This is a genomic window from Anabaena sp. FACHB-1391 (assembly GCF_014696755.1).
GTDB classification, from domain to species: domain Bacteria; phylum Cyanobacteriota; class Cyanobacteriia; order Cyanobacteriales; family Nostocaceae; genus Dolichospermum; species Dolichospermum planctonicum.
Genome location: NZ_JACJQS010000027.1, coordinates 1 through 57,671, shown reverse-complemented (window position 1 = coordinate 57,671; position 57,671 = coordinate 1). Strand labels below are relative to the sequence as shown.

General features: G+C 37.7%; 44 protein-coding genes. 23 read left to right on the top strand and 21 right to left on the bottom strand.

The window, feature by feature from the left end; all coding sequences use genetic code 11:
• Positions 1-246 precede the first annotated feature (246 nt).
• The 3 genes from H6F62_RS13745 (at position 247) to H6F62_RS13735 (ending at position 4,765) form a co-directional block, all read left to right on the top strand.
• The gene (locus H6F62_RS13745; protein ID WP_190372276.1) at positions 247-2,427 is read left to right on the top strand and encodes a nitrate reductase; all 2,181 of its coding nucleotides are present in this window, start codon (positions 247-249) and stop codon (positions 2,425-2,427) included.
• 222 nt (positions 2,428-2,649) lie between these two features.
• Positions 2,650-3,108 carry a phosphate-starvation-inducible PsiE family protein gene (locus H6F62_RS13740; RefSeq protein WP_190372275.1) on the top strand — a complete coding sequence of 153 codons (459 nt, stop codon included), beginning with the start codon at positions 2,650-2,652 and terminating at the stop codon, positions 3,106-3,108.
• A gap of 289 nt (positions 3,109-3,397) precedes the next feature.
• Complete coding sequence (locus tag H6F62_RS13735; protein WP_137909263.1) at positions 3,398-4,765, top strand: PrsW family glutamic-type intramembrane protease; 1,368 nt, start codon at positions 3,398-3,400, stop codon at positions 4,763-4,765.
• 32 nt (positions 4,766-4,797) lie between these two features.
• Here H6F62_RS13735 and H6F62_RS13730 read toward each other — a convergent pair whose 3' ends face one another.
• Together H6F62_RS13730 and H6F62_RS13725 are read right to left on the bottom strand one after the other, a co-directional pair.
• Complete coding sequence (locus H6F62_RS13730; RefSeq protein ID WP_190372274.1) at positions 4,798-5,427, bottom strand: hypothetical protein; 630 nt, start codon at positions 5,425-5,427, stop codon at positions 4,798-4,800.
• A gap of 66 nt (positions 5,428-5,493) precedes the next feature.
• Positions 5,494-7,059 carry a CHAT domain-containing protein gene (locus tag H6F62_RS13725; RefSeq protein ID WP_137909265.1) on the bottom strand — a complete coding sequence of 522 codons (1,566 nt, stop codon included), beginning with the start codon at positions 7,057-7,059 and terminating at the stop codon, positions 5,494-5,496.
• A gap of 202 nt (positions 7,060-7,261) precedes the next feature.
• Between H6F62_RS13725 and H6F62_RS13720 the strand changes: the two genes are divergently transcribed.
• Entirely contained in the window at positions 7,262-9,964 is a 2,703-nt protein-coding gene (locus H6F62_RS13720) for a cadherin domain-containing protein (protein WP_190372273.1), read from the top strand.
• Between the two features lie 209 nt (positions 9,965-10,173).
• Here the strand turns inward: H6F62_RS13720 and H6F62_RS13715 are convergent, their stop codons facing one another.
• Positions 10,174-12,030, bottom strand: a complete 1,857-nt coding sequence (locus H6F62_RS13715) for a PP2C family serine/threonine-protein phosphatase (protein WP_137909267.1) — start codon at positions 12,028-12,030, stop codon at positions 10,174-10,176.
• Between the two features lie 213 nt (positions 12,031-12,243).
• The gene (locus H6F62_RS13710) at positions 12,244-12,600 is read right to left on the bottom strand and encodes an NAD(P)H-quinone oxidoreductase subunit M (protein ID WP_137909268.1); all 357 of its coding nucleotides are present in this window, start codon (positions 12,598-12,600) and stop codon (positions 12,244-12,246) included.
• Positions 12,601-13,099: 499 nt separating this feature from the next.
• Between H6F62_RS13710 and H6F62_RS13705 the strand changes: the two genes are divergently transcribed.
• Together H6F62_RS13705 and H6F62_RS13700 are read left to right on the top strand one after the other, a co-directional pair.
• Positions 13,100-13,240, top strand: coding sequence for a hypothetical protein (locus tag H6F62_RS13705; RefSeq protein WP_162501209.1), 141 nt, complete (start codon positions 13,100-13,102; stop codon positions 13,238-13,240).
• A 132-nt stretch (positions 13,241-13,372) separates the two neighbouring features.
• The gene (locus H6F62_RS13700; RefSeq protein ID WP_028084297.1) at positions 13,373-13,657 is read left to right on the top strand and encodes an Npun_R1517 family heterocyst differentiation transcriptional regulator; all 285 of its coding nucleotides are present in this window, start codon (positions 13,373-13,375) and stop codon (positions 13,655-13,657) included.
• A gap of 206 nt (positions 13,658-13,863) precedes the next feature.
• Here H6F62_RS13700 and H6F62_RS13695 read toward each other — a convergent pair whose 3' ends face one another.
• Positions 13,864-14,559 carry a response regulator transcription factor gene (locus H6F62_RS13695; RefSeq protein ID WP_137909269.1) on the bottom strand — a complete coding sequence of 232 codons (696 nt, stop codon included), beginning with the start codon at positions 14,557-14,559 and terminating at the stop codon, positions 13,864-13,866.
• 137 nt (positions 14,560-14,696) lie between these two features.
• Between H6F62_RS13695 and trpB the strand changes: the two genes are divergently transcribed.
• The 9 genes from trpB to H6F62_RS13650 all read left to right on the top strand — a co-directional run bounded on the left by trpB (position 14,697) and on the right by H6F62_RS13650 (position 26,182).
• Positions 14,697-15,935 (top strand): tryptophan synthase subunit beta, encoded by a 1,239-nt coding sequence (gene trpB, locus H6F62_RS13690; RefSeq protein WP_190372272.1) that lies wholly within the window; start codon positions 14,697-14,699, stop codon positions 15,933-15,935.
• Positions 15,936-16,028: 93 nt separating this feature from the next.
• Positions 16,029-16,544 (top strand): CAP domain-containing protein, encoded by a 516-nt coding sequence (locus tag H6F62_RS13685; RefSeq protein ID WP_190372271.1) that lies wholly within the window; start codon positions 16,029-16,031, stop codon positions 16,542-16,544.
• Positions 16,545-16,856: 312 nt separating this feature from the next.
• A complete protein-coding gene (locus H6F62_RS13680) occupies positions 16,857-17,420 on the top strand; it encodes a CAP domain-containing protein (RefSeq protein ID WP_190372270.1) in 564 nt (187 codons plus the stop codon).
• A gap of 267 nt (positions 17,421-17,687) precedes the next feature.
• Positions 17,688-18,317, top strand: coding sequence for a ribonuclease D (locus H6F62_RS13675; RefSeq protein WP_137909014.1), 630 nt, complete (start codon positions 17,688-17,690; stop codon positions 18,315-18,317).
• A 1,247-nt stretch (positions 18,318-19,564) separates the two neighbouring features.
• On the top strand, positions 19,565-19,876 hold the full coding sequence (locus H6F62_RS13670) for a HetP family heterocyst commitment protein (protein ID WP_137909013.1): 312 nt from the start codon (positions 19,565-19,567) through the stop codon (positions 19,874-19,876).
• 181 nt (positions 19,877-20,057) lie between these two features.
• On the top strand, positions 20,058-20,324 hold the full coding sequence (locus H6F62_RS13665) for a hypothetical protein (RefSeq protein WP_190372269.1): 267 nt from the start codon (positions 20,058-20,060) through the stop codon (positions 20,322-20,324).
• 24 nt (positions 20,325-20,348) lie between these two features.
• Complete coding sequence (nifJ, locus tag H6F62_RS13660) at positions 20,349-23,903, top strand: pyruvate:ferredoxin (flavodoxin) oxidoreductase (protein WP_190372268.1); 3,555 nt, start codon at positions 20,349-20,351, stop codon at positions 23,901-23,903.
• 118 nt (positions 23,904-24,021) lie between these two features.
• The gene (locus tag H6F62_RS13655; protein ID WP_190372267.1) at positions 24,022-25,041 is read left to right on the top strand and encodes a dihydroorotate dehydrogenase-like protein; all 1,020 of its coding nucleotides are present in this window, start codon (positions 24,022-24,024) and stop codon (positions 25,039-25,041) included.
• 52 nt (positions 25,042-25,093) lie between these two features.
• A complete protein-coding gene (locus tag H6F62_RS13650; RefSeq protein ID WP_190372266.1) occupies positions 25,094-26,182 on the top strand; it encodes an ATP-dependent 6-phosphofructokinase in 1,089 nt (362 codons plus the stop codon).
• Positions 26,183-26,262: 80 nt separating this feature from the next.
• Here the strand turns inward: H6F62_RS13650 and H6F62_RS13645 are convergent, their stop codons facing one another.
• The 6 genes from H6F62_RS13645 to ileS form a co-directional block, all read right to left on the bottom strand.
• Positions 26,263-26,469, bottom strand: a complete 207-nt coding sequence (locus H6F62_RS13645; protein WP_028084306.1) for a hypothetical protein — start codon at positions 26,467-26,469, stop codon at positions 26,263-26,265.
• 176 nt (positions 26,470-26,645) lie between these two features.
• Positions 26,646-29,765, bottom strand: coding sequence for a PAS domain S-box protein (locus H6F62_RS13640; RefSeq protein ID WP_347238711.1), 3,120 nt, complete (start codon positions 29,763-29,765; stop codon positions 26,646-26,648).
• A gap of 340 nt (positions 29,766-30,105) precedes the next feature.
• On the bottom strand, positions 30,106-31,614 hold the full coding sequence (locus H6F62_RS13635; RefSeq protein WP_190372265.1) for a pyruvate kinase: 1,509 nt from the start codon (positions 31,612-31,614) through the stop codon (positions 30,106-30,108).
• A gap of 87 nt (positions 31,615-31,701) precedes the next feature.
• Positions 31,702-34,137 (bottom strand): phosphoenolpyruvate synthase, encoded by a 2,436-nt coding sequence (ppsA, locus tag H6F62_RS13630; protein ID WP_190372264.1) that lies wholly within the window; start codon positions 34,135-34,137, stop codon positions 31,702-31,704.
• Positions 34,138-34,454: 317 nt separating this feature from the next.
• Positions 34,455-35,060, bottom strand: a complete 606-nt coding sequence (locus tag H6F62_RS13625) for a Uma2 family endonuclease (RefSeq protein WP_137909006.1) — start codon at positions 35,058-35,060, stop codon at positions 34,455-34,457.
• A 70-nt stretch (positions 35,061-35,130) separates the two neighbouring features.
• Positions 35,131-38,040, bottom strand: coding sequence for an isoleucine--tRNA ligase (gene ileS, locus H6F62_RS13620; protein ID WP_190372263.1), 2,910 nt, complete (start codon positions 38,038-38,040; stop codon positions 35,131-35,133).
• Positions 38,041-38,191: 151 nt separating this feature from the next.
• Between ileS and H6F62_RS13615 the strand changes: the two genes are divergently transcribed.
• Positions 38,192-38,446, top strand: coding sequence for a hypothetical protein (locus tag H6F62_RS13615; protein WP_190372262.1), 255 nt, complete (start codon positions 38,192-38,194; stop codon positions 38,444-38,446).
• Between the two features lie 180 nt (positions 38,447-38,626).
• Here H6F62_RS13615 and H6F62_RS13605 read toward each other — a convergent pair whose 3' ends face one another.
• The 4 genes from H6F62_RS13605 to psaC all read right to left on the bottom strand — a co-directional run bounded on the left by H6F62_RS13605 (position 38,627) and on the right by psaC (position 41,715).
• Positions 38,627-38,899: a transposase gene (locus H6F62_RS13605; RefSeq protein WP_277878596.1), complete on the bottom strand. Its 273-nt coding sequence runs from the start codon at positions 38,897-38,899 to the stop codon at positions 38,627-38,629.
• Positions 38,900-39,287: 388 nt separating this feature from the next.
• Complete coding sequence (gene glmS / locus H6F62_RS13600; protein WP_190372261.1) at positions 39,288-41,180, bottom strand: glutamine--fructose-6-phosphate transaminase (isomerizing); 1,893 nt, start codon at positions 41,178-41,180, stop codon at positions 39,288-39,290.
• A gap of 3 nt (positions 41,181-41,183) precedes the next feature.
• Positions 41,184-41,360: a hypothetical protein gene (locus tag H6F62_RS13595; RefSeq protein ID WP_190372260.1), complete on the bottom strand. Its 177-nt coding sequence runs from the start codon at positions 41,358-41,360 to the stop codon at positions 41,184-41,186.
• Between the two features lie 109 nt (positions 41,361-41,469).
• The gene (gene psaC / locus H6F62_RS13590; RefSeq protein WP_015080270.1) at positions 41,470-41,715 is read right to left on the bottom strand and encodes a photosystem I iron-sulfur center protein PsaC; all 246 of its coding nucleotides are present in this window, start codon (positions 41,713-41,715) and stop codon (positions 41,470-41,472) included.
• Positions 41,716-42,200: 485 nt separating this feature from the next.
• Between psaC and H6F62_RS13585 the strand changes: the two genes are divergently transcribed.
• A complete protein-coding gene (locus H6F62_RS13585; protein WP_137909001.1) occupies positions 42,201-42,554 on the top strand; it encodes a DUF6464 family protein in 354 nt (117 codons plus the stop codon).
• A gap of 39 nt (positions 42,555-42,593) precedes the next feature.
• Here the strand turns inward: H6F62_RS13585 and fmt are convergent, their stop codons facing one another.
• A complete protein-coding gene (fmt, locus tag H6F62_RS13580) occupies positions 42,594-43,592 on the bottom strand; it encodes a methionyl-tRNA formyltransferase (RefSeq protein ID WP_137909000.1) in 999 nt (332 codons plus the stop codon).
• A gap of 1,002 nt (positions 43,593-44,594) precedes the next feature.
• Here fmt and H6F62_RS13575 point away from each other — a divergent pair.
• Complete coding sequence (locus H6F62_RS13575; RefSeq protein WP_137908999.1) at positions 44,595-45,857, top strand: hypothetical protein; 1,263 nt, start codon at positions 44,595-44,597, stop codon at positions 45,855-45,857.
• Positions 45,858-45,987: 130 nt separating this feature from the next.
• On the opposite strand, the gene minE is transcribed toward H6F62_RS13575, so the two are convergent.
• The 4 genes from minE to H6F62_RS13555 form a co-directional block, all read right to left on the bottom strand.
• Complete coding sequence (minE, locus tag H6F62_RS13570) at positions 45,988-46,296, bottom strand: cell division topological specificity factor MinE (protein WP_137908998.1); 309 nt, start codon at positions 46,294-46,296, stop codon at positions 45,988-45,990.
• A gap of 38 nt (positions 46,297-46,334) precedes the next feature.
• Positions 46,335-47,141 (bottom strand): septum site-determining protein MinD, encoded by an 807-nt coding sequence (gene minD / locus H6F62_RS13565; RefSeq protein WP_028084400.1) that lies wholly within the window; start codon positions 47,139-47,141, stop codon positions 46,335-46,337.
• Between the two features lie 113 nt (positions 47,142-47,254).
• Positions 47,255-48,484 (bottom strand): septum site-determining protein MinC, encoded by a 1,230-nt coding sequence (gene minC / locus H6F62_RS13560; protein WP_137908997.1) that lies wholly within the window; start codon positions 48,482-48,484, stop codon positions 47,255-47,257.
• Positions 48,485-48,533: 49 nt separating this feature from the next.
• On the bottom strand, positions 48,534-49,871 hold the full coding sequence (locus H6F62_RS13555) for a four-carbon acid sugar kinase family protein (RefSeq protein WP_137908996.1): 1,338 nt from the start codon (positions 49,869-49,871) through the stop codon (positions 48,534-48,536).
• Positions 49,872-50,634: 763 nt separating this feature from the next.
• On the opposite strand from H6F62_RS13555, the gene ctpB reads away from it, so the two are divergent.
• From ctpB to H6F62_RS13530, 5 genes are all read left to right on the top strand, one after another.
• Positions 50,635-51,969, top strand: a complete 1,335-nt coding sequence (gene ctpB, locus H6F62_RS13550; protein WP_137908995.1) for a carboxyl-terminal processing protease CtpB — start codon at positions 50,635-50,637, stop codon at positions 51,967-51,969.
• Between the two features lie 209 nt (positions 51,970-52,178).
• On the top strand, positions 52,179-52,529 hold the full coding sequence (locus H6F62_RS13545; protein ID WP_137908994.1) for a translation initiation factor: 351 nt from the start codon (positions 52,179-52,181) through the stop codon (positions 52,527-52,529).
• A gap of 95 nt (positions 52,530-52,624) precedes the next feature.
• The gene (locus H6F62_RS13540; RefSeq protein ID WP_137909015.1) at positions 52,625-52,786 is read left to right on the top strand and encodes a YqaE/Pmp3 family membrane protein; all 162 of its coding nucleotides are present in this window, start codon (positions 52,625-52,627) and stop codon (positions 52,784-52,786) included.
• Between the two features lie 382 nt (positions 52,787-53,168).
• Positions 53,169-56,630 carry a helicase-related protein gene (locus H6F62_RS13535; protein ID WP_190372259.1) on the top strand — a complete coding sequence of 1,154 codons (3,462 nt, stop codon included), beginning with the start codon at positions 53,169-53,171 and terminating at the stop codon, positions 56,628-56,630.
• A 72-nt stretch (positions 56,631-56,702) separates the two neighbouring features.
• Positions 56,703-57,311 (top strand): Uma2 family endonuclease, encoded by a 609-nt coding sequence (locus tag H6F62_RS13530; protein ID WP_190372258.1) that lies wholly within the window; start codon positions 56,703-56,705, stop codon positions 57,309-57,311.
• A gap of 156 nt (positions 57,312-57,467) precedes the next feature.
• Here the strand turns inward: H6F62_RS13530 and H6F62_RS20715 are convergent.
• Positions 57,468-57,671: hypothetical protein (locus tag H6F62_RS20715; RefSeq protein WP_206755831.1), on the bottom strand; the 204-nt coding region annotated here is incomplete at its 5' end.

Sequence of the window (57,671 nt, the reverse complement as noted above, 5' to 3'; positions counted from 1 at the left end):
TTGGATATCCTGATTATGACATTTTCCCTAACTAGCAACTTACGTTAATAACATAAACTCTGCGCCTGAAGCGTCTCCCCGTGAAATCAAAAATTATAACTAAGTAGGTGAACCGAAGAAAACCGACATAAGTAACGAAAAGTAAAGTTGCCCAAAACCTCTTCCCAGTTAAGAGTTAAGAGTTCGCTGTTCCCTGTTCCCTGTTCCCTTGTCATAACGACAATTTTTAACGCCAACCTACTTACCATGAATGAATTTACTAAAACACTTTGTCCTTATTGCGGTGTCGGTTGCGGTTTAGAAGTTTCTCCACCAGCCCAACATGGAAAAGCCACAAATCGAGATGATCAAGGAATTCCCATTTGGCGAGTTAGAGGTGATAAATCCCACCCTTCCAGTCAGGGAATGGTATGTGTTAAAGGTGCGACTATTGCTGAATCTTTGGATAAAAATAGATTGTATCATCCTATGGTGCGCGATTCTTTAAATGAAGAATTTCGGCGTGTGAGTTGGAATGAAGCTTTTCATATTATTACCCAACGGATTCAAACATTGCAATTGAATCAAGCTACAGATTCAATTTGTATGTACGGTTCTGGACAATTCCAAACCGAAGATTATTATATTGCTCAAAAGCTACTCAAAGGTTGTTTAGGAACTAATAATTTCGATGCTAATTCCCGGTTGTGTATGTCTAGTGCGGTATCTGGGTACATTCAAAGTTTTGGCTCTGATGGTCCTCCTTGTTGTTACGATGATTTGGAATTAACTGATTGTGCTTTTTTAATTGGCACAAATACGGCGGAATGTCATCCAATTATTTTTAATCGCTTGGAAAAATATCATAAAAAAAATCGTCGTGTTAAAATAATTGTGGTTGATCCTCGGCGCACTCCTACCGCAGAAGCAGCCGATTTACATTTAGCTATTCGTCCAGGTACGGATATTGATTTATTAAATGGTATTGCCTATTTATTAATGAAATGGAATTATATAGATACGGTTTTTATTGATGATTGTACTAACAATTTTCCGGCTTATGCGGAAGTAATTCGCCATTATTCACCCGAGGTTGTCGCTAATAGTTGTGGTATTAGTGTTGAAGATTTAGAAACTGCTGCTAAATATTGGGGAAAATCAAAATCTGTACTTTCTTTATGGTCAATGGGTGTTAATCAATCTTCCGAAGGTACGGCTAAAGTTAGAACCATTATTAATTTACATTTGATGACCGGACAAATCGGTAAACCTGGTGCTGGTCCTTTTTCTTTAACTGGTCAACCTAATGCTATGGGTGGTAGAGAAGCGGGAGGTTTATCACATTTATTACCCGGTTATCGGTTAGTAAAAAATCCACAGCACCGCGCAGAAGTTGAGGCTTTTTGGGGTTTAGAAACAGGTCAAATTTCCTCCGTTCCGGGTTTAACTGCTTGGGAAATGATCACTGGGTTAGAAACTGGAAATGTGGGTTTATTATGGATTGCTGCGACTAATCCTGCTGTGAGTATGCCAGATTTAGAACGCACTAAACAAGCTTTATTAAAGTCTCCTTTTACTATCTATCAAGATGCTTATTATCCTACGGAAACATCAGCTTATGCTCATGTTTTATTACCTGCGTCTCAGTGGGGTGAAAAAACTGGCATTATGACTAATTCGGAAAGAAGGGTAACTCTATGTTCGGCTTTTCGTGAACCACCCAGGGAAGCAAAACCTGACTGGGAAATTTTCGCAGAAGTTGGCAAAAGATTAGGTTTTGCTGATAAGTTTAATTTCCAAAATTCGGCGGAAGTTTATCAAGAATTTGTCCAGTTAACTCGTCAGCGTCCTTGTGATATGTCTGGTTTAAGTCATGGGTTTTTAGCTGCACAAGGTCCAACTCATTGGCCTTATTCACGAGGTAGTAATTCAGAAACTAAACGTCTATATACTAATTTACGTTTTCATACCCCTGACGGACGCGCTAGGTTTGGTGCGTATTATTCTCAAGGACTCGCTGAACCACCTGATCCCAACTATCCTTTTATATTAACTACTGGTAGATTGTACGGTCATTGGCACACACAAACACGCACTGGCAGAATTGAGAAAATTCGCAAACTGCACCCCCAACCGTTTATCGAAATTCATCCCCGTGATGCTGCTAGTTTAGGTATTATTAATAATCAGTGGTTAGAAGTGCGATCGCGTCGTGGTACAACTAAGTTCCCTGCTAAAGTTACAAAAGCTATTTCTCCCGGTACTGTCTTTGTCCCTATGCACTGGGGTAAACTATGGGCTGATGACGCTGAAGCTAATACGCTTACTCATTCAGAAGCTTGTCCTGATTCTCTGCAACCAGAATTAAAGGCCTGTGCTGTGCAATTAATCCCCATTGCTGTAAAATCTAATGTTAAAAGTTATCAACTTCAATCGTCCCCATGGTAAGCTCTTATCCATACACTAATTTAACTGATAGGCGATTATCAATCGTTATGATTATGTTTTTAAATATTCTGGAAAACAGAAAAGTTTCCAACTAGTTTAAAATTAAGAAACTTCAAAAACTTTTAATTGGTGAATTTTTAATTTTTAATTGTTTATCCCCTAGATTTATCTATGGGATTTTTGTTTGATATTTTCTTCCTAATTTTTAAAAAGGAGCACCCAATGAGAAAGTTAATTAAGGATTTTCTAGGACTTGCCAGCGATAAAAATTTCATGCACATAATTGAAATTGTCGAGGTCATAGTTTCAAAAATCCTATCTTTATTGATGATAGTAGTAATATTTGCCACACTTTTTGACTTGGCAATCTTTGTTTTTAAGGAAATATTTTTTGCAGAAAAAGGTCATTTTAGTAAAACATTATTTAAGATTTTTGGCTTATTTCTCAATGTCTTAATCGCTTTAGAAATATTAGAAAATATCACGGCTTACCTGAAAAAGCACGTTCTCCAAGTCGAGTTAGTTATTGTTACTTCCTTAATTGCTATTGCTCGAAAAATTATTATTCTTGATTTGAAAGCTACTGAGGGTATAGAAATTATTGGCTTAGGTATTGCTATTCTTTCCCTATCAATTAGTTATTTGATAATTCGGAGTAGTAATTCTAGAAAGGAAAATTAAATCAGGACTATTCTAGAATAATCCTTAGGCTAGTAGTCGGGTATCTGATCCTTTCCAGGCTTAGATAGTTTTTTACTATCACCTATTTGCATATTCTTGTGTAAATTCTGTTTTGATTTTGTATTTTGAATGGAAACAAAGGGAAGGTTAGTGAAGCTATAGTATATTTATTTAGCAATGGTGCGGCTGTAGAGCTAAAGTACAAAATAGAAAGTGCCTAGCATTGTTTTAGCCCTAAGCCATGCTTCCATAAAGCTAGAGAATCTGTTTAGACACCCTCACTAACTCGATGACAGGCAAAAAAGCAAGACAGAATGCATTTCTGCGGCTGGTGGCGAAAACGACTACGCCACGCGAGCTATCGGTTGAAGTTTCAGAGTCAGCATCTCGCTACTGGTTGCTTACTGGCAAAGAAATGGTAATTGGACGTGACCCTAGCTGCCAAATTGTCTTGGATGCCATGATATACCGGATGGTATCTCGTCGTCATGCGGTAGTTTCCACTGTTCAGCAAAAGGATGGCCATTACAACTGGGTAATTTGTGATTTGAATAGTGCTAATGGCACTTTTTTAAATGGAGAACACTTAGAAGGATGTCAAGAATTACTTATGGGCGATCGCATTTCCCTTGGTACTGATGGACCACAATTTGTCTTCGAGTATGAGATTATCACTCCACCAAAGATGATAGCTCTGAATAAAGCTACAGTATTATCCTCTGTCAATAAACAAAATTCGTCTTTAAAGCAAGATTCTGTCAGCTTCACACAATTATTTCCGATTATTTCTACTGGTAAGGACTTAACCCGGAAAGCTTACTTAATACCGGGAATCCTGACGGTATTTTTTGTCGTGCTAATGTTTGCTACTGTAGGTCATCCCCAAGCTAATCAAGTAATTGTAGGATCTTATATCGCTTTTGCTGCTTACTACTTTGTTTATCAGCTTTGTGGTAAACCTAAACCTTGGTGGGTACTCATGGCTGTAGCACTGAGTACAATGTTAATTTTACTCAGTCCTCTGTTAGACTTATTTATCAAAGTATTCAGAGAGATTTTACCTGGCTCCTTGGACCCTGCTTCTCAAAATGGGATTACCTTTACCGAATTACTAGTACGGATGTTTTTTGGTGCGGGATTAATGGAGGAGTTGCTAAAAATATTACCAGTATTAGCAGCATATCTGATGGGAAATTTATTACCGTCACCCTGGCGAGAACGAATTGGGGTTTGGGAACCTCTAGATGGTATCCTTTTAGGTACGGCTTCCGCTGTGGGTTTTACTTTACTGGAAACTCTTGGTCAATATGTACCCTTAATTTCTGAAAATTCTGGTCAATTGGTGGGTTTACAGCTACTAATTCCCCGCATTTTAGGCTCTGTAGCTGGACACATGGCTTACAGCGGCTATTTAGGCTATTTTATTGGTTTGGCTGTGTTAAAACCCCTGAGAGGAAAGCAAATTCTCTCAGTAGGTTATTTGAGCGCCTCTGCACTTCACGCTTTATGGAATGCGACAGGTTCTATTAATGCTTTTTTGTTGGTCGTAGTTGGTGTTTTATCTTATGCTTTTTTAATGGCGGCTATTCTCAAAGCACGAGTATTATCACCAACCAGATCACAAAACTTCGCTACCCGCTTTCTTGACCCAAAATAAACTCCAAAATCAACTATGGCAACAGAGTAAAATTAGGGTTGAGAGTTAGATTTTGAAAGATATTCCAGGGCATAATTTGCGATCGCTAAACTAATTTTAGCCTGTTCTATTTCTGATAAATTAGACCAATCTCGATTTTCCAAGTCTTTAATTACAGATGTCAATTTATCTGGTTCACTACTTCGCATATAATAAGCAAAAGGACGGGCTAAAACTAATAGATCATCTCTGTCCCAATTGGGTAATAAAGTTTGTACACATTCTACTAGTTTCTCACTGGCTGATTTTTCCACCATCAAGACGACTGTAGCTTTTTGTGCGATATCCATGAGCAAGAATTCAGGGATCACCGAAAAAGCATTTGACAAAGCTTTTTGGAGGTAATTAACTGTATTATTCCTAATATTTCCAGTTTCAGCCACAGTTTGTCCCCAAATTTTATCTAAATTATGATAAAAATTATTGGCATTTTCTATCAGTTTGCTTGCTGAGAAATCTTGCCTGTTAAACTGTTGTTCTAAATCATCAAAATAAGCCTCGGAGCATACATCAGCCGGATTCCATGGGTAAATAGCATCTTCAGATGCTAACAGTGCTTCTAGTAGTTCTAAATCGAGAGCATTGAAGTTGTTAATATTTTTCATGTTCCTGTCATTATTCATTCGGTCTTGTTGATAGCTACAATCTCAAAAATTAAGTTTTCGTATTAATTCAATAATTTATTGATATTATTCACGAATAAATTCCCAAATTTCACCCTTAGCACTGCCAAACATTAACTGCATTCCTGATGTTAAAGGTACTTCCTCCCGGAGGATCTGTTGCCAACCGTTGGGGCTTAAATACCAGGTAGTTCCATAAGTAGATACATCTTGCAGATAATAAATCGTACTCAGTGTATTTTCAATTAGGGTATTTCGGCATAAAATTTTCGCGTGGTGTCTAGAAATATAAATTTCCGGGATCACAATATCATTATCCCTCGTGCGGCCGATGCGGGTGACTCCAGGACCTAATAACCAAGTTTTCCCCCCGGGTGAGAGCGATCTCATACAAGCTGTCTTTACAGGCGAATATATGCGAGAATCGGGAATTTCTGTAATTCCTTCATCTACGCTTTTAATTAGTTCTCCATCAAAATCAGGATGGAGGTAGAGAACTGGTAATGTCCAAGCTGGTTGATTGAATTTATACAGTGTTAACAGTTCTTGTCTCGCGGCTGCTACTGCTTCATCAATTGATTTGCCCCGTCGCAATGCTTCCGCAAAAGCTTTAATAAAACTATGACTTTCAGCATCAGTAATTTCATCACGCATCCCTAATACAGCAGGTACACCATGGCGAATCAGCACTTCTGCCAAACTACTAGCAGGTATAGCTTGGTGATTGATTGCTGCTGGTCGCGCTCCCCAACAAGCGTTAAAAACTCCTAGTTTTACACCTGTACGAGTGAGAACATGAGCTAATTCTATGCCATTAATGTTGTCTCCAGTCGCTAAAAATAATAAGCCTCCATCTGGGTCTGGTAGTCCGTGTCCGCCATAAAATAAAACATTATAAGCTTTGGTTTCTAACTCCTGAATTAACTCTGTTCTGGTGGGTTGTATCAGTGTTTTCATTGTACAAGGTGCATATTCTGAGGCGGTTTTTCCTGCAGGACGATCTTTTAATAAGATATTTTTCAGTAAGGACACTTCCTGATCTAGTTGTAATTTATGATCACATCCTAATACCACCAGAATATTTAAAGCTTTATCAGTTCGCAAATGTGATAGAGGTTCAACTTCATTGCTGGTGCGACTAAATAAAATATCCTGGGTCAGAGATATAGCTCGTTGTCCGGCTTGCGGCTGCATAATTTCCCAAGGTAAGGCAATTAGATCAGGATCACGAATTTCCAACCGAAAGCGTAATTGCCTTTTTTGCCCCGTAGCCATACCCCGGCTACGTTCCCAACTACTAAGAATCACTCCATCAAATACCCACTGCCATAATTTGATGCCCAAGGATTGCATCAAACGAACACTGTAAGGACTTTTAGTTTGACCTTCAACCGCTGAAATTTCAGCTAGGGGTAGGCTAACTGATGGAAAAGTTGAAGCATGGGTAATATCTAAGGGACTCTTGCTGGCAAACATTTGCCGCCATTGTTGCCAAACTTGATTCAGTTCGGCGGAAAAAACACAATCACGGAGAACATAGCCACTGGGATAGGGAGCTTTGACTACCCAAATGACGAAGTTATCTGTACCAGTATTGACTAGACGGGCGATCGCTAAATTCAGACCGGACATGGCTTGGGGAACTAAATGTTAAACAGATACAAATATTCTAGGCAGAAAGGAAAATTAGACAAGCAAGTATTTTTGCCATGGATAATATTTATTTTTAGACAATATAGTGTAAAATAGTTTTGTTTGTATCATCACTCACTCAAGTTATCACTATTTGCCAATTTTACTGACGAAAAACGTTAATAACTATACATACATTAGCATGACAATTACAGTTGAAAACCTTAATAAAGTGCCAATTTTAAATAGTGCGATCGCAGATCAAACAGGTAAGGTCAATTCTACCTTCACATTTACACTGCCTGAAAATACCTTTTCCGACCTAGACGCAGTTAATCCTTATAAGAACCTGGTCATCTTTGGTGACAGTTTATCAGATACAGGTAACGCCTACCAAGCATCAGGTAATACCTTTCCACCACCACCTAATTATCAAGGTCGTCTTTCTAATGGCTTAATTTGGATTGATTACCTGGCACGAAATTTACAATTTACAGACCAATCAATTGAAAACTTCGCCTTTTCGGGGGCAAATACAGGGGTAAGCAACACTTTTGGGCAAATCACTGTACCTGGCTTACTAACACAAATTCAGCAATTTAAAACTTTAAATACCGCCACACCCGTGGGTAAAGATGGATTGTACGTAATCTGGGCTGGTGGTAATGATTTTCTAAATCTTGCCACCAATCCTACTCAAGCTATAACTAATGCAGTTACTAATATTAGTAGTGCGATTACAACGTTAGCAGAATTAGGTGCTAAAGAAATTGTTGTTGGCAATTTACCAGATTTGGGTGCTACTCCTTTAAGTATTGCTAATAATAATGTAGATAATGCCAGATTAATTTCTATTGGCTTTAATGCAGCTTTAACCCAAGCTTTAACCAACTTAGAACCAGTCCTCAATGTTGATTTATCTTTAGTAGATATCTTTGGTTTGAGTGCAGCATTTCAGGCTAATCCTGCTAGTTACAACTTTACTAATATTACCCAACCTCTAATTACAGCCACTAATCCAGTTGACCCAAATCAATACGCTTTCTGGGACGATTTTCATCCCACGACAAAACTTCATCAATTATTCACAGCTACATTTGAAAATACGCTGCTCAATGAGGGCGTAATTCCTGATTTGATTAAATATTCAGCTACTTTAGCTGATGGCAGTAATTTACCAGACTGGCTGAATTTTAACTCTACAACTCGAACCTTTACTGGTACTCCTAAAACAGCAAATATAGGTCAATTAAATGTCAAGGTGATTGCTACAGATAAGGACGGAGCGAATGTTAGTGATATCTTTACTCTCTATGTAGAAAACGTCAACAATACACCTACTAACATCACCATAAATAATAGCAACATTGCCGAAAACCAAGCCATTGGTACAGTGATTGGTAATCTTTCCACTACAGACCCAGATACAGGAAACACCTTTACCTATAGTTTAGTATCAGGAACAGGTGCAACAGATAATAGTTTATTTACCATTAGCGGAAATCAACTTAAAACCAACTCTGTATTTAACTTTGAAACCAAAAACAGTTATAGCATTAGAGTCAAAACCACAGACCAAGGTGGGTTATCCTTCGAGAAACAATTAACCATTGGAGTCAGCAACGTTAACGAAACTCCTACTAACCTCACACTCTCCACCAGCACAGTTGCGGAAAACAAGACTGTTGGTACAGTGGTTGGTAATCTTAGTAGCACAGACCCAGATGCTAACAACACCTTTACCTATAGTTTAGTATCAGGAACAGGTGCAACAGATAATAGTTTATTTACCATTAGCGGAAATCAACTTAAAACCAACTCTGTATTTAACTTTGAAACCAAAAACAGTTATAGCATTAGAGTCAAAACCACAGACCAAGGTGGGTTATCCTTCGAGAAACAATTAACCATTGGAGTCAGCAACGTTAACGAAACTCCTACTAACCTCACACTCTCCACCAGCACAATTGCGGAAAACCAAATTATTGGTACAGTAGTGGGTAATCTTTCCACCACAGACCCAGATACAGCAAACACCTTTACCTATAGTTTAGTCACCGGCACAGGTGCAACGGATAATAGTTTATTCACCATTAGCGGAAATCAACTTAAAACCAACTCTGTCTTTGACTTTGAAACCAAAAACAGTTACAGCATTCGCGTTCAAACCAGAGACCAGGGTGGTTTAACCTATCAAAAACAATTGACTATAAATATCAGCAACCTAACAGACAATACAATCACTGGTACAGCAAATACAAATAACATTACCACCACCAACGACAAAGATATCATTGATGCAGTTGCAGGAAATGACACAATTACCAGCGTCTTTACCAACTTACAACAAAATGACAACATCAATGGTGGTCTTGGCACAGATACCCTGATTATTACCGGAGGAACAAGTGCTAATAGTCTGACAATTAATGCTAACAACACCACTAATCAAATTGGCAATATTCCCGGAACAACAGTATTAGGATTTGAACGCTTTGATTTAAGTACCTTTACAGGTAACGTCAATTTTACTGGTACTGATGGTAATGATTGGATTAAAGGTGGTTCTGGTACTGGTAATTTATCTGGTGGTAAAGGTAACGATAGCCTATACTTAGGTAGTGATACTGCTGTAGATAACGTTAACTACGTTCTTGGTCATGGTACAGATACAGTTTACCAATTTGTGCGCGGTGCTGGTGGCGATAAACTGAACTTTACAGGTATTGCCAATTTTGATGTGATTACATCAGGTAATTCTACATTAGTGCGGGCTGGAGATGGTATTATTGGTAATACTGGTTTTGGTACTGGTCAATCATTAGTGACTTTATCCGGTACATCAGGATTTAATAGCACCAATGCGAGTTTAAACCTGTTCGGAGGTAATTTCTTGTTTAGTTAATAGCTTTGTTGGGTTGAGAAAATCCAACACCCAAGCTAAAATAAATTAGGTGATAATGGTGGGTTACGCTACGCTAACCCACCCTACAATTATCTACAATCATCACAAGCAACCCCACTACCCCCACCCTCAAAAAATGGCATTTTATCAGCAGGGTCTGAGGGCTGTGATTCTTATCCAACAACCTCTCTAGCTTCTTTGTCGCCCCCTCAAGGTGGGGACTGACTAGAAGATGGAGAATGAGAGGGAATTATGTTTCTTGGTGATTGGAGTTGTGTGAGTTTAAACCAGTATCCTAACAAAAAAGCTAATAAAGTTAATCCTAAAATAACAAACAGCTGTAATGGTATTTGGGAAAATTTAACGGTCTTATTTACGGTCTTATTTTCCGTTAACACTCGAGTTTTCTGGTGATCATCCAATGGATCTAATTCTGTGTCAGCTAAAACCTGAGAAATATCTACTGTAATTGTTATATCTGGTTCAGAATATTTCACATCATAATGTACTAAAGCAATGGTGACATTATCATGTCCATTTTTAGTATTGGCAATTTCTATCAGTCGTTGTCCAACATTTTCTATAGTTTTTTTATCGGATAATATAGGTAATATTTCTGATTCCCAAGATTCTTCAACTCGGTCAAAATCACTCAAACCATCGGATGTCAGTAAGAAAACAGCATCTTCATCAATAATAAAGCGTTGTGATGTGGGGTGTAATGAGGTACTTTTACTCATTCCCAAAGCCTGAACTAAGGATCCAGAACCACTGTGTTGCAATGCTTCTCTATAAAGCGAATAGCCCAAACGAACTTCACGGGAAGCGACATCATCATCTAAGGTAACTTGATGACAATTATGACGAGTAATCCAATAGGCACGACTATCACCGACATGAGTAATATACATTTCATAGGCCATAGGTAAAGCCATGACAATGGTTGTTCCCATGCGTTGTCGTCCTTGACGATGTTCGCTATCGTTTTGCTGGCTAATTTTGTCGTTAGCGGTTGCTACTACTTGTTCTAACTTGTACAGTATAAGTGAGGGATTTATTTGATTCTCAGTAACTGAAGTCAGTTCTTTGACTTCTTGCACGATAGTTTCAATTGCTAAATTAGAAGCCACACTACCTCCCTCGTGTCCACCAATACCATCACAGACAATTGCCAGGGCGTTATCCTGGGGCGGTTTAGTGATCAAAGTGTCGCGGGAAGGGTAACAGGCATCTTCATTCCGTGGACGGACTGGACCTGAGTCTGTTTTAGTATAGATTTTAATAGTAGTTGTTTGGAATCTTTCTAATTGCTTCAATCCCTGATCTAAAATTTGAATTAGTTGGCTTGACGAATTAATTTTCCCGTCCATCAGAAGCTGACATAATTCTTGAATAAAAGGAGCAATATTTGGTTTGGCATTTTTGAGCAGTTGTCGCCAAAATTCTCCCAATTGAGATAATGTCGGTGTGTTTTCTCTATCAAAACGCAATTCTAATAAGCGAACTAATACACCTTCGACTCTCAATACATCAGGGTCTAAAAGGGTAGATACTACACCTTGAATGTCCATGGGTTGCCATAAATTTGCTATTTGCCATAGCCAATGAATTTGGCGGATTGATGAGGCTTCCTTCCAGGCATCATCTAAGCTAATGCACAGACTTGTTTTAGTAATACTCGGATCAACTAATAATGGCGGTCTTTCTAATAATAATATTTCTGCTTGGGGCTGCTCATTACCTAAATTGAGGATTCCATAAACTTGGGGTATATGGAGACGATAGGGAATTAGTTTCAGATAAGGTCTAATTTTCTCTAAATCCTCTAATTCAGGAATTTGGGGCAATAACCCAGGTTTGATATCTAAAAGTATGGATTTATTAATGACTAAATAGCGATCAGCTAAGATAGATCCGGGATGGCTTGGGCTGAAATCATCCCCCACAGCCCAGAGGTAACGCTTAGGTAAGGGTGTAGAACACTGCTGGCAAAATTTGTGGGTGAGGGGATTAGCAGATTGACAATATTCATTTGGGCAGCAGAGCGTTACCGCATCATTTTCCATAGTTTTCCCACCGATTCTGCAATTGGCATTTTCTTCAACAGTATTTGGTAGCGGCTTATGATACCGCCCATATTTTTTTAACCCACAGCCTGATCATAACTGCTATTGTGCTGGGAATATGTAGCTATAGCAGAACTAATTTTCAACTTGTCACTAAAGCTTGACATACCTGGCGAATTAGATTCGCCAGGGCTAGGTAGATATGTACTAAGTTTATTGATTCTCTACAACTGCAACTTGAGGTAGTCCCATGCTGTAGTTAGTAACGCGACTAGAGAGATTGTAGCTAATTTCGCCTTTTTGGAGGAGCGATCGCAGATAATGCTCTAAGTCTGAACCAATGCGACGTAAGTTATAATCGCTTAGATCCTCGCCACTAGATGCTTCTACCAGTTGATCAAACTGGCGATAAACTTTTTGTAGGGCGTCTTCGTTCCAGTTAAATTCATTGTCTGGATCAACGTCTAGTGTCAAGACTTGATTACTGGGAATCAGTTCATAGGAGTCCATTTCCGCCGCAAAAATGCGAATATGACGGGTTGTGGACTTGAGCAGCATTGGGTTATCCATGAGGGTGTAAGAGTTTGGCTGAATTACACTGCAATTATTGTAACAATAATACAGAAGTTTAGGAGTTGGTGGGGCTGAGAATTTTGGAAATTGATTTTTTCTCTGTATGTGATTGTTCACAAAACATTTTTTGATATTTTTGCTGATTCTGCTTTTTTATGATGTATATGTACTTGTATTATAGTGACTTTACCAAACTTTTTACCCCATGGGGTAGCTTTTCCTATAATTATAAATTGCATTGATCAAAGGAGCATCTTGATGACAATTATTTAAGTATGACAACGTAGCAAAAATAAAAATAATAATATTTCTTGACGTTTTGAACAAGTTGATGTAAAAAACTTTAACAAGGACTAATTAGTTTTTTACGAAAACTTTATGGTATGGCAGAGCAAAAACTGAATAATAGTTCATGGCTTGCATGAGCCATAACTGATAAAGAAACATCAGAAAACAGTAGGATATAGCTAAAAAAATACAGGGGGAGTAAAATAGAGTGTCAATTTGGCGTTGGAGAATTGACGTAGAAAAGCATAAAAATATGGCTATGCCACCCAAGCTATCAAAATCTCAAACTTCGCGCCTTTGTGTCTTGACGCAAAACATAGTTTATGCTGCTATGATGCAAAGCCGCTAGTTTTATGGATGAGGAAAAATTCTTATCTTCAAAAACTTTGGATTCACAAAAGTATAGGGAAAGTATAAGTAATTTTTCTGGAGATCTAGTCCATCACCCGTATGACCACTAAGTAGAGGAATCTTCAAAACTATGAACTCCAAAGCATTACCGCGCCAAATAAATAATCTCGAGGTCGGTGTTTATGAGTGTGAAATCCACCTCAAATTCCGCCTGATTGAAGAAAAAAGTCTGTTAAGCGATCGGGAGCAACTGTTACAAGTATTACTAGAGGCTTTAACGGAAGGGTCTGATGAATTTTTAGAAACCTTACAAGCATCTGTAAAAGCTCAGGAAATATCGGAGTTTAAAGCCTCCCCACAAATGCGTCGCCAACTCATGCGCTTACGCAATTTCTCCGATACTATCCCACAATAGTAATCGCTGTAATTTTGCATAATCACAAGCCTGATTTAGAGCTTTGGAGATTAACTTTTTCAGAGGTCTCCACCTGTTTTTCCTAATCATGAGTTGGCTGGGAAACGTGAAATTAGGTCTACATATCACTAGAAAAAATTATCCAGGTGCATTTACCATTTATTTACCAATTAACTGCCATAACTGCCATCATCGGTGCCGGAGGTTTACTTAGCTAGACCATGTTCTAGAGCAAAACGAACCAACTCTGTGCGGCTATTAGTACCAGTCTTACTAAATAAACGACTGACATATTTTTCCACATTGCGGACACTTGTTTCCAAGCGACGGGCAATTTCTTTGTTCATCAATCCTTCAGCTACTAGGTTTAAAACACTTTGCTCTCTAGGAGTCAAATCTATCTTAAAAGGGGCTGGGGATTGGGATATGGCACTTCTATGAGTTAATAGTATTCTAATTTGAGCGATTTGATTAGCCAATTCGGCAAGATTTGGAGTTTCGCCCTCCTCGCCAGCAGCGGAGGTTTGAGCGCTGCGACGAGCCAATAAATTTTCGACTATGGCCACTAATTCATCGGGATCGAAGGGTTTGGGTAAATAAGCGTCAACACTCGCTTTGTAGCCTTGAATGCGATCGCCTGTCATGCCTTTGGCGGTTAAAAACACCACAGGCAATGCTTGAAAACGGGGATCATCGCGCAGTTGTTTGAGGAACTGATAGCCATCCACCTGGGGCATCATAATATCAGAAATCACTAAATCAGCGGTGTTCTCTTGCATCCAGTCCCAACCTTCACGGGCATTACTGGCAGTTTGAACCCTAAAACCACTTTCTTGCAAGTATTCTTTCACGGCTTCCCGCAATCCCGGTTCGTCATCTACCAGTAACAGTTGTGCTGACATTGAAAATTCCTATAAGTGTACATTCTCCTAATGTAGCGAAATTTGGTAAAGATTGACTACTAGACAACCAGAGCATTCTCAACAAGTCTAGAATTAAAATTAACTTTGTTCTCTAAATTTTAGATTTTACCTAATCTGTGACTACTACACCCCTCTCTCTGAATTTCTCACAAACTGCTTTAGTTCCCGATACTTTAGGACGTTTTGGCCGCTTTGGTGGTAAATATGTTCCTGAAACCCTCATGCCAGCTTTAGCTGAATTAGAAACAGCATATCAGCAATATCGCCATGAACCTGGTTTTCAAGCTGAATTACAAGGTTTATTACGTGATTATGTCGGACGTGCCACACCTTTGTATTTTGCCGAACGCCTTACCGCTAATTATGCCCGTCCTGATGGTACAGGAGCGCAAATCTATTTAAAGCGTGAAGACTTGAATCATACTGGCGCACATAAAATTAACAATGCCCTTGGTCAAGTATTATTGGCAAAGCGTATGGGCAAAAAGCGCATTATTGCAGAAACCGGGGCGGGACAACATGGCGTAGCGACGGCTACAGTTTGCGCTCGGTTTGGTTTAGAATGTATTATTTACATGGGTGTTCATGATATGGAACGCCAATCTTTAAATGTGTTCAGAATGCGGTTGATGGGGGCAGAAGTTCGTCCAGTGTCTGCAGGTACGGGAACTCTCAAAGATGCCACTTCTGAAGCCATTAGGGACTGGGTAACGAACGTAGAAACTACCCATTACATCCTCGGTTCTGTGGCAGGTCCCCATCCTTACCCCATGATGGTGCGGGATTTTCATGCTGTAATTGGTGAAGAAACCCGCGCTCAAGCTATGGAAAAATGGGGCGGTTTACCTGATATTCTCTTGGCTTGTGTGGGTGGTGGTTCTAACGCTATGGGACTATTTCACGAGTTTGTTCCAGAACCGTCGGTACGTTTAATTGGCATAGAAGCCGCTGGAGAAGGTGTAAATACTGATAAACACGCTGCTACCCTCACGAAAGGAACAGTGGGTGTATTACATGGTTCCATGAGTTATCTTTTGCAAGATGAGGACGGTCAAGTGATTGAACCGCATTCCATTAGTGCTGGTTTAGACTATCCCGGTGTAGGTCCAGAACACAGTTATATGAAGGATATTGGTCGCGCTGAATATTATAGTGTTACCGATGCTGAAGCTTTGGACGCATTTCAGAGACTGTCTAAATTAGAGGGTATTATACCAGCATTAGAAACTTCTCATGCGATCGCCTATTTAGAAATTCTTTGTCCACAACTTGCTGGTAGTCCCAAAATAATCATCAACTGTTCTGGAAGGGGTGACAAGGATGTACAAACTGCTGCTAAGTTCTTAATTCATTAAGTACAGTTGGGGAGAATTACTCACAAGTTCTTTTGAGCTTGTGAGTAATTTCATCTACCTCCCCAAAGAATTAATTTTCAAAGGTGATCAATCATGCTGAAAAGCTTTATTTTCGCTGCTAGTGCGGGTTTTTTGGTTTTAGTTAGTGGGACAATGGCTAGTTCAGAACCTAATTTCTCGACCAGATTAACTTCTAATGACCAAATTGCACAAGGTAATGTGAATACTGCTACGCTAAAAGCAGCGGTTTTCCAAAAAATCAACCAGTACCGGGTTTCGCAAAATTTACCCGCTCTTACCCGTAATTCTACTATTGACAATCAAGCGAGAATTCACAGTCAAAATATGGCTAGTGGTAAAGTCGCTTTTGGACATGATGGATTTTCAGGACGAGTAGCAGCAACAGGTATTGCTTACAGTCGAGTCGCCGAAAATGTCGCTTATAACCAGGGACATCAAGATCCCGCGGCTCAAGCCGTTCAAGGCTGGCTGAATAGTTCAGGACATTTAGCCAATATTAAAGGGAATTATAACCAAACGGGGATTGGTGTAGCCAGTAATAATCAGGGAAAAATTTATTTTACACAAATTTTCTTGCGGTCAAGATAAGTCTTTGTAAATTATAAGATTTTAGTATCCATGACATCTATCATTGGATACTATTTTTTATTAATTATTTTAATTTTAATTAGTAATGTAGTGTAAATAGCATTGACAAAACCTATTCTCTGTTAAGACTAAATATGGCTGCTCTAGGTGATGACAATAAACAAAAGTATTATCCAAATAACTGATTTAAATTGTGAAAATTTGATAATTCTTGAGTTTATATTTGGCAAATAGTATCCTGGTAAGTATTCTGATCATCAGAAGATAGGGTATATATCCAATAAATCCATACATTAGTTAATTTAAACCTCTATGTTACGACAAACTGCTTTTGGCATCGCTTTAAGTACGCTTGTCCTTGCTAGTGGCTATATGACTGCTGCGAACCCAGATAATAGTTTTGCTAAACAAACTGGCCGATATCAGCGTTCATCACTTGTGACAAGTCAAGCCAAAATATCTAATCTTAGTTTTCAAACCAATAGTTTAGAGAAATCAGTTTTTACTCAAATTAATCAATATCGAGCAAAACGGGGACTAGGACAGTTAAATTTAAGTGAAAAGATCAGTCAGCAAGCGAGAATTCACAGTCAAAATATGGCTACTGGTAAAGTTCCTTTTAGTCATCAAGGATTTGAACGGCGCGTTATGGCTATTCCTCTTAAATACAGCAGTGCAGCCGAAAATGTCGCTTACAATACGGGATATAGCAATCCTGCAAATGAGGCGGTTTCTGGCTGGTTAAAAAGTCCTGGACATCTCAAAAATCTTCAGGGTAAATATAATCTAACTGGGGTTGGTGTGGCTACCAATGAGCAAGGACAAGTCTATCTAACACAAATATTTTTAAACGCTAGAGTTCCAGGGCGCAATTAAGAATTAGTCTTGGCATAATGGCGGTATGAATTATGTTTCGCGCCCAGGTAAAAAAGAGCAAAGGCGCGAAGGAAAAGAGATTTTTAATTTTCCTTTTTTCTACTTCAATTCAACAACACTAATAATTAAAAAATTTTACAATCTTAAAAGATGCCTCTTGTTCGATAAGGGGTATAAATGAGCTTGTGAATTTTGCTTTTTTAACTGGAGTGTGAGAAATAGTATTATGATCTGGCACAATAAAGATAATTTATATTTGATAACTTCATGATATTGCAGGATTTTCAAGTTGGTGACGGCGATTTAAGTGATGCTGCCCTTTCTGAGTATTTAAAAGCTTCAGCGATCGCTGTTGATACAGAAACAATGGGACTTTTGCCACAACGAGACCGTTTGTGTCTGGTTCAACTTTGTAACCCAGAAGGCCAAGTCACCGCTATTCGCGTATCTAAAGGACAAACAGCCGCACCTAATTTAAAAACACTTATGGAAGCAACCCATATCGTCAAAGTTTTTCACTTTGCTAGGTTTGATATGGCTACTTTAAGGCACAATTTAAACATTTTTGTTCAGCCCGTCTTTTGTACTAAAATTGCTAGTAAGTTAGCACGTACTTATACAAATCGTCACGGGCTAAAAGACGTAGTATTAGAAATAGAAAAAGTAGAATTAGATAAAAGCGCCCAAAGTTCTGATTGGGGTAATGCTAGTAATTTATCCCAAGTACAATTAAGTTATGCTGCTAATGACGTTCGTTACCTACTGAGTATACAGCAAAAACTTACAGTTATGTTAAAACGGGAAGAACGTTGGCAACTGGCCCAAGAATGTTTTCAAACTTTATCCACAATTGTCACCTTAGATTTATTACAATTCAAAGACTTATTTGAACATTAGACATCTTAGGGACTTACGCAAAGTAGGGCTAATTTATGAAGTTCCCCTGAATAAGATAGAACTTACCCATACCCACGAGTCACGGAATAGCGTTCGCGTAGCGTGTCCATAGCTTGCGTAGCGACGCAGGAGCTATACACCACTCCAGGTACAGAGGTCACGGAGAAATGGGGGTTTAGGGAGAGATATTTTGCGTAAGTCTTGTAAGAATAGGCTTTCAATAATCCAAAAACTTGATAATCATCTTCTCAGTCGCTTTAATAAGTTGGGTATTTCGTGATCAGGTGTAACTAATTTAGCTAGAGAATTAAAAATAACCAATAACCAAAAAAATTTCCACTACTATAGGGGCTATTTAAGATTTTGTAAATACTGCTTATGACACTATTTAAACAGTCATACAATATTGAATTACCTCTGATCTACATTTTTGTAAATACTCCTTATGACACTATTTAAACAGTCATTTGATACGCAATTGAAGCCTGACATTTTCTCTACTATTTAGAGGCACAAAGTGCCAATTTGGCTGACTAGTTACTGAAAACATAGTATTCTATATGTAATAGTGTCACAATGGGTATTTACAAAACTGTAGATAGCAAATGTCAGGAAATATTTCAATATTGTATGACTATTTAAATAGTGTCATAATTAGAGTAGCTGTATTTCCTATTCGTTATCAAACAATCAAATTAAGTATAAAATCTGGGAATTTACCTATATTTTTTACTAATATAAGGGTAGTGAGTTTAGTAATTTACCAATTTATACACTCAAACAATTCAGAATCTAATCTATGTAGATAAAAAATTGCCCATGATATAACAAAGATTACAAAACTAATAATTACTTGACAGATATAGGGTTACTTGAATGTCAACCACTTCTGAACAAAGCTCACAAAAACTTAATAAAGTTCTCTGATAACCACAAATAATATTGATATTTAATCGAAAAGTTATCGCTATACTCGAATTTAGATATCAAAGTTACTTACCAAGAGAATTGAATCCTTTGCATATTACGTGCATATAACGCTGTGAGATCAGATATCCCATGAATTTCTCCATGTAAGTTGGGATTTAGAGGATTAGAAGTCAGGAGTTAAAAGACTGATCAAATCAGGATAAAAATTCCCAAATTTGACCATAAAAGTCTTATTAATTTGGACTAGAAAGATTCTCTATTCTCAGTTATTACGACTTATTAACTTTCAGTCCTACAAGATTAAATCAGGGTTAGTTATGAACTATCAAGCTTCTTATTCTCAGAAAGATTTTCATAGTGTTATCACTCCTGAACAATTCAATCATATCATCGAAGCTATTGCTGATGGTCGGTATTCTTGGGCTTGTGTGCTGATTTTACGTTATATTGGTTATAATCCAATCCATTATATTCCTCAACGTACTTACAGCCGATTAATTAAAGAAAACCGTCAAATTTCTGCACTGGTAACAGCTAGTAAACAAAAAACGAAAGCTGATATTCAAGCTTCTGTCAATAGTCCTAATTACAGAGATTTATCTCAACTTATAACCGCAGGAGAAAGGTAGACTCAACTGTAAATGATTTCGGATACCTGTTGTTATATATCCCATGCTAAAGTTAGTATGGGGTATTTTATAGTATGGCAGGGAATTAGTTTGAATATTAGCCAATAGATAGATGAAAATTATGATAATTTTTGCCAGTCTAGAAGACAGAGTAATCTTTAATTCATGAAGATATAAGACAATGGCTAAAATATTACAGTCCAATACCGATATTTATCAAATTGATGTCAAGTTGCTTCTGGAAGATATTACTCCAGAGGAAACAGAGGTTTTTTTAGGGGGTTATTGCGATATTGATTTATTCAAAAATAAGTTAAAAAAACAAAATATCAGTGGAGATGATAAATACAGTAAGCAGAAAATTAACAGTATAGATAATTCCAAAAAAACCTACTTTAATGGGGTATCTATACCCAGGAAAGGAAACACTGTAATTATATACGAATAATATAAAGATATAAATAATATAAATATGAAAAATAAAATTTTTGCCACTATAGACGGTAATGAAGCTGTTGCTCAGGTTGTTTATCAATTAAACGAGGTAATTGCTATTTACCCTATTACACCATCTTCACCTATGGCTGAATGGTCTGATACTTGGATGAATGAGGGAAAACCGAACATTTGGGGAACTGTTCCCTCAGTGGTGCAGTTACAGAGTGAAGGGGGGGTTGCTGGTGCTGTACACGGTGCTTTACAGACGGGTTCACTGACAACCACATTTACAGCTTCCCAGGGATTGATGTTAATGCTCCCAAATATGTATAAAATTGCGGGAGAGCTTACACCTACAGTATTTCATATTGCGGCGCGATCGCTGGCAGTGCAAGCGCTCTCAATTTTTGGAGATCATAGTGATGTCATGGCCGCAAGAAGTACCGGTTTTGCTATGTTGTGCGCTGCTTCTGTGCAAGAAGCCCATGATTTTGCCCTTATTTCTACACGCGCAAGTTTAGAATCACGGATACCTTATTTACATTTTTTTGATGGTTTTCGCACTTCTCACGAAGTAGATAAAATAGAAATATTAACAACTCAAGACTTAGAGAAATTCATTCCCATAGAGTTAGTAATTGCCCATCGTTTACGAGCTTTAACACCTGATAACCCGGTATTACGAGGAACGGCACAAAACCCTGATGTTTATTTTCAAAGCAGGGAAACGGTAAATTCTTTTTATTTAGCTTGTTCAGATATAACTCAAAGGGTCATGGATGAATTTTTAGAAATGACAGGAAGAGAATATAAAATATTTGATTATTATGGACATTCAGCAGCAGAAAAAATCATTATTCTCATGGGTTCTGGTTGTGAAACCGTCCAGGAGACTGTAGATTATCTTAACCAACACGGGGAAAAAGTTGGAGTAATCAAAGTGAGATTATATCGTCCCTTTGATGTCCAAAAATTTATTGATTCTCTGCCCAAAACTACCCGCAGTATTGCGGTTTTAGATAGAACAAAAGAACCGGGTGCTATTGGTGAACCTTTATATTTAGATGTGGTGACAGCGTTAGCAGAAAACCAAATTAATCAAATTAAAGTTGTTGGTGGTAGATATGGTTTATCATCTAAAGAATTTACACCGACGATGGTAAAATCAGTATTTGATAATTTAGATATTGAAATACCAAAAAATCATTTTACGATTGGAATTAATGATGATATTACACATACTAGTTTAGGATATAATCCAGAATTTAATATTGAACCGGATAATATAGTCAGGGCAATTTTCTACGGTTTGGGTGCAGATGGTACAGTGAGTGCAAATAAAAATTCAATTAAAATTATTGGAGAAGAAACTGATAATTATAGCCAAGGTTATTTTGTTTATGATTCTAAAAAATCTGGTTCTGTAACGGTTTCTCATTTGCGCTTTGGCTCTGAGAAAATTCGCTCTCATTATTTAATTACGAAAGCCAATTTTATCGCTTGTCATCAATGGGACTTTTTAGAAAAATTCCCGATCTTAAAAGAGATAATTCCTGGTGGTACTTTTTTATTAAATGCACCTGATCATCAAGATAAAATTTGGGATAAATTACCAGCTTCTATACAGCAGGAGATAATTAATAAAAATCTCAACTTTTATGTGATTAATGCCTATAAAGTCGCCCGTGAAGCGGGAATAGGTGGACATATTAACATAGTTATGCAGGTTTGTTTCTTTGCTATTTCCGGTATTTTACCAAAGGCAGAAGCTATTGCTAAAATTAAGGAATCTATCCATAAAACCTACGGTAAAAAAGTTGAAGAAATTGTCGAATTGAATATTAAAGCAGTTGATCAAACTCTGGAAAATCTTCATCAGATTATAGCCAAAGCAGCAAAAACAGAACTATCATCTATTCCCGAACCTACAGCAGATTTTGTTCATAATGTATTAGGTAAAATCATAGCCCGTCAAGGAGATGATTTACCCGTGAGTGCATTACCAATAGATGGTACATATCCCACGGGAACATCTAAATGGGAAAAACGCAATATTGCGGCAGAAATTCCTGTTTGGGATAGTGACGTTTGTATTCAATGTGGTAAATGTGTAATGGTGTGTCCTCATAGTGTAATTCGTGCTAAAGTATATGCAGCAGAAGTATTAGAAAATGCACCAAAAACTTTTAAAAGTGCCAATGCGAAAGAACATGATTGGCATAATTTAAAATTTACCATTCAAGTAGCAGCGGAAGATTGTACAGGTTGCGGTATTTGTGTTGATATTTGTCCTGCAAAAAATAAGGCCGAACCTCGCAGAAAAGCCATTAATATGGAACCACAAAGACCATTGCGAGAACAAGAGCGAGAAAACTGGGATTTCTTCTTAAATATTCCTAACCCAGATAGAAAAAATTTGCAGTTGCATCATATTAATCAACAACAAATGCAAGAACCTTTATTTGAGTTTTCTGGTGCTTGTGCAGGATGTGGAGAAACACCCTATATTAAATTAGTAACACAATTATTTGGCGATCGCATGATCGTCGCTAATGCCACCGGTTGTTCATCTATCTATGGGGGTAATTTACCCACCACTCCTTGGACAAAAAACGCCGCAGGTAGGGGTCCTGCATGGTCTAATAGTTTATTTGAAGATAATGCCGAATTTGGCTTAGGTTTCCGCATTTCTATAGATAAACAAGGGGAATTTGCAGCCTATTTACTTCAACAATTTGCACCAGAAATAGGTGAAACTTTAGTAACAGATATCCTCAATGCTGAACAAAAAGATGAAGCAGATATTTATGAACAACGAGAACGAATTTCTCTTCTCAAACAAAAATTAGATCAACTTCTCGAATCTATAACCAAAAGCAATCTCAAATCCCAAATCCAAAATTTAAAATCCTTAGCTGATTATTTAGTTAAAAAAAGCGTTTGGATCATTGGTGGTGACGGTTGGGCTTATGATATTGGTTATGGTGGTTTAGATCATGTAATTGCTAGTGGCCGCAACGTTAATATTTTGGTATTAGACACAGAAGTTTATTCTAATACCGGAGGTCAAATGTCTAAATCTACTCCTAAAGGTGCAGTTACAAAATTTGCAGCAGGTGGTAAAAGAACAACTAAGAAAGACTTGGGTTTAATGGCTATGACCTATGGTAATGTTTATGTTGCTAGTGTAGCAATGGGTGCAAAAGATGAACAAACTTTAAAAACTTTTTTAGAAGCTGAAGCTTATAATGGTCCATCCTTAATTATTGCCTATAGTCATTGTATTGCTCACGGAATTAATATGAGTACAGCAATGCAAAATCAAAAAGCCGCTGTGGACTCTGGACGCTGGTTATTATATCGTTATCACCCCGACCGCATTAAACAGGGGAAAAACCCTCTACAACTCGATTCCCGCACTCCTAAGATACCAATAGAAAATTCCATGTATATGGAAAATCGTTTTCAAATGTTGACGAAAATTAATCCAGAAACAGCAAAACAACTTTTAAAATCAGCACAAGTTGATGTTAACAATCGGTGGCAAATGTATCAATATTTAGCCGCAGGAAAATTGCAAGAAACCTAAATCAGAACTCAGGAAAAGGAAGAAAATCATTAAATTACCAAATTATTAACCCAAATTATTAACCCAAATTATTAACCCAAATTATTAACCCAAATTATTAACCCAAATTATTAAAATTATGAATTTAACTACCACATATTTAGGCTTAGAATTAAAATCACCTTTAGTTCCTTCCGCTTCTCCACTTTCACGGGAAATTGATAATATTAAAAGTATGGAAGATGCGGGTGCGGGTGCTGTGGTTATGCACTCGTTATTTGAAGAACAATTAACTTTAGAAAAATCCCAACTTCATCATCATCTCAGTTATGGTACAGAAAGTTTTCCCGAAGCTTTAACCTATTTCCCCGATATAACTAATTTTCGGGTAGGACCTGAAGAATATTTAGATCATATTCAGAAAGCTAAGGAAACAGTAGATATTCCCATTATTGGCAGTCTTAATGGTTGTTCTGTTGGTGGTTGGACTAAATATGGTAAACTCATGGAAGAAGCGGGGGTATCAGCACTAGAATTAAATATTTATGATGTTCCTACAGACCCAGATTTAATAAGTGCAGAAATTGAACAGAATTATATTGATATTCTCACATCGGTGAAAGCCGCAGTTACCATTCCTGTAGCTGTTAAACTCAGTCCCTATTTCACTAATATGGCAAATATGGCCAAACGTTTAGATCTTGCCGGTGCTGATGGTTTAGTATTATTTAATCGCTTTTATCAACCAGATATTAATTTAGAAATTCTAGAGGTTGAACCTAATGTATTATTAAGTACCCCCCAAGCCATGCGTTTACCTCTGCGCTGGATAGCCATTCTCTATGGACATATTCACGGTAGTCTTGCTGCAACTAGTGGTATTCATAATGCTCAGGATGTAATTAAAATGCTGATGGTAGGCGCAAATATTACTATGCTTTGCTCTGTATTATTGCGGAGAAAAATTACTTATATACAGTGTTTAGAAAAAGACCTGCGTGAATGGATGGAAATACACGAATATGAATCTGTACAACAAATGCAAGGTAGTATGAGCCAGTTAAATTGTCCTCATCCTAGTGCTTTTGAACGCGCTCAATATATGAAGGCTTTACAAACTTATAATCCAGATTCGGGTGGAGTTTATACAAAAAGTTAGGTAATAGGTAATAGGTAATAGGTAATAGGTAATAGGTAATAGCTAATAAATAATGAAAAAACGTATTGGTATTCTTACTAGTGGTGGTGACTGTCCAGGGTTAAATTGTGTGATTCGCGCCGTTGTCAGTCACGCAATACAGACTTATGATTGGGAAGTGGTGGGTATTCCCTACGCGACTCAAGGACTGCTAGAGCGGAAAACTGTCCCTTTAAGTATCCACAGTTGGAATTTGCACGGTATTGACCCGCTGCTCAACATGGGGGGAACAATTTTAGGTACTATTAATCAAGGAGATACCTTAGCCCATGCTGATGAAATATTATCAGGTTATGAAGCGATCGCTTTAGATGCTTTAATTGCTATTGGTGGAGATGGTAGTTTAAATATTATTCACCAATTAGCAGTTTTAGGTAATTGGCATTTAGTCGCTATTCCTAAAACTATTGACAATGATGTCGCTTTTACAGAACGTTCCATTGGCTTTGATACCGCAGTTAATACCATTGTTGATGCTATTAATCGGCTTACATTCACTGCCGCTAGTCATGACCGAGTCATGATTATCGAAGTTATGGGACGGACAGCGGGACATTTAGCATTATACTCAGGAATTGCTGGCGGTGCTGATGTGATTTTAATTCCCGAAGTTCCCTATAGTATTCAGGGTATATGCAATCATTTAGGGGAATTACGCCATGGCCGTGACGGCCAAAGCGATGGCTGGTACAGGAAATTTGCTATTATTGTCGTATCTGAGGGTGTATCTGTTTCTGCGGAAGATACAGATGGTGCTGCTAGTTGTATGATTGATAAATGTGGTAAAGGTCAATACATTGCCGAAAAAATCGCTAATGGTAGTAATTATTTAATTGATACTAGGGTTTCTGTGTTAGGACATATTCAGCGCGGTGGTATTCCCTCAGCTTTAGACAGACTCACAGCTACTATGTTTGGTAAAGTTGCGGTTGATTTAATTGCTCAAGAACAGTACGACAGAATGTTAGCTTGGCAAAATGGAAAAGTTGTAACTTTCCCCATTGAAGATGTTATCAATCATAATCCCTCCCTTGTTGATCCTCACGGTGATTTAATCCGAACCGCTCAATGTTTAGGGATTTATATTGGTGAAGAAGTCTAAGTAGTTTAATTTAATCTCTCAATAACACAATCAACTGGAGCGGGCAAGATGCCCACACCACAAGATTTTTATTGAAAATGCTATTTTCCTGCTTCCGCAAGTGCTTCTAAATGAAAAGCCACATTTTTAAGTGCCATTTGAATTTCGTTACTGTAACCAATACTTCTCCACCTTGGGGTTGTGGCATTGTCTAGCGCGGTTGTATCAAGGTATTGTGCAAAAACTATCAGTTTTTCGGTGTCTGTTGCTGCTGTTGCCAAATTTTCTAAAAATTCTTGAGGTGTCATAGATTTGCCAGAAAAGGGTAAAAGTCTCAGAAATCAGTCAATTGTATGAGCATAAGTTGTGTAATCTCAAAAATCTGTCCAAAATATCCAAATATTCATTCAAATATTCATTCAATCACGACTTTACTCCTGTGTTCAAGACACTATGGTAACACTCACCAAGGCTTTAGCCCTGACTACAAACAGAGGACAAGATTTAATTTTTCCAGTAATTCTTGATTGCTATAGGGTTTTAATAAAATCGCGGCAACTTGAGCTTCATTATCTGGTTCTATATTGCGTCCACTACAAGCAATTATTTGCACTTGGGGATTAATTTCTTTTAATTTGCAAATGGCGGCATTTCCATCCATTTCTGGCATCATTATATCCATTAATACTAGTTTGATTTTGTCCTGATTTTGGGTATATATATCAATAGCTTCTTTGCCATTTCTAGCAGTGATAATTTGATAATTGTAGTTCTCTAAAATGGTTTTTGTAACTTCAATAATTTGGGCTTCATCATCTACCAATAAAATCAACTCTCCCCGTCCTTGATACATTTTATGATCATCGGATTTTAAAAGTGAAATTTCCTGGTTTATTGATGGTAAAAATACCTGAAATTTGCTACCTTTTCCAACTTTACTATCAACATTAATAAACCCCTTGTGGCTTTTAATAATTCCTTGCACTGTTGATAGTCCTAATCCTGTTCCTTTACCAAAGTCTTTAGTAGTAAAAAATGGCTCAAATATTCTTTCTAATATTTCCGGTGACATTCCTATACCCGTATCCGTAACAGTAATAACAATATAATTCCCACCTTTAGCATGACAATTGATTTGCTGGATCTCCTCATCAATATATAAATTTTGCGCAGAAATAGAGAGATGTCCACCATTGGGCATAGCATCAGCAGCATTAACTACTAAGTTCATTACTACTTGATGCAGTTGGGTTTTATCCCCATAAACTGGATATAGTTTGGGAGAAAGATAGGTAGAAAATTTGATAGATTTGGAAACTGTTTGTTTGGCAAACTGTATAGTATCATTAATCAAATCATTAACTTGTAAAATCGTATATTTACCTTCAAATCCTCTAGCAAAGGATAACAGTTGTTTGACTAAAGCCGCTCCTTGTTTAGCATTATTTTCAATGATTGTCAGCATTTGTAAAACACGATTATTGTCTTGATAAAATCTAGCTTTAAGTAATTGAGCAGATCCTAAAATCGGAGTTAAGATATTATTGATATCGTGAGCAATACCACCAGCTAAAATACCTATACTTTCCAATCTCTGAGCGCGGAAATACTGCTGTTGTAGTCGTTTCTTTTCTGTAATATCAGTATCTACTGTCAGAATAGATTTGGGTTGTCCATCAGTATCTAACATTAATGTCCAGCGACTTTGAACAATAATTTCCTCCCCTGATTTTGTTTTTTTGTATAATTCACCCTCCCAGCTTCCAGATTTAAATACAGTTTTCAGGGCTGCTATTTCTTGTTCATTATCATTGGATTTATAGAAAATATCCTGGGTATTTCTCACTAAAACTTCCTGACTTTGCCAACCATACATCCTTTCTGCTCCCTGATTCCAAAAGATGATTTGAGATTTTAAGTCTCGCACTAAAATTCCATCAGTAGCGATATCTAAAAGGGCAGCTTGTTCAGATATTTTCCGTTCTGTTTCCTTGCGGTCGGTAATGTCTCTAGTTGTGCCAATCATTCGTAGCGGCTGACCATTTTCATCATAGTGGAGTTTAGCCCTAGTACCCAACCACCTGAGACTACTATCACTAGATATCACCCGATATTCACAGGACAAATCAACTCTTTTCTCAAAAGTCTTATGCACACAATGACGAAAATGCTCACGATCTTCACTGTATATTAAATTGAGAAATTCTGCGTCTATAGGAGACAAGGCATGACCAGATAGACCACACATTAAACCCATATTTGGAGACCAAAAAACCTCATTCTTTTGGATATGCCAATCCCATATCGCTGTATTCCCCGCTGCCATTGCTAAACTAAGTCGTTCTTCACTTTCTTTTAATGACTGTTGAATATTTTCCCGTTCAATAATTTCCTGTTGTAACCGCTCATTAGCAATTATTAACTCTGCCGTGCGTTCCGCTACTTTGATTTCTAAAAGGTCACTATTTTGACGTAGTGCAGCTTCTAATTTTTCCCGTTCATGAAGTGCAGCGTGCTGTTCACTAACATCAGATATTGACCAGAGAAAACGAATGCTTTTATTTAGATGATCATACAAAGGATTAACTCTGACTTTGCTAGGAAAAGGTGAACCTTCACGAGGACATAAATACATTTCCCATTCCTGTAAATTCTGCAATTTCCCTAACCTGGATACAAAATCAAAAGGGCATTTGTCAGCAATATACACCACTAATGGCTTACCAATAAGTGCCTTTTGAGGGACAGATAATAAGAATGATGCAGCTTGATTAGCTTCTTGAATCACACCTAAACTATCAGTTACAAAATAACCATTGGGTGCAAATTCAAATAAATTTTGATAACGCAGTCTTTCTGCTTCGGTAATTTCCCGATCCAGGATTAGTTGTTCATTTTGTTGACGCAGTTCCTCTTCCGCAATTTGCAATTCTTCTAAGGTTTCTTGAAGTTCTTCATTAACTTTTGGATGATCAGCAATTTGTTTTTCTGCCCATGCTTGCAAAGCATTAGAAAGTTCCCCACGGATTACTTCTATTTGTTGATTAACTGGGTTGTGTTCTGTCGTTGATTCTGCAAAATTTTCACGCAATGCTTGCATTATACCAACTATTTTTTCTATATTTAAGGCTTGTAATAAGTTCTTCTCTGTGATGATACCTATTAATTTCCCTGCATTATCTACTATTGGTAAATGCTGAATACAATACTGCTCTAAAAGGGTGAATGCTGTTAAAATCTGCTCAGATGCTGATGCTTTTAAAGTAATTAGTGGCTGAGTCATCACTTCAGCTATTTTTACCCCTAATAAGTTGATATTTAAGGCAATTACTCTCAATACATCTTTAATGGTAAATATTCCTTGCAACTCGTTTTGATTTACTACTAAAACATAGTCGTTTGCTGTTTTAAGTGGGTTATTAACTTGATAATTTGGTGATTGATTTATTAAGTTAATCGCATCCATAACACAACTATCGGAACTAATAGTTAAAGGAGAATAATCAATGATTTGACCTAAACTAGGTAAGTTAATAAATTGCTGGTGAAAACCGTTATTTAATGAATCCATTGGTTTGATATCATGGGTAGATGGTGTGGTCACTAGTTTAATACCGATAAAACTCTAATAAAACTCTAATAAAACTCTAATAATTAGTAGCTAATCAATTTGATAGGAATAAACCCAATACTTTGGTTTTGGAGAATTAGAGGATTTATTTCTATCAAAATAGAACGTCAAATCTGGCACGAGTTGGTACTAGAGATATTATGGAGATATAATTCGATTATAAACTTCCTCCTTAGATTGTAACGTGAAAACTTGATATATAAAGTTTTAATTTTATAAATATTTCCCATGGTGAGTATTCACAATTACTATATATAGTTTTGTGAAGACATCGGCAGAAAGGAAGATTTATGTTGAATTTTTTTCATACCAACTACCACGAATGTAAAGCTCTTAACTGGGGTGTTTTCTTAACTTGGTGGGCTTGCATTCTGGTGAGGACATCATCTAAAATACCCACAGCTTCAACAATATAAGCACCTTTGTTCAGCATAACACATTCTGCTCGTTCTGACATGGCCGCATCAGTAATTTCTGCCCGTGAAGGCATTCCATGTTTGACGAGATTTTCTAATACTTGGGTTGCCCAAATTACGGGTATATGGGCAGCTTCGCATAACCATAATATTTCCTCTTGAATTTCCGCTAGACGTTGATAACCAATCTCAATAGCTAAATCTCCCCTAGCAATCATAATTCCAAAGGGTTGTTTACCTGCGGCTTGAATAATTAATTCTGGAAGATTGCTAACAGCTAGGGGTGTTTCTATTTTAGCAACTATGGCAGGTATGGGAGAATTTTCTGGTAATCTTGCTGTTAATTCCTGTTGTAAAAGCTGAATATCTTCAGCAGTTTGCACATAGGAATAGCCGATAATATCAACTTGAGCCGCATGACTAGCAATAAAGTCTAAATCCTGCTTATCTTTTGCCGTCAGGGAACTCAAATGCAAATCAGTCTCAGGAAAATTGATGCCTTTTTCTGGTAATATCTTTTCACCTTTAAGCCGCGCATGGGTGATTTTTAACCATACACCCTGGGGTGTAATTGACTCTACATAAGCGCCAATACGTCCATCATCAATCCAAACTATTGTGCCAACTTTGAGTTCTTTTAATACCTCTGGCATTGTACAACTAACTTGAAAATATTGAGAATTAATTGCAGTTGGTAAATCCTGGCCCAGGAGGAGAGATTCACCTTTAAATATCCGCTGTTTGGGGCTGGGGGTAAGAGCAGATTTAATTCGGGCTTTGGGACCACTCAAGTCCATGAGAATTTTACAGACAGATCCTAATTCTAATTCTGCTTGTTTGACATGATTAATCATTGCTAACCATTCAACAGATGTATCATGAGCGCAATTTATTCTAACACAGTTTGTGCCTTGACGAATTATATTTTCTATAAATTCATAATTAGTCGCGGCTTCATTTGGTAACGTCACCATAATTCGGACGCGACGCTTATCGAGAGTGTTACCAAATAAATCTTCAGTATTTTGTTGCAGCAAGCGATCGCCTTCAAAAAATAATTCCAAAGCAGGATGTATAATTGTTGAGTCTTGTTCTGGGCGACAAACTGCCTGTAAGGTGGCAATGACAGCATCTAAAGTCGGTAAAACCTTAGCTTCTATCCTCCCTAAAGAGGATAAACCCCAAGGCATTAAGGCCGCTTGTAGTTCTCTTAAATCGTGTCTTCTCAGTGCTAGATAATAGGCCAAATTGAGGCTACTTTTAATGAAAGATTGACGGTGAATTTGCTTTTTCCATTGTTGAAATATTTCTGTTCCTTCTTCACTAATAGATTGACGAAGTTCCTGTAATGTGGTAAGCAAAATACAGGGATTAGATAAGTCTAAATCTAGATTTGTTGTTTGCATATTGGTTAGTTGTCAGTGGTAAGTTGTTAGTTGTAAAACTATTACCCATTACCCATTACCCATTACCCATTACCTATTACCCATTACCTATCCCCCTTTTTCTGCTTTGGCAATTTCTAACATTGTTTTGATCACAGAATCAGGATTTAGACTAATAGAATCTATACCTTGTGCAACGAGGAAACGAGCAAATTCTGGATAATCACTGGGCGCTTGTCCACAAATACCGATTTTGCGGCCATTTTGTTTAACTGTAGTTATGGCTTTAGCAATTATTCGTTTTACAGCTTCATTGCGTTCATCAAATAAATGTGCAACTAATTCAGAATCTCGATCTAATCCTAATGTTAATTGGGTTAAGTCATTAGAACCAATGGAGAAACCATCAAATACTTGGCTGAATTCATCAGCTAATAAAACGTTACTGGGTAATTCGCACATGACGTAAACTTCTAAGGCATTTTCACCTTTAACTAAGCCATTTTTTGCCATTTCTGCTAATACCTGTTTTCCTTCTTCGGGAGTACGACAAAAGGGAACCATCAAAATCATATTGGTTAAACCCATTTCATTTCTTACCCGTTTCATGGCCTGACATTCTAAGGCAAAACCTTCACGATAACGAGGATCATAATAACGAGAAGCACCACGCCAACCAATCATCGGATTTTCTTCTTTGGGTTCAAATTGTCTACCTCCTAAAAGATTGGCATATTCATTACTTTTGAAATCAGACAATCTCACAATTACAGGTTTAGGATAAAATGCTGCTGCAATTGTACCGATACCTTGGGCTAATTTAGTAATAAAAAATTCGGCTTTGTTTTCATATTGTGCCGTTAATTCGCTAATTTTATATTTGGCAAGTTCGTCTTCTAATTTGTCAAAATGTAATAATGCTAAAGGGTGGGCTTTAATATGGTTAGCAATAATAAATTCCATTCTCGCTAAACCAACACCATCATTAGGAATTGCTGTCAAACCCAGGGCTTCTTCAGGATTACCCACATTCATCATAATTTTAGTGCGGGTACGGGGTAAATTATCTAAAGTTAATTCTTGGATGTCAAACTTTAATAAACCTGAGTAAACTTGACCTGTTTCCCCTTCTGCACAACTAACAGTAATCTCTTGTCCAGTTTCTAAAATTGTAGTTCCATTTCCGCAACCAACGATAGCAGGAATGCCCATTTCTCTAGCAATAATTGCTGCATGACAGGTTCTGCCTCCAGAGTTAGTGACAATAGCACTGGCTTTTTTCATGATTGGTTCCCAGTCCGGGTCTGTGCGATTGGTAACTAGCACTTCTCCGGCTTGGAAAAGGTTAATTTGATGGACATCAAGTATGATTCTAGCTTTACCTTGACCGATCATTTCGCCCACACTACGACCTGTTAATAAAACTTGACTTTTTTCTTGGAGTTGATAAGTTTTGAGAACGGTTTTTGATTTTTGAGATTGAACTGTTTCTGGTCTAGCTTGGACGATAAATAATTCACCAGTTACCCCATCTTTTGCCCATTCAATATCCATTGGTGTGGTTATTCCCCGAATTTGGGAATAATGATCTTCAATGATACAAGCCCAGTCAGCTAATTGTAATATTTCTTGATCATTGAGGGCAAATTGATGCCGTTCAATTTCAGGAACACGAACATTTTTAGTTAATTTTGACCCGCCTATGTCATAAATCATTTTAATTTCTTTTGTTCCCAAACGCTTTTGGAGGATGGGCTTATAACCCTGTTTTAAAGTGGGTTTAAATACTAAGTATTCATCGGGATTAACAGCGCCTTGAACAATAGTTTCACCCAAACCATAAGCAGCGGTAATTAAAGCTGCATCTTGAAAACCTGTTTCCGTATCAATAGAGAACATTACTCCAGAAGATGCTAAATCAGAACGTACCATTTTTTGGACACCGACAGATAAAGCCACTTCAAAATGATCAAAACCTTTAATTTGTCGGTAGGAAATCGCCCTATCTGTAAAAATAGAAGCAAAACATTTATGACAAGATTCTAATACTCCTTGCAGTCCATGAACATTCAGGTAAGTTTCTTGTTGTCCCGCAAAACTCGCATCTGGTAAGTCTTCGGCTGTGGCACTAGAACGTACAGCTACATCAGTATTAATACCATATTCTGCACATAAACTTTGATAGGAATTAGCGATCGCTTCTTGTAATTCTAGCGGAAATGGAGTTTCTAACATCAATGATCTGGCTTTTTTTCCACATTCCCGCAGATTATCCATATCTTCGACATCTAAATGTGCAAAAATCTTCCTTAATTTTACCTCTAAACCAGCCGCAGTTATAAAATATCTATAAGCACCAGCAGTAGTCGCAAAACCATGGGGAACTTTCACCCCTTTGGAATTTAATTGTTGAATCATTTCCCCCAAAGAGGCGTTTTTACCACCTACCAAGGGAATATCTGCAATTCCCACGGAATTAAAGGGTAATACTAAAGCTTCTGGGATAGTTTGGCTATTTTCTTGATTGCGTTTAATTTCCAGCATCTTCTGAAATTCCTTAAATAGCTAATATTATTTAATTCAGAACCGAATTTAACTGTATATCTTTGAGAATGTTGCTGATATATTTGTATTCTAGACTATAATTCGACTTGAGAATAATATGGCGAAATAATACGTAATATATATAGGGTTTGCTGAATAAAATTTATTTTTACAAAGTTTTATTTTTACAAAGTGACATAAGTATAAATTCATCCTACTCTGTGATCTCTGCGGCTATGGGTGAGACAAATTCATACTTTTATTTAATTTAATTTATTTAATTTATTTAATTTAATTTATTTAATTTAATTTATTTATCACCAAATCTCACTTAAATCTAACACAAATCCCGGCAAAATATCCTCACCAGTTAATGTTTGCGGATTATCTAATTCTTCAACTCCACAATTAGGCCGATAAATAAATACTTGGCGTTGTTTTCTATCAATTAACCAAGCTAATTGTGTGCCATTGTCTATATATTCTTGCATTTTTTCTTTTAATGTAGATAAACTATCATTTTCTGAACGCAATTCTACTACAAATTCGGGACAAATAGGCGCGAATTTCTTTCTTTTGTCTGCGGGTATTATTTCCCATTTTGTCCGTTTTATCCATGCTGCGTCGGGAGAACGGACTGCACCATTAGGTAGGGTAAAACCACCACTAGAACCAAACCCTACTCCTGTACCATCTTGTTTTGTCCAAATACCTAATTCACCAATTAAATTAAAATTGCGTTGACCTGTTTCTGAATCTGTAGGAGACATAATGAATAAATCTCCAATTTGATTACGTTCGATTCTAAAATGACGATTTAACTGACAGAAATCAAAAAACTGATCATCTGTCATGACCATATTGGGTAGCATTTGTAATACCATTGGTAATATTTCTAAATCTACAGATAATTGTGTGTTCATGATCATTAAAAATGGTAAGATGATTCAGATCCCCGACTTCTTTTTAGTAGAAGTCGGAGATATTATGGTTCTAAAACTCTCCAGCTAAAGCAGGAATACACCGTTCACAGAGTAAAGGATGTTCTGCTGATTCACCAACATGGGGCGAATAATTCCAACAGCGATCGCATTTCTGATATAATTTACCATTATGGTCTTGTTCTGCGGCATTGACTACCCCAATATCCCAATTATCCTCACCTTGAACTCGCAAAGTTTTTAATCCTTTTAATGTGTCAGGTGTATCTAATAATTGCACTTCAGAAGTGAGGAATAAATACCGTAATTCATCAATGCCATTACCGCTAACATTCAAAGGTTCAATAGCAGCGCGTAATTTTTCATCACTGAAATAAATCAAAGCAATAGCTTCTAAAGAAGAACCAATTAACTTTTCTACCCGCGCTTGTTCCAATACCTTATTAACATCACTGCGAATGCGTCGCAATGTTTTCCAAAATTCCGCTAATTCGGGATGATCCCACTCATCATTCACCTTAATCCAACCAGCTTGAAAAACTGATTTATATTGTGTTTCGTAGGGAATAAATTGCCAGATATCCTCCGCAGTATGACACAAAACGGGAGCGATCGCTTTAGCTAAATTTTCCAAAGCAATTTGCAAAACTGTTTGACAACTACGACGACGGAAAGCATCAGCAGAACTGATATATAATCTATCTTTCGCAATGTCTAAATAGAAATTTGACAAATCTACAACACAGAAATTCTGCACAGTTTGAAAAAAGCGGAAAAATTGGAAACTATCAAAAGCTTCCGTCACCTCATTAAACACCTCACGAATGCGATGCAGCATATATTTATCCAAATCTGGTAAATCATCAAAGGCTACAGCATCCTTCTGAGGATCAAAATCATGCAAACTACCCAATAAAAACCGTGCCGTATTGCGGATTTTATTCCTTACATCAGCTAATTGCTTGATGATATTACCACCCAAACGGACATCACCAGAATAATCTACCGAAGAAACCCACAACCGCAAAACATCAGCGCCATAAGCGGGTTCTTTTTTCTGGTCTTTTCCACCCAAAATCATTAATTGAGGGTCTACCACATTTCCCACAGACTTACTCATTTTCCGTCCATGTTCATCCAAGACGAAACCATGAGTTAAAACAGTTTTATAGGGTGCAATACCATTAACCGCTACACTAGTCAACAAAGAAGATTGAAACCAACCGCGATGTTGGTCAGAACCTTCCAAATACATATCCACAGGATAACACAACTCCGGTCTTTGCTTCGCCACCGCTGCCCAGGAAGAACCAGAATCAAACCAGACATCCATTGTATCAGTACCCCGGCGGTAAGTCTTGCCGTTATTGCGGTATTGTTCCGGTAATAACTCCTCCACAGACAACTCCCACCAAGCATCAGAACCCCTGGCAGCGATGATAGCTTGAACATGATTAATCGTGTCCGCATTCAGCAAAATTTCCCCAGTTGCTTCATCATAAAACACCGGAATCGGCACACCCCAAGAACGTTGACGAGAAATACACCAATCCGATCTTTCTGCTATCATCGGCGTAATGCGGTTTTCACCTTGGGGAGGAATCCAGCGTACCGAGGAAATAGCCGTTAAAGCCTCATCCCTAAATCCTGACACAGAAGCAAACCATTGTTCAGTAGCCCGGAAAATCGTCGGTTTTTTCGTTCTCCAGTCATAAGGATACTTGTGAGGATATGCTTCCTCCTTCAACAGAGAACCAACCTCATGCAAAGCGTCAATAATCGCTTGATTGCCTTCGCCCAAAACATTTAAGCCAGAAAACTTACCAGCTTCATCCGTAAAATTACCACTATCATCAACAGGAGCAAGAATCGGCAACCCGTAACGCTGACCAACGATGTAATCTTCTTGACCATGACCAGGAGCAGTATGTACCAACCCAGTCCCCGACTCAGTAGTGATATAATCACCACCAACAACCACCGGACTTTCACGGTCAAAAAGAGGATGACGATAAATAGTACCTTCCAAATCCTTGCCGACAAATTTGGCTTTTACCGTTAACTGCATATTCAACTTAGTAGCTAAATCTGCTACCAAATCAGCCGCAACAATCAGATATTTGCACTCTTTCCGCGCCTCTGCGTTTGGGTGTGAAATCTCCACAACCCCATACTCCAACGCACCATTTACAGCCACAGCCAAATTACCGGGGATAGTCCAGGGGGTAGTAGTCCACACAGCCACGCCCAAATCAGGCAGGAACGGCTCTAAAACTGATTTTAATAGTTCTGTAACCTTCACCACCGGAAACGCGGCGTAAATACTGCGAGAAACGTGACCTTCAGGATATTCTAACTCAGCTTCTGCTAAAGCGGTTTTAGAACTAGGACTCCAGTGTACAGGCTTGAGACCGCGATAAATATAACCTTTGAGGAACATTTCCCCAAAAACGCCAATTTGCGCGGCTTCGTATTCTGGCTGTAGAGTTAAATAAGGATTTTCCCAATCACCCCAAATCCCATAGCGTTTAAAACTTTCTCGTTGCTCATCTACGGTTTTTAGTGCGAACTGTTTCGCTTTTTGACGCAATTGCAAAGGAGTGAGATTTTGGCGTTCTGCCTGTTTCATATTTTGCAGAACTTTCAACTCAATGGGCAACCCGTGACAATCCCAGCCAGGAACGTAACGAATCTTACGACCTTTTAGCAATTGGTAGCGGTTAATAATATCTTTGAGAATCTTATTTAAAGCATGACCAATATGTAATTGACCGTTAGCATAGGGAGGACCATCGTGCAGTATAAATAATTCACCGGGGTTGTTTTCAGCCAGTTGAGAATAAATGTTGTTTTCTGCCCAGAATTTTTGGATTTCGGGTTCGCGCTTAATGGCGTTTGCCCGCATATCGAAGTTAGTCTTGGGTAAGTTGACGGTATCTTTGTATTTTCCAGTTTCGGTCACAGGTTCATGCCTAAATGTAGGTGTGCAGGTTATCCGATCAATTATAAGTCGTCGGTTGGGTTGAGAAAACCCAACAACGCTTATTGGTATTTTGGGGTTAATTTTTTGTTTTTGCAGGTTTACAATATATAAAGTTACCCACAATAGACTTATGACACTAACCCTCAGCTTACCACCAGAATTAGAACAGTATTTAATACAGGAAGCAAAACAACAAGGTCTTTCTGTGGAAACTTATACATTGCAACTTATTCAAAAATCTATTTTCCAATTAAAGAAAAATTCATCTCTTGAAGAAACACCCACAGAAATTGTCATTGAAGGTATTCATCAGGGAATAAAGGAAGCATTAAGTGGACAAACTATACCTCTTTCACAAATGTGGGAAGGAATAGATGCAGAATAATGAACCACTATCAATTGAAATTGCTATTACTCCTCGTTTTCAAAGAGATTTGCGAGAACTAGCTAAACGCTATCGTTCCATTCGTTGAAATAATTGAACAAGCAATAGCTCAATATGAAGAAGAAAATACCATTCCAGAACAATAAAAATATAAAATTCAACTACTTGAGTAAATAGAAATTAATGAATATATTCAACGTAATTTTGAAAATCAATTTCATCTCTAATTAAATGTTCCCAAAACCGATATTGCCATATAGCCCGTTGTTTTTTATTTTTTCTAGATGCAGATATATTTTCTGGTGAAATAGTTTCACATTTATGACTAAAATAACTTTTAATTAAACGCCAACGGGTAGAAAAATCATGATCATTTTCTGGTAATGTCCAAATACAGTGGAGATGATCAGGTAAAATAACAGTAGCATCTATAATAAATGGATGTTTCTGCATTACATAACCAAAAGCATCTCTTAATCAGGATTTATGCAGTAGTAAAGCACCCTACCAATGTGCCAGTTGCGTAAGTCCTGATAATATGTTGGTGGGTGATGTTGGGTTTCATTCCTCAACCCAACCTACAAATATTGGCGGTTATAAAGAATGAGTAATTATAATATGTCGGTGGGTGATGTTGGGTTTCGTTTAGGTTTAATCACAAATCCAAAATTATCAGATAAAAGCCTTGCTTGTGCTAAATGGCTACAAATGCTAATTTTTTCAGGGCGGAGTTTGGGTTACATAACTGGTTGCTCACAAATCAAAAATAACTCAACAAAGATACAATTTTATTAGGTGGAAAATACCCACCTAATTATTTACCAAATATAGAAAATATCAGTTATTCAACTGTTACTGACTTCGCTAAGTTCCTCGGCTGATCTACATCCAAACCCCGCCGCGCCGCAATATGATAAGCTAATAATTGCAACGGTATAACTGTGAGAATTGGTGACAGAATTTCCTCTACTTCCGCAACCGGAATTAAATCATTAAATATCTCCCCCGCTTCACTATCTTTAACAGATGTTACCCCAATTAAACGGGAATCTCTAGCCTTTGCTTCTTGAGCATTAGAAATCACCTTTTCATATACATTACCAGGAACAGCGATCGCTACTACAGGAACTTTAGCATCTAATAACGCAATTGGTCCATGTTTCATTTCCCCCGCAGGATAACCCTCCGCGTGAATATAGCTAATTTCCTTTAATTTCAAAGCTCCTTCTAAAGCAATGGGAAAATTAATTCCTCTCCCAATAAAGATAAAATCTTGCGTTTCTGCAAAATCATGTACTAAATGCTCAATATAACGTTCTTGAGTTTCTAAAATCGCTTCAATTTCCCCCGGTAATTCCCGTAAACCAGTGAGAATTTCCTCAAATCTAACAGAATTAATCTCATGACGACGATAAGCCAAATCTAGCGCCAAAGCATAAAAAGCCATCAATTGCGCTACAAAAGTTTTCGTCGCGGCCACACCAATTTCAATTCCTCCATGAGTATTGATAATATTTGTAACCATATTACCCAAACTACTTTCCGGGCGATTCGTGATTCCTAAAAGTCGCGCTTGATACTTAGCCTCTTTACCCTGTCTTCTTTCCTTCTCCATAGACAAAGCCGCCAAAGTATCAGCAGTTTCTCCCGACTGAGTTACGCCAATAGTTAGAGTATTAGGCGTTAGCGGTGATGGTGCATACCTAAATTCAGAAGCATATTGTACCTGAGTGGGAATTCCCGCCAATTGTTCTAATAAGTATTTACCCACTAATGCTGCGTGCCAACTTGTACCACAGGCGACAATTTGAATCTGTTCTATATCTGCGTAAAATTCGCTACTTAAACCGAAATTTACTGGTGATTGATCACTATTTACGCTCTCTTCCGTAGAAAAATAAGCCTCCAAACAATCCCGTACTACCCCCGGTTGCTCATAGATTTCCTTGAGCATAAAATGTTTGAATCCCTGCTTTTCTATCATAATAGGATTCCAGTTCAGGGTGCGAGGATGCTTTTTCAAGCGGTGTCCAGCGAAGTTATAGACCTCCACCCCCAAAGGAGTTAAACGAGCGATTTCGCCGTTTTCTAGGGTCAATACAGCGCGGGTATAGGGAACAATTGCCGGCGTATCTGAAGCACAGAAAAACTCACCTTGGCCAAAACCAATGACTAAAGGCGCTTGTTGACGAACTACAATCATTTCATCAGGGTAGTCAGCAGAAATAACAGCGATCGCATAAGCTCCCTCTAACTTACTTACAGCTTCCCTAACCGCGTCTAAAAACACAGAAGCGGAAACTTGAGTTTTAGAAGAATGCTTTAAACATTCAGCAATCAAATGAGGAATTACCTCTGTATCTGTTTCCGAACGGAATGTGTGACCTAAAGCCTTTAATTGTTCCCGTAACTCTCGATAATTCTCAATAATGCCATTTTGCACTACCGCTACCCGCAGAGCCGTATCTAAATGAGGATGAGCATTGTACTCTTCTGGTTTACCATGAGTTGCCCAACGGGTGTGACCAATACCAATTTGGGCAGGATTTTCCATTTGTTCCAGTTTAGAGCGCAAGTTGAGTAATTTACCCTTAGCCCGCACACAATGCACGTCACCTTCCAAAATAGTGGCAATTCCTGCCGAGTCGTAACCCCGATATTCTAACTTCTCCAGACCAGTCAGTAAAATATTTGTCGCTGCCTGGGTGCCTATATATCCGACTATTCCACACATTGCTTAAACAACTCCAATTACAGGATGATTAAATTTTAAGTATAGTTGCTGGGATACTTCAGCCACTTTAGCAAATAAAAGCAAATTAGTAATGGGTAATGGGTAATGGGTAATGGGTAATGGGTAATTGGTAATGGGTAATGGGTAATGGGTAATTGGTAATTGAAAACCAACTAACAAGTAACAACAAAAATGCTGAGGAATGAGAGAAGAATCTCAATATTTCTCCTCTTCTCACTCCCCAGCACTAAACTACCAAGAATTTAGAAATTTTAGAAATTTGAAATTCTTAGTAAGCCAAGCCCATACTGCGAGTTGTTTCAGCGCCTAAATAAACGCGAATACTCAAAAAGTCGGTGGGGCAAGCAGTTTCACACCGCTTACAACCTACACAGTCTTCAGTGCGGGGAGACGCAGCCACTTGAGCAGCTTTACAGCCGTCCCAAGGAACCATTTCTAGCACGTCAGTGGGGCAAGCGCGGACGCATTGTGTACAGCCAATGCAGGTGTCGTAGATTTTTACGGTATGAGACATTGAAAAACTTCTCCTCTTGGGTGTTCTTCTAGAATGACAAAATCATAATCAAGGCATAGTTTACCCCAGGGCTTGATAGCTTGTAAGCAAAAGGCTACATAACTTTAAACAATGTAATAGACACTTTGGACAATTTATCTACCAATATCCCTCTGATTCAGTCATAATCAGCAACATAGACATCAAGTCTTTACCTAAATCACCCTCTCCCATAAATGCCGATTTGTAAAGATATGTAAACTAATCGTGATTTTCCTAGAAGTTATCTACAGTACCTATAATTAATCATCTATACTAATTGTTCAGATACTTATCAAGTTATGATTTAATAAATATTAAATAATATAAAGTTATATGTAAATTATATTTTATATATTATACAATTTGACAAAATACGCTTAATCTTATTTATACAAAATCTAAGTTATAGCAAAAACATCCTAATTAGTGATCATAAGCTCAACAAGTATACCAGATAACATATTATGGAGCTAAATTCCTTACCCACAGAGGTAATTTTAACACATCCGCGTCAATCTCTTGGTAAATTACAGCTTGATTGGACACCTCAACCAGGAAACTATTTAGATTTTGAAGGTAAAACCTATGCAGTCTTAGAGCGTCTTCATAGGTATCAGCTTCAAGGTGGACGCTATATTTTATATAATATCGCTATTTACGTACAAACAGCCCAAAGACCAGAAGAAAAAACTTTAGTAGAGGGACGTTGGGTTATTGGTGATGCTACTTGTAACTATAATGCTCTTTCGGAAATTATTCGTTGTGCAGTTAACCCAGCAGGACCCTGTAAGTCCTGCCGTTTCTACGAAAGTTATTAGTCCATTACCCATTACCCATTACCCATTACCCATTACCCATTACCCATTACCCATTACCTCACCCACTGTCAGCCGAGTTCCATTGACAAAATCCCATCCTGACTGAGGCCGTTTACCCATTAATTGTACTTCTCGCAATAGCAATAAACCCTCACCAGTTTGGATAATTGCCCCTACTCCTTTAATAATATTAACTACTTCTCCTTCTTTCCCTGATACCATTGAGTTAGAGATTTTATGTATTTTTTCTCGTAACTGCTCTGGTAATTCTTCAATATACGGAATATCTAGGGGAATACTAGCAGTGATTTTAAATGGTTGGTTACGAAAAACAGTAGTACAATGAGGATAAAAGCCGCGAATTTGATTGTGTAATTGGATAGCACTTCGTCCCCAGTCCAAATTATAATCAGGCTTTTGAATCAAAGATGCGTAAGTAGCACAGTCATGATCTTGGGGAATAGGTTGAATTTCCTGACGTTCCAGTTTATACAGGGTTTCTATTAGTAAACCTGCACCAATAATAGCCAACTTTTCCCCTAAAATCTGAGCATTGTCTAGTAATTCAATCTCTGTAGTAGCTTTTAGAAGCATATCCCCTGTATCCATCCCCTTATCCATTAAAATAGTTGTAATTCCCGTTTCTTTTTCTCCGTTATATAAACTCCATTGAATTGGTGCAGCCCCCCGATATTGAGGTAAAATTGAACCATGTACATTAATGCAACCTAGCTTTGGCATATCTAATATCTTCTTAGACAGAATTTGACCATAAGCAATAACTACAAATACATCAGCTTCCATTTGTTTGAGTTGTGTTAAGGTTTCCACATCTTTTTTCACCCTCTCAGGTTGCCAAACTGGAATATGATGATCTGTAGCGTAAGTTTTCACAGGTGAAGGTGTTAATTTATTCCCACGTTCTCGACGTTTATCCGGTTGAGTGACAACGGCTAATACCTGAAAATCACTATTTCCTAAGAGTTTTTCCAAGGTGGGAACTGCAAAATCAGGAGTGCCAAAAAATACTACTTTCATTAGTTATTAATTATTAATCACGAGTCATAAGTCATTAATCAATATTAGGTGTGTTCCCCGTCGCTGACAACCGCAAAATCTAAATATCAATGGAATTATCTGTTCTGGCGAATTTGATTACAGAATTTTTGGTGGCAGGATATGAATTTTAAGGGTTTCATGGTATAGTGTCTACTATTAGTCTAGTGAAAATGGCCGAAATCAACTATGATGTCAAGTCAATTAGTTAAGTGATGCTAACCACTATCTTGGCTATGGAGGGAAAGCAAGCTACGCGGAGCGTTTTCTAAATCTTACAGGCTGCACTAACGCAAAGCGTCTCAAAGAGAAGTTATCGCTAATTGCATCTACTATTGATAGGTTTTGTGTATCTCACTCAGTTTTTGAATTGGCCATTTCTCTACTAAATCAAAATTGTTAAGTAATTACCCAAGTTGCAAATAAACTGTGTTTGCTTAATTCTAGCATTTAACAGTGTAAGTATAAATTATAAATTTGTGAATTTGGGTATGTGTATTTAGTGTTCTTGTTTATTTTTGATTGTGCATCAGTTGGTTTAAATTTGCCAAAAATAGATGAATTTTATTTGTATAAAGGTTTGACTATTACAGCAAGCTATATACAAAACAAGCTATTTTAGACTAGTTTGAACTAAGGTTATTTTGAATACCATTTAGTCAAATCAAAACTTAATGATGATCACTGTAAAAATCTCTATATTCAAGTTAAGTTGAATATGGATGTTACTGGAAGTGACAGCAATGACCGTATTTATTAACAGATGTAATTTACTGTTAATTTTAATAACGTCCTTGTCCTTATGTATATTATGTAAAAATTATGAGAGGTTAATAGTGACACTAAAACTTTTGTAAAGCCTTGTAACATTTGCCTAAATTATCCTGTAAAAGCTTTTGCTTTATTGATATATATAGTTATAGCTTTTACCATTACTGTATAAATACTGCCCGCACTTAGCAACTGCCTCTAGAGAGTCTCATCATGCTTAAATCACTTTTGGTGTTAGGATGGTTCCGTGTTAAACCATATATCAAGTACATTGCTATTAGTATAGTAATTTCACCCTTTGTAGGAATGTCTCTTCACGCTACTTTAGCTAAACAATCCCAAGTAGCAAATACCAATTTAGAAAACGACAAATCTGAAGCCAATGGGAAAATAAATTTACAATTTGCTCAAGTCAATTCTCAGACGGGAAAAATATCTATTGGGGAAGGAATACAGTCATTATCAACCAATAAGGTGATAACCGAGGCAAAAACAGAGAATCATCGAGTCGAGAATAATCTTGTTAAGGAAACTGCACCATCAGTTGATGTTGTAGAATATCAAGAACAAATATCTGTTAATCAAGTTAATTTAAGTCAAAAATTAAAAAACAGAAAGGAAGAAGCTGAATTTAATTCTCTAGAGAATCAGGGTTCTGAATCAGAAGTATTAGCAACATCAGCAACATCAACGGTTATACCTGAGGAGAATAAATTCCAACCACCTGAAACCGGCGAAATACCTGTAATTGAAGAGAAAAATGAGTCAGAAATGACACAAAATGATCCTATAGGTAGCCCCCATCCCATACCTTGGCAATGGATTATGTCAACCCAGGAAGCGATTGGTGGCAAAGGTCTTTCTGGTGTCCGTTATTATCGCAGTCTACCTGTAGTTTCTCCTGATGGCAAATATGCGATTTATAGCCGGGTGCAAATGGAAGTAAAGCCGGAAATGCACAATAGCCGAGTTAAGAGCGTGTTGTTTATGGAAGATAGACAAACTAAGAGGTTGCGGGTGATGACATCAACCGATAAGGAGATTGATCCTCTATTAAATAAAGAGGCCAGTTTGTCTGAAGAAGCTGATAATGATGGTAAAATTGGGGTGTTAGTGCCTGTTAGCTGGTCTGAAAAAGGCGATCGCTTTCTAGCACGTAAATTTGTGGCTGTTTTCAACACAGCAGATGCTACAGATCAGGCTGTAATTTGGAATCGTCAACAAAATAATATTAATGTAGTTAATCCTGTGCAATCAGAAGATGACCACGAAAAAATAGCCATCTTGTTAGGTTGGAGTAAAAAGCAGCCTAACAATGTCTTATTTCGTGCTGGTGAACTAGGGGAAGAAAATTGGCCTTTGGTGCAAGTGGCTAATGATGGTAAAACCGTAGATATGTCAGCAGAGGAAGATCAGCCGATAACTTTTGGTGAAAGTGCTAAAATTTGGGCTGATCCACAGGTTGCGTCTCGATAAGAGATTAATCACTAATCCATACCCGTTGTCAACCGTAACAACTAAAAACAACGGGTAATCTTGATACCAATTGAATAAGTTCTTTAATAGTCGCGTCACAAGTAAGGCTATTTTCTGGACAAACAACAAACTATAAAAGTAAAATATCAGTGTTTTCTAACTGGTTTTCATCGAGAGCTTCCTTAACCCGACGGATTGGTAAATTAGCGATTAAAGCGGTTGTCCGTTGATTGCTTTCTAGGGAAAACTCCAAACCGTCTGTTTCTATTTCCACATAGCGACAAACAATTTCCAGGATTTCCTGACGCATTTTTTCTAAGGTTTGGGGGTTTAAGTCAGCACGGTCATGGGAGATAACAAATTGCAGACGACGTTTAACGTCATTGCGACTGTTATCGGGACTACGAACAAAAAGTTTTTCTAAAATTTCAAGAATCATTGCTGGTATGTGTAAGGCACAAGAAACTGGGAAGTTAATTAAACAAGTTTTGACCAAAACATCTTTCTCAAGCGGGAAAAGATGTTTTTACTAGATGAGTCAAGCTCAAGAAATTCGACAGTTTCCCCTTGCAATCTCCGAGCAATGTTCTCAAAAGCTGTGGCGGCTAAAGATGGCGTATCTGATAATACTAAGGGTTCGCCACGGTTGGTAGAGACAATCACACGCTCATCATCGGGGATTACTCCTATTATGGGGATAGCGAGAAGTTCTTGAACATCCTGTACAGACATCATATCATTTGCTTGTACCATTGCTGGTCTAATTCGGTTAACTATTAAGTTAATCTTTTTCACGCCTTGTGCTTCTAATAATCCCACTACACGGTCAGCATCACGGACAGCGGAAATTTCGGGAGTGGTGACAATAAGAGCTTCCTTGGCTGGGGCGGTAGCATTTTTAAACCCCATTTCAATTCCGGCTGGACAGTCAATGATTACATACTCATACTTTTGTGACAGTGCATTTACCAGTAACTTCATTTGGTCAGGTGTCACTGCTTCTTTATTGCGATGTTGGGCTGCTGGTAGGAGTACCAAATTAGGTTGTCGCTTATCTTTTACCAAAGCTTGTTCTAGACGACATTCTCTAGCTAAGACCTCCACAGCTGTATAAACAATGCGATTTTCTAATCCTAGTAGTAAATCTAAATTTCTCAGACCAAAATCCGCATCAATTAAGGCTACTTGCTTGCCTATTTTGGCTAAGGCCATCCCCAAATTAGCTGAAACTGTGGTTTTACCCACTCCTCCTTTACCGGAGGTAATGACAATAATGCGACTCATGGTAATGCTGTATAAGATTCAGGAACAATAAAATATTTCCGGCTATTCATTGATTCTAATTAAGTCACCTGACGGAATTAATTACATTTGTGATTCTTGCCTAGTCAAGAATTTTAGATCAGATTTTGTGTAATTAATCGCGTCCGACTATTTAATTGGCTGCGGGAAAAATCAGCGGCTTTAACAATGCGAATTCCTTCGCTGGTAATATGTGCAACTTCAGGCAGGAAGTTAGTTGAGGACTTTTCTGGCGCTCTGGCGACTGCATCGGCAATTCGCAATTGGGTTGGTTCCATTTGCAAGGCCATGATCAGAGATTCCCGATTACCACCAGCTCCAGCATGGGCAACTCCCCGCAACCGACCCCAAACTAGAATATCTCCATCTGCAATTATGATGCCACTGGGGTTGATATCTCCCAAAATAATCACTGTCCCGCCATGGCGAATTTCCACACCTGATCTGACTGTCATTTGCAAATAAAGAGCATCTGCCAGTGGGGCGGGGGTAGTTTGAAAATCGGCGGTCGGGGATGTTTCTAGTTGGATTTGTTCTACGGAATAACCAAGGGTACAAGCAGCGATCGCCGTTTGTCTCCGACTGGTGGCTACGGATTTTAGTTGTATTTGATATGTATTTAAAGTTTCTGCCAAATCTTGCAGTTGTCTGTTATCTAATAACCGATCTTTAGCTACCAGATGCAGGGCTGTGTTCGGCTTACGTAAGCGATCGCCTGCATTCAAACGCTGTTTCATTTGTTGCCATATCTCCCACCAACTAAATTCTGATGGTGGTACTTGAGATTCAGTGGGCAAAATTAATAACAGTCGCTCTCCTTGAGTTTTTAACTGAACTTGAGTATTTTGTTCTGCCTTTTGTAGCTGGTAATTTAAATCCTCATCTGTGAAATCAGATAAAATATAACCTTCTGCCATCAGATTAGGAATATGAGATTCTGATAGACTACCAGACCTAGCCATATTTTCAGCAGCAGAATTATCTTTAGCAGAATTATCTTTAAAATAGGCAATAACAGGGTTTAACTCCAGATTGGAGGGTATAGAATTAGATTCTACCTGATCAGTAGAATCTGTATTTACCCCCCCAGAATTAGAATTATTCACCTCTATATCAACCTCATGGCCGATATGTGACTCTGACTTAGGAACTTCCGAGTTTATTGCATCAGCTTTAGCATCATCTTTAGCATCAGCTTTAGCATCATCTGTATTTACCTCACCTGAATTAGAATTATTCACCTCTATATCAACCTCAGGATCAATTGACTCCGACTTAAGAACTTCAGAGTTGATTGCATCAGGTTTAGCAGAATTAGAATTCATGCAGCACTAGCCAAAATATACTAACAGTGAGATTTGAAATTGATAATTGTCAACTGTTAATTGTCAATTTACATACTAATCTTTGATAAACCGTCCCCAAAGCATCAGCATTACCAACATTACCGGGAAACAACACCACTGGCAAATTAGGAAACAGGGGATGATCAGATGGTGTGATTACCATTGAACAACCTGCTAAAATTTGACCAAGTAACCTAGCCGAAGTTAAAGCCAGCCCTTTACTCAAGACATCATTTGAAGTAATACCCCCCTTACTGATTAGGAATCCTATATCAGATGGTAAACCTTGGACAATATCCATGAGTAAAGCTGAAACCGTGCTGCCAAAATCTAACCTAGTTTTGACATCTTTAAAAGTTAATTCTTGACGGCTAGTGTAAACTACTGGAGTTTTACCAGCATTATGTACTGTTTTGACATTTTCTAGAATCTCCCTTAGCAGTTTAGCAGATTCCTCTACCCCATGATCAAGCAATCTACCCACATTAACTTCTATGCCTACCGTTCCCTCCAGTTGTAATAACGATTCTAACTGTTGAGTTGTCTTTTTAACGTGAGAACCGACAATGATGGCACCAGGTTTGTCACCGCGCACATATTCTGCCATATTTTCAGCGGCAATTGGTTGAGGGGGTAAAGCAGCCAAAGCTGTTAAAATACTAGCAGCAGAACGGAATAAAAATCGTTTTCCCTGACTTGCGGCCGTTAATACATCTAGTGCAAAGGTGTTCAGATCCTGTTGATTTTCTCCGTCTACTACACCACACTGATTGTTCTCCAATTGTAACAAGCGTTCTAAACTACCAGCGCGGATATCTGTAAGTAAAAATCTGTTGACAGTATCTTCTTTGATCTGTCCTTTGGTTTTTTCTTCTACATACTTAGGAAGATAGCTATAATTGTAACTGAAGACAGAATCACGGGCAAATTCTGTTTCATGTACGGGAGTGGGAACACCATCAATCATTAAATAATGAATGCTGTCTCGGGTAATTCTTCCCCCTTCAAAAAATGCCGGGACGAGAAAATGAGCATCAAATGGACCTAATTCTTCGGCAATCACATCGGTTTCTATGGGATAATGTCCCCGCAAAGTGGAGTCAGAACGACTAACTACCAGAAAATCGGCGATTTTTTCGGCTGCTAATGCCAGTTTGAGATGATGACAAACTTCTCTAGTCACAGCTGCAGCTGCTTCCGGGGTGAGGGAACGAGTATTGGTTAAAATAAAGAAAATGGGGGCATCGTCTTTTAATCCTAAACCCAGGGTTTCCACGTCCCAACGCATCAATAGTAAACAACTGTGGACGGTTTGGGAACCGGTAGGATCATCATCGAGGACAATTATTTTGGGTTTGTTATTCATAAGTTGTGTTGTTGACTAAAAACATGAGACACAAGCCCCGTCCTAGAAGGACGGCTTGGCGATTATTGTGGTACTATTTTGAATAGTCGCCTTATGGCATTGGGAGACTGTAAACGAACGTCGAGGGATGCTAAGACTACTTCGGTAGCACAACCCAATGAAGCGTTCAGGAATCCTCTCTCATGAAAGGAAGAGGAGCTATGTCAAACTTTTGTCAGTTTTCTGAGTTTTTTGCATATCTTACATAGTCTGGAATGAATGATATTTATGTTCAGCTACTCAAAAAATGATATCATCTTAGTTCATGATCCTTCTTAAAAGAGAATTATACACAGGACAACAAAATCTGGTCTTTTGGCAAAGGAGAAGTAAACTTTGTAATAATTGTTACATTTTATTGATTTACACCTAAGGTGAATTAATAGAATTGATGATCAGTTTATAAAACATCATTAATAAAACTTTAATGATTATGTTAATAGAAATTACACCCACTCAGGCAAGAAAATGGTATGGTAAAGAAGATAATTGAGAATTTATAAATGACACTTATGTCAATGTCACAAGGTGGCTTTTGTTTTTTTGTAAAAAAACGGTTCAACTCAACCTGTAATAGTGCCTAACCAACAAATAAAATATTCCATAACGGAAAAAAGGTCTCAAGATAGATGAAGTATAAAGGTTATTAGGATAAAAAACCACAAAAAATCAGGCAATTCTGATTAATAAACCCTCAAAAACACAACTATTTCCGCTAATATACATGAACCAATCTGCGAAACATTACTCACCGCTCCAGGCTGCCTTGATTGGTGGAGCGATCGCCACAACTGCTACCATATCTGTATTTGGTCAAGCTTGGACAAAATCAGTTCATGCTGCTTTACAAGATAGTCCTAAAGCATTAGTTGACCAAGTTTGGCAGTTGGTGAATCGTGAATATGTTGATGATAAATTTAATCAACAAGATTGGCAAGCAATCAGGCAGAGCCTATTAAGTAAAGACTATACTTCTAAAGATGAAGCCTACGTAGCAATCCGCGCAGCTTTGCAAAAGCTCGGTGATCCCTACACTCGGTTTATGAACCCCCAACAGTATGAATCCCTAACTAGTCAAACATCTGGGGAAGTATCCGGGATTGGTATTCGGATGCAAGTAAACGAAAACACCAAGCGTCTCACCGTGATAGAGGCTATAGACAATTCTCCAGCCTTTAAAGCCGGACTAAGATCAGGGGATGAGATATTAGCCATTAATGGTAAATCTACCCTGAAAATGACAGTAGAAGATGGCTCAAAATTAATTCGTGGTCAAGTAGGTACTAGTGTTAGCCTGGAGCTAGAACGACCAGGAAGCAAATTCAAAATTAAATTAACAAGGGCAACAATAGAAGTTCCTACTGTTCGGTATACCCTCAAACAAGAAGCGAATCGGCGGGTTGGATATATTCGCTTACAAGAATTTAGCTCCCACGCAGCTGATCAAATGCGTGCAGCTATTCGCAGAGGGAATAGTGATCAAGTTGATTCCTATGTTTTAGACCTACGAGGTAATCCCGGTGGTTTGTTGAATGCGAGTATAGAAATTGCCCGGATGTGGCTAAATGACGGTCATATCGTCAAAACCGTAGACCGCAAAGGATCGAGCGCCCAAACCACAGCTAATGGTACAGCTATTACTAAACTACCCTTAGCAATTTTAGTAGATGGTAATTCTGCTAGTGCCAGTGAAATTCTCACCGGCGCTCTCAAAGACAACAAACGGGCTGTAATTGTTGGTAGTCAAACCTTTGGTAAAGCTTTGGTACAGTCAGTCCATGAACTAGAAGATGGTTCAGGTTTAGCCGTCACCATTGCCCATTATTATACACCCAATGGTACAGATATCAACCATAAGGGGATTGCACCTGATATCAAGCTAGACTTAACACAAACGCAAGAACGCCAGTTGGCTTCTAATCCGAGTTTAATCGCTACAAATAGTGATCCCCAATACGCTCGTGCTATTGCTGCTCTCTCTAATGGCAAATTAGCACAGACTGTGAAAAGTCAAAATTCCCAATCTGTTAGTGTCAGTTCTGAAGACTTGAAATTTTAAAATTTGAGTTTTAATTCCACCCTTGGGGGACAGTTAGAATTAGGTAATAACTAATGTAATGAACCATGAAGGCACGACTTCTTTGTGGTTTATTTTCTCTTATCCTCTTATATATAGTCTATCATGCAGCAATGATATATTGAATTGCCACCGCTTAGGTTAAAATTGTTGAGAATGAAAGTTTATTTTTCCTGCATTAAATTCTATCTATGGCTAATCCTAAATCTGACAAAAACTTTGTCTACCAGGAATTTGGTAACGGTAGTTCACCCCCACTAGAACGGGCTTTGGAGCGGGGAATCCAAGATTTACCCCCAAATCAGCAAAATGTAAGAATCCAAGCCACTCGCGCTGGACGGAAGGGGAAAACTGTCACGGTTATTACTGGTTTTCAAACTAAACCGGAAACTTTGGCTAATTTATTAAAACAGTTAAAAGCCCAATGCGGTACCGGTGGCACGGTTAAAGATCATGAAATTGAGGTTCAGGGAGACCATAAACAGAAGATCTTAGAAATTTTGGTAAAATTAGGTTACAAGGCTAAAATTAGTGGTGGTTGAAGAGTACGGTTTACTGTATCTTTTCAGGAATGATCCGGACAGACGGTGATGTTAACTCTAGAAATGTCAGCTATTTACAAAAGGTATTGATGAGTATGGATGTAATTAGAATTATAGTGGCAATTTTTCTCCCACCTTTGGGAGTCTTTTTACAAGTGGGTTTTGGTCTAGATTTTTGGATTAATTTACTTTTGACTATCTTTGGTTTTTATATTCTTGGCATTGTTCACGCGGTCTGGATAATTGCCAAGAAATAATGAAGCTGTTTCATTGTGTATCTCTACTGTGGGTAGAGTAAATAGGTCAACGGGAAAAAACCGACACAAGTAACGAAAAGTAAAGTTACCCATAACCTCTTTCCTGTTCCCAGTTAAGAGTTAAGAGTTCCCAGTTAAGAGTTAAGAGTTCCCAGTTAAGAGTTCCCAGTTAAGAGTTCCCAGTTAAGAGTTCCCTCACTATCAATTTTTAACGCCAACCTACTTACGCTTTTGTGGTTGGCAGTTTCCTCCCAAGAATTACTTGTTGATCAATATCTAACTTTAGGTAGATGACAATGGTTTTTCTGATTATTTACCGTATTATTTCTGCCTATATTTGTATACCTTAAATTAAGGCATATTCTAAAGTGATGGTGACAGTGTGAAACTAGACCAACTGAAAGCAAATGTAATTGTTCGTGGTTCAATCTTTCCCGAACCTGTACAGGTATTGGTAGTTGTACCAATGGGTGATTCGATAAAACTGATTGGGACTGGAATTAATACCAATCATACTTATCAAGCAATTCTCAATGCTCAACAGTTGGAAAAGTTAGAATCCTCACCTGAAAAAGAACCCTTTGATGGTAACGCCCAATATTTTCGCTTTGGTGTGGAAGCTTTGCGGTTGGGATTAGCTTATGAGTATGATCCCTATTTTGCATTGGCGATCGCTCGTGTAGACCCCTTACCACACCAATTAGAAGCAGTTTATGAGTATTTTTTAAAACAGCCTCGCATTCGTTTTTTACTAGCTGATGATCCTGGAGCAGGGAAAACCATTATGGCAGGATTATTAATTAAAGAACTAAAAATTAGAGGATTAGTTAAACGCACCCTGATTATTACCCCTGCTAACCTAACATTTCAATGGCAACGAGAACTAAAAGACAAATTTCGAGAAGAATTTGAAGTTGTACGCGGTGATGTCCTCCGCGCTAACTATGGTTTTAATCCCTGGCAAGAAAAAAATCAAGTTGTCACTTCTGTATCTTGGGTTTCGCGCATTGAGGACGCAAAAGATAGTTTATTAAGAAGTAATTGGGATTTAATCATTGTAGACGAAGCTCATAAAATGAGTGCCTATAGTTCCGATAATAAAACCTTGGCTTATAAACTCGGTGAAGAACTGGGAAAAATTACCGACCACTATTTATTAATGACAGCTACACCCCATAAAGGTGATCCGAAAAACTTTTGTTTATTTCTAGAATTATTAGACCGAGATGTTTATGGAGATGTCAGCAGTTTAGAGGACGCAATGAAACGGAATAATGCTCCTTTTTACCTACGTCGAACTAAAGAAGCTCTAGTTACATTCCCTGAAGAAACAGGAATTGTCAAAAAACTATTCACTAACCGTAAAGTTGACACCATTGAATTTCAAATTGATGCAGAAGAATTAGAATTTTATCATGCACTCACTGATTATGTAGAAGACCAATCAGTTAAAGCTGCTAGTGATGATACAGCCAGAGGTAGGGCTTTAGGTTTTACAATGGCCATGTTACAACGTCGCTTTGCTTCTAGTATTTACGCTGTCAGACGAAGTTTAGAAAGAATGCGTGATAAACGCCAGAGGATTTTAGAAGACCCAGAAAGCTATCGTCAAGAGCAAATTAATAAAAAACTTCCAGAGGATTTTGAAGAATTAACAGAAACAGATCAGCAAAAAATTATCAGTGATTTAGAAAGTGTAGTTGCTTCTATTGACCCTGTTACTTTAAAAAAAGAAATTTTGCAACTTAATGAATTAATTAGTCAAGCACTGATATTAGAAAAGAGAGAAATTGAATCTAAATTAGTCAAGCTGAAAGAAGTAATTACCCAAGAAGGAATATTTAAAGATCCGAAAATGAAAATGCTCATTTTTACCGAGCATAAAGATACCTTAGATTATTTAGTTGGGAAATTAAGAGAATGGGGATTAACTGTCACCCAAATTCATGGGGGGATGAAAATAGGTGATAGAGATACCCCCCATACTCGGATTTATTCAGAACGGGAATTTAGAGAAGATTGTCAAGTTTTAGTAGCTACAGAAGCCGCAGGAGAAGGTATTAATTTACAATTCTGTTGGTTTATGATTAATTATGATATTCCCTGGAATCCTGTCAGGTTAGAGCAGCGCATGGGACGGATTCACCGCTATGGACAGGATAAGGATTGTTTGATTTTTAACTTTGTAGCTCTTAACACCAGCGAAGGCAAGGTATTATGGAAACTGTTTGAACGGATTCGCGCTATTGAGATAGATTTAGATCCAGAGAGGACGGGTAAAGTATTTAACGTACTGGGTGATATTTTCCCTGCTAATCAGTTAGAACGGATGATGCGGGAGATGTACGCTCATAATCTTACTGAGTCTGTAATTATGAATCAGATTGTGGAACAGGTAGATACGGAGCATTTCCGTAAAATTAGCGATTCAGCCCTGGAAGGACTGGCGAAACGGGAGTTAAATTTATCACAAATTATTGGTAAATCTGCTGAAGCTAAGGAACGGAGATTAGTACCTGAAGTGATTCATGATTTCTTTGTACAAGCAGCACCTATAGCGGGGATTCATCCCAAGGAAACAGCTAAGGGTAAGAAAATATATAGAATTGGGCGTGTTCCTCGGACTCTATGGGGAACAGGAGATAGGTTAGAAAACCGCTTTGGTAAATTGGGACGAGACTATAAAAAGATTACCTTTGATAAAAATATCTTAATAGATGACCCGACATTGGAATGGGTCACACCAGGACATCCTTTATTTGAATGTGTACGGGATGAAGTTTCTGCACAGGTACAGGAAGATTTGCGTCGGGGTGCGATATTCTTAGACTTGCATAGTAAATCACCAGCGAGATTAGATGTATTTTCGGCTGCTATTACCGATGGACGGGGTAGAAAACTCCATGAACGTTTATATGTGGTACAGACAGAGTTAAATGGAACAATGACAGTCCGCCAACCAACTTTATTTTTAGATTTAGTACCAGCAAAAAAAGCAGATTTTCCGATTAAAAATGGAGAAAATATAGATAATCATAACTTAGTTGATTATTTACCAGATGATAGTAATTTACCCAGACGAGAACAGGTAGAACAAGCATTAATTGAACAGGAGTTAAATAGATTTTTAACAGAAATTAGGACTCAGCGACAAAAGGAAATAGAGACAATTTCTAATTATATAGAAAACAGTTTGACTATAATTATTGATAAAATCCAGATTCAATATGGAGAATTATTGCAACAGAAAGAATCTGGTGATAAAGAACAAGGTTTAGATGGGAGAATGAAACAATTAGATGACCGATCATTTGAATTAAATGGGAGGTTAGAACAACGTCGGGAAGAATTGCAGCAAGAAGCCAGTTGTGCAATTACCGATATTCATCATCATGGCCGTGCTTGGGTATTACCCCATCCTGAAAGAAGTTCTCCAGAAATCGCACCGATGGTAGCTGATGATGAAATTGAAAAAATAGCAATTCAGACAGTGATAGAATATGAAACAGCCAGAGGTTGGCAAGTTATGAGTGTAGAAAAAGAAAATCGCGGCTTTGATTTGATATCCCGTCAACCTGATTCTGGAGATCCATTAAAAGCTAGTTTAGTCAGATTTATTGAAGTCAAAGGACAGGCAAATATTGGTGAAGTGGCGTTAACAACCAATGAATATAAAACAGCAGCAAGATTAAAGAGGGATTACTGGTTATATGTAGTATTTAATTGTGCTTTATCTCCAGAAGTTCATACTATTCAAGACCCAGTAAAATTAGATTGGCAACCCTATGTAAAAATAGAACATTATCAGTTAAAAGCAGAAGACCTTTTAAAAGGTATAATATAAGAGTGCTTAGATCCCCGACTTCTTAAAAAAAACCGGGATCTGGAAGTCCAAGATTAAAGGATTTACAGGATTATGAAACTACAAATTACTACTCAAGAAATCAAAACAGTTACAGCCTACTATACTCCAGAAGAATATTTAGAACTAGAGGCAAAATCTGATCATAAAAATGAATACAGAAACGGAGAAATTATATCTATGACTGGTGGAACAACAAATCATAATAAATTAGCATTAAATTTAGCTACTGGCTTGAATATAGCCTTAAATGATTTAGATTATGAAGTCTATATTGGTGATGTTAAACTGTGGATACCAAAATATCGCCAATTTACTTATCCTGACGTGATGGTAATTGAAGGTGAACCTATTTATTATGGAAATAACACCACTATAGTTACTAACCCGTTATTAATTGGTGAAGTTTTATCTAAATCTACAAAAGATTATGATCAGGGAGATAAATTTCTCTATTATCGTTCCATTCCTGAATTTAAAGAATATATTTTAATTGACCAAACTAAATATTATATAATGCAGTACGTAAAAAATCATCAAAATCAATGGGTTTTAACTGAATATGAAACAGAAGATGCTATTTTACATTTGGCATCAATTAATGTGAAATTACCATTAAAGCAATTGTATAGAAAGATTAATTTTTTGGAAAACATCGAGTAAAATGAGTAATAATTTATAAGATATTGTCAGAATCAGGATACCCAAGATTTAAGGATTTACAGGATGATAACCAAAAAACTTGGTTTTAAATTAGGTCAAAAGTTACGCGAAACCTGCTATAATCAAAGCAGAAACTTTAACAATTAACTACCATGACTATGTGATTAACTCACAGACAACTGATAAACAACAATCCTGTAAATCCTTAAATCCTGGACATCCTGATTCAGACAAATAAAATGTGATCAACTCACAGACAACTGATAAACAACAATCCTGTAAATCCTTAAATCCTGGACATCCTGATTCTGACAAATAAAATGTGATCAACTCACAGACAACTGATAAACAACAATCCTG

Excerpts from the sequence above, each read along its gene's own strand:
- H6F62_RS13650 (WP_190372266.1), top strand. The coding sequence starts at position 25,094 with ATGAAAAAACGTATTGGTATTCTTACTAGTGGTGGTGACTGTCCAGGG.
- H6F62_RS13625 (WP_137909006.1), bottom strand. The coding sequence starts at position 35,060 with ATGAACACACAATTATCTGTAGATTTAGAAATATTACCAATGGTATTA.
- H6F62_RS13655 (WP_190372267.1), top strand. The coding sequence starts at position 24,022 with ATGAATTTAACTACCACATATTTAGGCTTAGAATTAAAATCACCTTTA.
- H6F62_RS13735 (WP_137909263.1), top strand. The coding sequence starts at position 3,398 with ATGACAGGCAAAAAAGCAAGACAGAATGCATTTCTGCGGCTGGTGGCG.
- H6F62_RS13585 (WP_137909001.1), top strand. The coding sequence starts at position 42,201 with ATGGAGCTAAATTCCTTACCCACAGAGGTAATTTTAACACATCCGCGT.
- H6F62_RS13745 (WP_190372276.1), top strand. The coding sequence starts at position 247 with ATGAATGAATTTACTAAAACACTTTGTCCTTATTGCGGTGTCGGTTGC.
- minC (WP_137908997.1), bottom strand. The coding sequence starts at position 48,484 with ATGAATTCTAATTCTGCTAAACCTGATGCAATCAACTCTGAAGTTCTT.
- H6F62_RS13665 (WP_190372269.1), top strand. The coding sequence starts at position 20,058 with ATGGCTAAAATATTACAGTCCAATACCGATATTTATCAAATTGATGTC.
- fmt (WP_137909000.1), bottom strand. The coding sequence starts at position 43,592 with ATGAAAGTAGTATTTTTTGGCACTCCTGATTTTGCAGTTCCCACCTTG.
- H6F62_RS13725 (WP_137909265.1), bottom strand. The coding sequence starts at position 7,059 with ATGTCCGGTCTGAATTTAGCGATCGCCCGTCTAGTCAATACTGGTACA.
- H6F62_RS13555 (WP_137908996.1), bottom strand. The coding sequence starts at position 49,871 with ATGAATAACAAACCCAAAATAATTGTCCTCGATGATGATCCTACCGGT.
- H6F62_RS13720 (WP_190372273.1), top strand. The coding sequence starts at position 7,262 with ATGACAATTACAGTTGAAAACCTTAATAAAGTGCCAATTTTAAATAGT.
- nifJ (WP_190372268.1), top strand. The coding sequence starts at position 20,349 with ATGAAAAATAAAATTTTTGCCACTATAGACGGTAATGAAGCTGTTGCT.
- H6F62_RS13730 (WP_190372274.1), bottom strand. The coding sequence starts at position 5,427 with ATGAATAATGACAGGAACATGAAAAATATTAACAACTTCAATGCTCTC.
- H6F62_RS13530 (WP_190372258.1), top strand. The coding sequence starts at position 56,703 with ATGAAACTACAAATTACTACTCAAGAAATCAAAACAGTTACAGCCTAC.
- H6F62_RS13680 (WP_190372270.1), top strand. The coding sequence starts at position 16,857 with ATGTTACGACAAACTGCTTTTGGCATCGCTTTAAGTACGCTTGTCCTT.
- H6F62_RS13615 (WP_190372262.1), top strand. The coding sequence starts at position 38,192 with ATGACACTAACCCTCAGCTTACCACCAGAATTAGAACAGTATTTAATA.
- psaC (WP_015080270.1), bottom strand. The coding sequence starts at position 41,715 with ATGTCTCATACCGTAAAAATCTACGACACCTGCATTGGCTGTACACAA.
- minE (WP_137908998.1), bottom strand. The coding sequence starts at position 46,296 with ATGATTCTTGAAATTTTAGAAAAACTTTTTGTTCGTAGTCCCGATAAC.
- H6F62_RS13605 (WP_277878596.1), bottom strand. The coding sequence starts at position 38,899 with ATGCAGAAACATCCATTTATTATAGATGCTACTGTTATTTTACCTGAT.
- H6F62_RS13675 (WP_137909014.1), top strand. The coding sequence starts at position 17,688 with ATGATATTGCAGGATTTTCAAGTTGGTGACGGCGATTTAAGTGATGCT.
- H6F62_RS13740 (WP_190372275.1), top strand. The coding sequence starts at position 2,650 with ATGAGAAAGTTAATTAAGGATTTTCTAGGACTTGCCAGCGATAAAAAT.
- ppsA (WP_190372264.1), bottom strand. The coding sequence starts at position 34,137 with ATGCTGGAAATTAAACGCAATCAAGAAAATAGCCAAACTATCCCAGAA.
- H6F62_RS13670 (WP_137909013.1), top strand. The coding sequence starts at position 19,565 with ATGAACTATCAAGCTTCTTATTCTCAGAAAGATTTTCATAGTGTTATC.
- H6F62_RS13575 (WP_137908999.1), top strand. The coding sequence starts at position 44,595 with ATGCTTAAATCACTTTTGGTGTTAGGATGGTTCCGTGTTAAACCATAT.
- H6F62_RS13540 (WP_137909015.1), top strand. The coding sequence starts at position 52,625 with ATGGATGTAATTAGAATTATAGTGGCAATTTTTCTCCCACCTTTGGGA.
- H6F62_RS13715 (WP_137909267.1), bottom strand. The coding sequence starts at position 12,030 with ATGGAAAATGATGCGGTAACGCTCTGCTGCCCAAATGAATATTGTCAA.
- H6F62_RS13645 (WP_028084306.1), bottom strand. The coding sequence starts at position 26,469 with ATGACACCTCAAGAATTTTTAGAAAATTTGGCAACAGCAGCAACAGAC.
- H6F62_RS13685 (WP_190372271.1), top strand. The coding sequence starts at position 16,029 with ATGCTGAAAAGCTTTATTTTCGCTGCTAGTGCGGGTTTTTTGGTTTTA.
- ctpB (WP_137908995.1), top strand. The coding sequence starts at position 50,635 with ATGAACCAATCTGCGAAACATTACTCACCGCTCCAGGCTGCCTTGATT.
- H6F62_RS13545 (WP_137908994.1), top strand. The coding sequence starts at position 52,179 with ATGGCTAATCCTAAATCTGACAAAAACTTTGTCTACCAGGAATTTGGT.
- H6F62_RS13700 (WP_028084297.1), top strand. The coding sequence starts at position 13,373 with ATGAACTCCAAAGCATTACCGCGCCAAATAAATAATCTCGAGGTCGGT.
- H6F62_RS13710 (WP_137909268.1), bottom strand. The coding sequence starts at position 12,600 with ATGGATAACCCAATGCTGCTCAAGTCCACAACCCGTCATATTCGCATT.
- minD (WP_028084400.1), bottom strand. The coding sequence starts at position 47,141 with ATGAGTCGCATTATTGTCATTACCTCCGGTAAAGGAGGAGTGGGTAAA.
- H6F62_RS13695 (WP_137909269.1), bottom strand. The coding sequence starts at position 14,559 with ATGTCAGCACAACTGTTACTGGTAGATGACGAACCGGGATTGCGGGAA.
- glmS (WP_190372261.1), bottom strand. The coding sequence starts at position 41,180 with ATGTGTGGAATAGTCGGATATATAGGCACCCAGGCAGCGACAAATATT.
- H6F62_RS13635 (WP_190372265.1), bottom strand. The coding sequence starts at position 31,614 with ATGCAAACAACAAATCTAGATTTAGACTTATCTAATCCCTGTATTTTG.